This is a genomic window from Cohnella xylanilytica (genome assembly GCF_014212175.1).
Taxonomy (GTDB): Bacteria; Bacillota; Bacilli; order Paenibacillales; family Paenibacillaceae; genus Cohnella; species Cohnella xylanilytica.
Window position 1 is genome coordinate 1 of record NZ_JACJVR010000016.1, and the last position, 46,444, is coordinate 46,444.

The 46,444-nt window shown below is 52.2% G+C and carries 51 protein-coding genes and 2 riboswitches; of the genes, 11 read left to right on the forward strand and 40 right to left on the reverse strand.

Annotated features, from left to right (window positions below):
- The 10 genes from H7B90_RS33625 to H7B90_RS04895 all read right to left on the reverse strand — a co-directional run.
- The coding region (locus H7B90_RS33625) for a DUF6075 family protein (RefSeq protein WP_221481915.1) at positions 1-174 on the reverse strand (174 nt) is incomplete at its 3' end.
- Positions 175-292: 118 nt separating this feature from the next.
- Complete coding sequence (locus tag H7B90_RS04850; protein WP_110843131.1) at positions 293-712, reverse strand: RNA polymerase sigma factor; 420 nt, start codon at positions 710-712, stop codon at positions 293-295.
- A gap of 722 nt (positions 713-1,434) precedes the next feature.
- A complete protein-coding gene (locus H7B90_RS04855) occupies positions 1,435-1,872 on the reverse strand; it encodes a hypothetical protein (RefSeq protein WP_146250303.1) in 438 nt (145 codons plus the stop codon).
- Positions 1,873-2,097: 225 nt separating this feature from the next.
- Positions 2,098-2,811, reverse strand: coding sequence for a response regulator (locus tag H7B90_RS04860; protein WP_110843129.1), 714 nt, complete (start codon positions 2,809-2,811; stop codon positions 2,098-2,100).
- 84 nt (positions 2,812-2,895) lie between these two features.
- Positions 2,896-2,981, reverse strand: a riboswitch (cyclic di-GMP riboswitch).
- A gap of 180 nt (positions 2,982-3,161) precedes the next feature.
- A complete protein-coding gene (locus H7B90_RS33630) occupies positions 3,162-3,452 on the reverse strand; it encodes an S-layer homology domain-containing protein (protein ID WP_221481916.1) in 291 nt (96 codons plus the stop codon).
- Between the two features lie 39 nt (positions 3,453-3,491).
- Positions 3,492-3,800: a sensor histidine kinase gene (locus H7B90_RS04875; protein ID WP_158289675.1), complete on the reverse strand. Its 309-nt coding sequence runs from the start codon at positions 3,798-3,800 to the stop codon at positions 3,492-3,494.
- 66 nt (positions 3,801-3,866) lie between these two features.
- Positions 3,867-4,043 carry a histidine kinase gene (locus tag H7B90_RS33635; RefSeq protein WP_158289674.1) on the reverse strand — a complete coding sequence of 59 codons (177 nt, stop codon included), beginning with the start codon at positions 4,041-4,043 and terminating at the stop codon, positions 3,867-3,869.
- A gap of 105 nt (positions 4,044-4,148) precedes the next feature.
- Positions 4,149-4,493: a sensor histidine kinase gene (locus H7B90_RS04885; protein WP_127486797.1), complete on the reverse strand. Its 345-nt coding sequence runs from the start codon at positions 4,491-4,493 to the stop codon at positions 4,149-4,151.
- Positions 4,384-5,178, reverse strand: coding sequence for a sensor histidine kinase (locus H7B90_RS04890; protein WP_146250302.1), 795 nt, complete (start codon positions 5,176-5,178; stop codon positions 4,384-4,386). The genes H7B90_RS04885 and H7B90_RS04890 overlap by 110 nt, the downstream gene beginning before the upstream one ends.
- Positions 5,179-5,425: 247 nt before the next feature.
- Entirely contained in the window at positions 5,426-5,716 is a 291-nt protein-coding gene (locus tag H7B90_RS04895; protein ID WP_185134749.1) for a hypothetical protein, read from the reverse strand.
- 446 nt (positions 5,717-6,162) lie between these two features.
- Between H7B90_RS04895 and H7B90_RS04900 the strand changes: the two genes are divergently transcribed.
- The 3 genes from H7B90_RS04900 to H7B90_RS04910 are packed head-to-tail and all read left to right on the forward strand — an operon-like array spanning position 6,163 to position 9,959.
- Positions 6,163-7,251, forward strand: coding sequence for a GerAB/ArcD/ProY family transporter (locus H7B90_RS04900; protein WP_245954950.1), 1,089 nt, complete (start codon positions 6,163-6,165; stop codon positions 7,249-7,251).
- 6 nt (positions 7,252-7,257) lie between these two features.
- Positions 7,258-8,808: a spore germination protein gene (locus tag H7B90_RS04905; protein ID WP_185134750.1), complete on the forward strand. Its 1,551-nt coding sequence runs from the start codon at positions 7,258-7,260 to the stop codon at positions 8,806-8,808.
- Complete coding sequence (locus H7B90_RS04910; RefSeq protein ID WP_185134751.1) at positions 8,805-9,959, forward strand: Ger(x)C family spore germination protein; 1,155 nt, start codon at positions 8,805-8,807, stop codon at positions 9,957-9,959. Before H7B90_RS04905 ends, H7B90_RS04910 begins: the two co-directional genes overlap by 4 nt.
- Before the next feature lie 132 nt (positions 9,960-10,091).
- On the opposite strand, the gene H7B90_RS04915 is transcribed toward H7B90_RS04910, so the two are convergent.
- The gene (locus H7B90_RS04915) at positions 10,092-10,409 is read right to left on the reverse strand and encodes a hypothetical protein (protein ID WP_127486787.1); all 318 of its coding nucleotides are present in this window, start codon (positions 10,407-10,409) and stop codon (positions 10,092-10,094) included.
- Positions 10,410-10,596: 187 nt separating this feature from the next.
- Between H7B90_RS04915 and H7B90_RS04920 the strand changes: the two genes are divergently transcribed.
- The 4 genes from H7B90_RS04920 to H7B90_RS04935 all read left to right on the forward strand — a co-directional run bounded on the left by H7B90_RS04920 (position 10,597) and on the right by H7B90_RS04935 (position 13,289).
- Complete coding sequence (locus H7B90_RS04920) at positions 10,597-10,941, forward strand: helix-turn-helix domain-containing protein (RefSeq protein ID WP_079913921.1); 345 nt, start codon at positions 10,597-10,599, stop codon at positions 10,939-10,941.
- Between the two features lie 278 nt (positions 10,942-11,219).
- Positions 11,220-11,303: riboswitch (cyclic di-GMP riboswitch) on the forward strand.
- Positions 11,284-12,099 (forward strand): EAL domain-containing protein, encoded by an 816-nt coding sequence (locus H7B90_RS04925; RefSeq protein WP_245347211.1) that lies wholly within the window; start codon positions 11,284-11,286, stop codon positions 12,097-12,099. (Overlaps the previous riboswitch by 20 nt.)
- A 45-nt stretch (positions 12,100-12,144) precedes the next feature.
- On the forward strand, positions 12,145-12,498 hold the full coding sequence (locus H7B90_RS04930; protein ID WP_185134752.1) for a hypothetical protein: 354 nt from the start codon (positions 12,145-12,147) through the stop codon (positions 12,496-12,498).
- Entirely contained in the window at positions 12,495-13,289 is a 795-nt protein-coding gene (locus H7B90_RS04935; protein ID WP_127486781.1) for a GGDEF domain-containing protein, read from the forward strand. The genes H7B90_RS04930 and H7B90_RS04935 overlap by 4 nt, the downstream gene beginning before the upstream one ends.
- Positions 13,290-13,658: 369 nt before the next feature.
- Here H7B90_RS04935 and H7B90_RS33640 read toward each other — a convergent pair whose 3' ends face one another.
- From H7B90_RS33640 to H7B90_RS04965, 6 genes are all read right to left on the reverse strand, one after another.
- On the reverse strand, positions 13,659-13,784 hold the full coding sequence (locus H7B90_RS33640; RefSeq protein WP_376701715.1) for a Ger(x)C family spore germination C-terminal domain-containing protein: 126 nt from the start codon (positions 13,782-13,784) through the stop codon (positions 13,659-13,661).
- Positions 13,785-14,410: 626 nt separating this feature from the next.
- On the reverse strand, positions 14,411-16,375 hold the full coding sequence (locus H7B90_RS32510; RefSeq protein WP_221481913.1) for a C40 family peptidase: 1,965 nt from the start codon (positions 16,373-16,375) through the stop codon (positions 14,411-14,413).
- Between the two features lie 32 nt (positions 16,376-16,407).
- Positions 16,408-16,815: a DUF6075 family protein gene (locus H7B90_RS04950; protein WP_185134754.1), complete on the reverse strand. Its 408-nt coding sequence runs from the start codon at positions 16,813-16,815 to the stop codon at positions 16,408-16,410.
- A gap of 118 nt (positions 16,816-16,933) precedes the next feature.
- Positions 16,934-17,353: an RNA polymerase sigma factor gene (locus H7B90_RS04955; protein ID WP_036623422.1), complete on the reverse strand. Its 420-nt coding sequence runs from the start codon at positions 17,351-17,353 to the stop codon at positions 16,934-16,936.
- A 575-nt stretch (positions 17,354-17,928) separates the two neighbouring features.
- Positions 17,929-21,495: an immunoglobulin-like domain-containing protein gene (locus H7B90_RS04960; RefSeq protein WP_185134755.1), complete on the reverse strand. Its 3,567-nt coding sequence runs from the start codon at positions 21,493-21,495 to the stop codon at positions 17,929-17,931.
- 74 nt (positions 21,496-21,569) lie between these two features.
- A complete protein-coding gene (locus H7B90_RS04965; protein WP_185134756.1) occupies positions 21,570-26,381 on the reverse strand; it encodes an RCC1 domain-containing protein in 4,812 nt (1,603 codons plus the stop codon).
- 233 nt (positions 26,382-26,614) lie between these two features.
- Between H7B90_RS04965 and H7B90_RS04970 the strand changes: the two genes are divergently transcribed.
- The 3 genes from H7B90_RS04970 (at position 26,615) to H7B90_RS04980 (ending at position 27,959) form a co-directional block, all read left to right on the forward strand.
- Positions 26,615-27,241 (forward strand): TetR/AcrR family transcriptional regulator, encoded by a 627-nt coding sequence (locus H7B90_RS04970; protein WP_185134757.1) that lies wholly within the window; start codon positions 26,615-26,617, stop codon positions 27,239-27,241.
- Positions 27,242-27,393: 152 nt separating this feature from the next.
- Positions 27,394-27,519 carry a glycosyltransferase gene (locus H7B90_RS33645; protein WP_185134758.1) on the forward strand — a complete coding sequence of 42 codons (126 nt, stop codon included), beginning with the start codon at positions 27,394-27,396 and terminating at the stop codon, positions 27,517-27,519.
- A gap of 122 nt (positions 27,520-27,641) precedes the next feature.
- Positions 27,642-27,959: a hypothetical protein gene (locus H7B90_RS04980; protein ID WP_185134759.1), complete on the forward strand. Its 318-nt coding sequence runs from the start codon at positions 27,642-27,644 to the stop codon at positions 27,957-27,959.
- A 116-nt stretch (positions 27,960-28,075) separates the two neighbouring features.
- On the opposite strand, the gene H7B90_RS04985 is transcribed toward H7B90_RS04980, so the two are convergent.
- From H7B90_RS04985 to H7B90_RS05005, 5 genes are read right to left on the reverse strand one after another with little or no spacing between them, the layout of a single operon-like run.
- The gene (locus H7B90_RS04985; RefSeq protein WP_185134777.1) at positions 28,076-28,471 is read right to left on the reverse strand and encodes an ISAs1 family transposase; all 396 of its coding nucleotides are present in this window, start codon (positions 28,469-28,471) and stop codon (positions 28,076-28,078) included.
- A 12-nt stretch (positions 28,472-28,483) separates the two neighbouring features.
- Positions 28,484-30,808 carry a VirB4-like conjugal transfer ATPase, CD1110 family gene (locus H7B90_RS04990; RefSeq protein ID WP_185134760.1) on the reverse strand — a complete coding sequence of 775 codons (2,325 nt, stop codon included), beginning with the start codon at positions 30,806-30,808 and terminating at the stop codon, positions 28,484-28,486.
- Positions 30,801-31,166, reverse strand: a complete 366-nt coding sequence (locus H7B90_RS04995) for a PrgI family protein (RefSeq protein WP_185134761.1) — start codon at positions 31,164-31,166, stop codon at positions 30,801-30,803. The genes H7B90_RS04990 and H7B90_RS04995 overlap by 8 nt, the downstream gene beginning before the upstream one ends.
- Before the next feature lie 34 nt (positions 31,167-31,200).
- On the reverse strand, positions 31,201-31,557 hold the full coding sequence (locus tag H7B90_RS05000; protein ID WP_185134762.1) for a hypothetical protein: 357 nt from the start codon (positions 31,555-31,557) through the stop codon (positions 31,201-31,203).
- 29 nt (positions 31,558-31,586) lie between these two features.
- Positions 31,587-31,772, reverse strand: coding sequence for an aspartyl-phosphate phosphatase Spo0E family protein (locus H7B90_RS05005; RefSeq protein WP_185134763.1), 186 nt, complete (start codon positions 31,770-31,772; stop codon positions 31,587-31,589).
- Positions 31,773-31,941: 169 nt separating this feature from the next.
- Between H7B90_RS05005 and H7B90_RS05010 the strand changes: the two genes are divergently transcribed.
- Entirely contained in the window at positions 31,942-32,193 is a 252-nt protein-coding gene (locus H7B90_RS05010; protein WP_185134764.1) for a helix-turn-helix domain-containing protein, read from the forward strand.
- A 2-nt stretch (positions 32,194-32,195) separates the two neighbouring features.
- Here the strand turns inward: H7B90_RS05010 and H7B90_RS05015 are convergent, their stop codons facing one another.
- The 18 genes from H7B90_RS05015 to H7B90_RS05095 all read right to left on the reverse strand — a co-directional run bounded on the left by H7B90_RS05015 (position 32,196) and on the right by H7B90_RS05095 (position 45,972).
- Entirely contained in the window at positions 32,196-33,035 is an 840-nt protein-coding gene (locus H7B90_RS05015; protein ID WP_185134765.1) for a VirB6/TrbL-like conjugal transfer protein, CD1112 family, read from the reverse strand.
- A gap of 67 nt (positions 33,036-33,102) precedes the next feature.
- Positions 33,103-33,408 carry a glutamyl-tRNA amidotransferase gene (locus H7B90_RS05020; protein WP_185134778.1) on the reverse strand — a complete coding sequence of 102 codons (306 nt, stop codon included), beginning with the start codon at positions 33,406-33,408 and terminating at the stop codon, positions 33,103-33,105.
- Positions 33,408-35,147 (reverse strand): VirD4-like conjugal transfer protein, CD1115 family, encoded by a 1,740-nt coding sequence (locus tag H7B90_RS05025; RefSeq protein ID WP_260410757.1) that lies wholly within the window; start codon positions 35,145-35,147, stop codon positions 33,408-33,410. Before H7B90_RS05025 ends, H7B90_RS05020 begins: the two co-directional genes overlap by 1 nt.
- Positions 35,148-35,163: 16 nt before the next feature.
- The gene (locus H7B90_RS05030) at positions 35,164-35,355 is read right to left on the reverse strand and encodes a hypothetical protein (protein WP_185134767.1); all 192 of its coding nucleotides are present in this window, start codon (positions 35,353-35,355) and stop codon (positions 35,164-35,166) included.
- 48 nt (positions 35,356-35,403) lie between these two features.
- Positions 35,404-36,309 carry an ArdC-like ssDNA-binding domain-containing protein gene (locus H7B90_RS05035; protein WP_185134768.1) on the reverse strand — a complete coding sequence of 302 codons (906 nt, stop codon included), beginning with the start codon at positions 36,307-36,309 and terminating at the stop codon, positions 35,404-35,406.
- Positions 36,306-36,659: a hypothetical protein gene (locus H7B90_RS32720; RefSeq protein WP_260410758.1), complete on the reverse strand. Its 354-nt coding sequence runs from the start codon at positions 36,657-36,659 to the stop codon at positions 36,306-36,308. Before H7B90_RS32720 ends, H7B90_RS05035 begins: the two co-directional genes overlap by 4 nt.
- 18 nt (positions 36,660-36,677) lie before the next feature.
- Complete coding sequence (locus tag H7B90_RS32725; protein ID WP_260410759.1) at positions 36,678-37,202, reverse strand: PcfB family protein; 525 nt, start codon at positions 37,200-37,202, stop codon at positions 36,678-36,680.
- Positions 37,111-38,532 carry a relaxase/mobilization nuclease domain-containing protein gene (locus H7B90_RS05045; RefSeq protein ID WP_185134769.1) on the reverse strand — a complete coding sequence of 474 codons (1,422 nt, stop codon included), beginning with the start codon at positions 38,530-38,532 and terminating at the stop codon, positions 37,111-37,113. Before H7B90_RS05045 ends, H7B90_RS32725 begins: the two co-directional genes overlap by 92 nt.
- 31 nt (positions 38,533-38,563) lie before the next feature.
- Positions 38,564-38,908, reverse strand: a complete 345-nt coding sequence (locus H7B90_RS05050; RefSeq protein ID WP_148456371.1) for a plasmid mobilization protein — start codon at positions 38,906-38,908, stop codon at positions 38,564-38,566.
- 242 nt (positions 38,909-39,150) lie between these two features.
- Positions 39,151-39,468, reverse strand: coding sequence for a type II toxin-antitoxin system RelE/ParE family toxin (locus tag H7B90_RS05055; protein ID WP_185134770.1), 318 nt, complete (start codon positions 39,466-39,468; stop codon positions 39,151-39,153).
- On the reverse strand, positions 39,446-39,739 hold the full coding sequence (locus H7B90_RS05060; protein WP_249043504.1) for a type II toxin-antitoxin system Phd/YefM family antitoxin: 294 nt from the start codon (positions 39,737-39,739) through the stop codon (positions 39,446-39,448). Before H7B90_RS05060 ends, H7B90_RS05055 begins: the two co-directional genes overlap by 23 nt.
- 162 nt (positions 39,740-39,901) lie before the next feature.
- Positions 39,902-40,852 (reverse strand): DUF3991 domain-containing protein, encoded by a 951-nt coding sequence (locus tag H7B90_RS05065; protein ID WP_185134771.1) that lies wholly within the window; start codon positions 40,850-40,852, stop codon positions 39,902-39,904.
- Between the two features lie 49 nt (positions 40,853-40,901).
- Positions 40,902-41,186 carry a hypothetical protein gene (locus H7B90_RS05070; RefSeq protein ID WP_185134772.1) on the reverse strand — a complete coding sequence of 95 codons (285 nt, stop codon included), beginning with the start codon at positions 41,184-41,186 and terminating at the stop codon, positions 40,902-40,904.
- Between the two features lie 181 nt (positions 41,187-41,367).
- Complete coding sequence (locus H7B90_RS05075; RefSeq protein WP_260410764.1) at positions 41,368-42,246, reverse strand: hypothetical protein; 879 nt, start codon at positions 42,244-42,246, stop codon at positions 41,368-41,370.
- A 101-nt stretch (positions 42,247-42,347) separates the two neighbouring features.
- A complete protein-coding gene (locus H7B90_RS05080; protein WP_185134773.1) occupies positions 42,348-44,171 on the reverse strand; it encodes a recombinase family protein in 1,824 nt (607 codons plus the stop codon).
- Positions 44,172-44,223: 52 nt separating this feature from the next.
- Positions 44,224-44,409, reverse strand: coding sequence for a stage II sporulation protein R (locus H7B90_RS05085; protein ID WP_185134774.1), 186 nt, complete (start codon positions 44,407-44,409; stop codon positions 44,224-44,226).
- Between the two features lie 102 nt (positions 44,410-44,511).
- Entirely contained in the window at positions 44,512-45,372 is an 861-nt protein-coding gene (locus H7B90_RS05090) for a ParB/RepB/Spo0J family partition protein (protein ID WP_185134775.1), read from the reverse strand.
- 285 nt (positions 45,373-45,657) lie between these two features.
- Positions 45,658-45,972, reverse strand: a complete 315-nt coding sequence (locus tag H7B90_RS05095) for a hypothetical protein (protein WP_079913955.1) — start codon at positions 45,970-45,972, stop codon at positions 45,658-45,660.
- Between the last annotated feature and the right edge of the window lie 472 nt (positions 45,973-46,444).

Below are 46,444 nucleotides of genomic sequence, written 5' to 3' on the forward strand. Positions count from 1 at the left end.
GCAGTACTTTCGAAATTCAGGATCATATAAATCGCGGATATGACTTCTGGTTTCTCGGGAAATGCCCAATGTATAGAACAGTGCCCGGTGGTAGCCATCGCTGCATTTCTCTGCATCCAACATCTGAACGTAAAATCTCTCGTGTTCATCATCTCGAAACCAAATCGGATGCATCGTCACATACCCCTTTCATGGAGAATTCAGCGGCTGGTTGCAACCAGCCGCTGTCTGAACATGGTCCTCTATATAACCGTTCATTTTGGCAGGAAAATCGGACCCTCCGACGAATCGATTACATGTTTTTGAGCAAGTATTCCATTTTTTTCAAGCCTCGTTGGATCGATTTACGAACCGCCCGCTCATCGACATGCTCGGCTCTGGCAATATCGACTTTGCTCATACCCAAAAAATAATGGGCATAAATCCGTCTGGCTGATTTCACCGGCAATTGACACATAGCTTCATAGAGTTGCTGCCGTGAAAGCTTGCGCTCGTAAACCTCCTCCGGTGAAATCGAGAGAAATAAAACATGCTGCTCAATCCCGTCGTTGCGATCCAGCGAATAATAGGCCCTATGACGATACGTCCGCAGTCTGTAAGCGCTCTCTTTTAAGTCAAAGCGACGGATTTCATCGGCAACCTCTTCATCTACATCAACCCATACATCCGACCTGAAAAAAGGATACATATCTCGCAAATTCATCTTCTTCATTCAAGTCCCTCCATTTTGGTTTAATGGCAAACCAAAACAGAGGGGGGGGAGCGACAGCCAACGCTCCCCGACAAGCAGGAAGCACAACAAAAAAGACCCACCCGCAGAGAGCGCCAACGCGCGATTGCGACCAGGCCAATTGGATTACATTCTTGCCGATTAATTCGCCGTTTGCAGTTAAGAGCAATAGGGATACATTACCTTCACCCTCTTTCTCACCTGGCAACACCGAGTGAGAAATTAGGCGGGCTATGATGTATGGTGCTGCCCTAAGCTTGGTTCAGCTCCTTGGCAACCGGGATTTAGCCGACGACCGCATTGACACAATAAAAAAAGCGCCGTAATCCTTTCCGCTGGGTAGCAGGGAAAGAATCGACGCTTGATAAAGAGTGACCACAGAGTTTTCTTGTTGCTACCGCTGCACTGTCTGTCCACGCTATCATCATAACACGAAATCTGTGCATATCGTGTGCATACTTCGTGCAAAAAAAGGCACATCCGGTGCAGCGTTCGGTGCATGTTCGATGCAATTCCGGCACTCCAATCCTCAAAATTGAATTACTGGGACAGATCTATGCGCAACGAATCTTCTGAATTCATTCAATCTGCTTGAGAAGACTCCAAATCCAGCAAAACCGTCCGATCTTTGATTTTCATGTAGATTTTGCGTAAAATTCGCTTCCGATGATAGAAGTATGCGCGGCGGGAAAGTGCCAGGCGGCTCATGGCTTCTGAGGACCCAGATTATCAAAATATCTCAACCGAACAAATAAGCCCTCTTCCGAGGTGAGCGCCGTGAGAGCGTAGTCGATCAGACCGATTCTGGATAGCAACAATGGGATTTCATGTTCAGTGATCTGTATGCGTCGAATGACCGTTCGCAATACCGTTTCCTGTTTTCTGCTGCTATGAGCCGCAACCATATCCAGGGTGCGCGTCAATTCTGGGATGTAAGTGAGTTCGGATTGAACATACTTCAATCTCGCTTTCCAGTCCTTATAGGACTTTAGCCATGATTCAACTTTCTCGTAGGGAATGGAGACCGGGTCCGCGACATCACAAATCCCTCCTTGCTGTGCATGCTTTCCTAACGTTTTCCGCCAGTTTCGGCAGTCAATCGACTTCGTTGTACTTTGTTCACTCTCCATTTCTATCGTCATCTTCCCTTCTTTTCTAGTTTGGCATAAGTTGACAAGGTACTATTTTCACAACCTTCGTTCCGCTTTTTACGACTCTCACCTCCGGTAAATTCCTCCTAATAATATCCATCTGCACCTACCATTTTACCTATAAAGCGCTTAAATATGGAGGGTGATTTTTTCATCACGCTATCAATTCATAAAGTGTCGAATGAACGCAAAATGACTCGAATCGAGTACGAATCGCTAACACATGATTCGATCATGCCGATCGTACAAGCCTCTTCGTTTTGCTTTTTCCGCCGCTTCATGAATGGAGCAAGCGTTGAATTTTCGAATGATGTTACGAACGTGCGATTTCATGGTGTTCGCTGTGACGCCTAATAACTCTCTGATCACCGGCTGTCTATAGCCCCAACCGATCAACTGCAAGATCTCTTTTTCAGTGGGCGTCAGCATTCGATGTAATTCTTTTCGCTTATCCAGCCCAATTTCATTACGGATAATGGATGCAACATCGGCATGAAGAGAAGGTTGCCCCCGATACGCTTCCCTTACGGCATTTACGACATCAGCATAGTTTATCTTGGTAATATAATTGATCGCCCCGGCTAGCACAGCTTCCACAATGATTTCAGGCTCGTAGAGGGAGGTCAAGATAATGATTGGCATTGATTTCATTTTCAGAACTTCGGAAATTGTATGGAGTCCATCCTGTTGCGATGAATGAAGTATCAGATCAAGAATCATCACGTCTAAATCCAATTGCGCGCTGGCTCGAATGGCTGATTCCTTATCTGTTGCAATATGAAATATATTCATATCCGGCTCTGTATTGATCAGCCCCGCCGTCCGTTGTTGCCAAATGGGGTCGCTGTCCACCAGCAATACTTGTATCCTGCCTTCTTTCCAACGAACGACTTCATCAACTTCTACGGCATAACTTGCACGCTCCTCCATCTTTTCATCACCTCGTTGATTGTTCTGGAAAAACGAAAAGACACGTACCCTCGAAAGGCCGTGCCTTTTCCTGACAGCATTAGAGAGGGTAACCCGGCGATCATTGCAAGCATGCGGAAGACCCGTGGCTTTGCGTCACAGTCTTTCGCACTGGTTTGCCTTTTTCCTGTTGGAACTTGTCGTCATTCGTTATACTGCCCCATGTCCGTTGTTGTCTTTTTCATCACCACTAAGCATAATCCGGAAGCTCGCAGGGCTACGAAAGAAGATGCCTCGGGGCATCTCCTTTACATCTCGGTCGTCTTTGAAACACCCGTAACCGCTTCGTTCCTGTAACCTTAGCAGCATGGCTACCGCTTCCGCCCGAGTGGCCGTAATGTCCGGAACGAATTTGCTGCCGTTCGGCCGTCAATAATACCTAGTTTGCGGATCGTTTCCACCGAGCCTTTTGCCCACCTCGGAATGTTTTCGTCATCAGCAAAGCCCGTTGTTGTATGCGAATTAAGTGAGACTTTCAGCGGTTTTGCGATCATCGATATCATCTCCGCTCGGATGATCTGAGCATCCGGTCGGAAGCTGCCGTCCTCGTACCCGCTGACGATTCCCGCTTTTACAGCGAGAGCAACCGCCTGGTTGGCCAGTCACCGATCTTCGTCTGATCCGTGAAGGTAAGGGTTGCATCAGTTCCCTCCAATCTCAGTGCGTCTGCTAGCATAACCGTACATCCGCAGATCCATGCCGTATTCGTGTCTCAAACGCTTGTTGATGTTCAGCAGCCCGACGCCCTGACGCCTGTCCGATCCGGAAGCCGGCAGTCGACTTAGCTGTTCGCTCTCGATGCCGACACCGCTATCTTCAATCACAAACCAATATTCGCCCTCCGTTTCAAAAGTCGTCAATTTGACCGTTCCGCCTTCTATCCGATTGCCGATCCCGTGCCGAATCGCGTTTTCGACGAGCGGCTGCAGCAGCAGGGGAGGGATGCTCACCCGGTACATCCTCGAATTGTAAGCGATCCTTGAAGCGCGCTTTTTCAATATCGACGTATGTCCGGATCAGGTTGAACTCTTCACGAAAGCGATCCGCTTCTCCATATGGCTTAACCGGAAGCTGCCTCGCAAATAATCGACCAGATCCGCGGTCAATTTTCGCGAACGTTCCGCATCCGTATAACTTGATGCAACGACGTTGTACAAAAAATGCGGCTTGATCTGCGAATGCAGAAACGCCACTTCCAGATCGACCGCTGGTATGCTTCCCTTTTTAATTCAGATAATGAGGCGTCACGAAAGCGTACTCCGGTGCTTTGACCGGACGTTCGCTTAACAGGGAAGCCGCTATCGGTTTCCCGCGTTGCCTGCGATCGGCAGGGTGAATGTGAACGTCGTGCCGACGCCTTTCGTCGAAGATACCGTTACGGTTCCCTTTAGCAACTCGACCAGTTGTTTGACGATGGACAGCCCGAGCCCGAAGCCCCGGCGTTCCGCTCGCTCATCAAACAATTGGAACGCTTCGAACAGGTGCGGGATGTGCTGCGCTTCGATTCCTTCCCCCGTATCTTTGACCGAAACTTCAATCATGCTGCGATTCTCCGCCGCTGTGACGACAATGCTCCCGTTCACCGTATGCTTGACCGCGTTGTCCGAGCAGGTTGCCGACGATCTGGCCGAACCGGCTTTCATCGGCAATCGCATAGGGCAAATGTTCGGGGACACGGTTTTCGAGCCGGATGTTGCGGTCCGCGCACAGAAACGAATAGATGCGCACCTGCATCTCGACAGCCGGGCGGACATCGACCGGCATCGAATCGACGGCCAATTCACCTTGCTTCAGCCTGGAAAAATCCAGAATATCGTAAACCAGCTGCGAAAGCCTGCCGGTGATGCTCGTGATTAATTCAAGCTTCTCGCGCTGCTCCGCCGTCGGCGGATGATTGGCGTTGTCAAGCATCGACCTTGCGATATGCATGACGCCGTGCAACGGCGACTTGAACTCATCCGACGTTCTGGCCAGGAACTCGTCTTTCAGCTTGTCCGCTTTCAGCAATTGAACGGAGAGCTCTTCGATTTTCCGGAATGCGTTGGAGAAGCGAAGCGACATGAGCAATGCCAGCATCAGCAGGTACACGAGCGGTTCGAACGGAGGCACCGAATCAACCGGTACGGCGAAATAGACGTTCAGATTTTGCACCAGCGCAAAGACGTTCAGGGCGATCACGGCGAAGGCCAGATACAGGCTCCCCTCCACTTTGCGGGAAGGTGGCGTAGATCGTGACCAGTTGCCTAAACAGATCCGTCGCGAACGGGGGATGAAGCCGATTGCCCAGACCGCCAGAACCGTCCCAAATATCAACCCGATCCGGATCAACCATCAGGAGTAAACCGGACGGAACGCCGTATACACGTACAGGAGAAATCCCATGCCGCGCCAATCGCCGAAACCATCTGAATGCGAAGATACAGCCAGAACGGAACGGAGCCGAACAGGCTGAACAACACTCTTTCGCCGCGCGTGCTGGTGAACAGGGCGAAAAACATGCACACCAGCCCGAATACGATCAGGGAATAATCGTTTTTCCGTTGGGAGTACTAGCCGACAAAATACAATCACATCATCAGAAAGGCTGTAACGTAATCAAGTCGTGCGTGAGCGCCTTGTCGCGCAGCCCGGAAACTTGCGCGACATACCCCAAATAGATCGATTCGTTGATGCCGCTGCTGGCGGGAAATTCGGACAACATGTCGTCCAGCATCCCCTCGAATGTCGTCACATCGGCAGCCGCCCCGTCCAGCCGGATCGTGAACCCGTTTCCGGCTTTGTCTACGCTTATGGGGACGTCATGCTCCTGCAAGCTTCTCCGCAAGTAGGACAGACAAGTATACAAGTAGCTTTTCGCCTTTTTCACATCGTACCCCGGCCAAATCGACTCAATGATGAGCGCGGTATCCGCGGGCGTCTCTTCGTGATGGATCAAAAAAGCGCAGACTTCTTTTTCTTTGTTCGTTTTCCAGGAAAGCAGCTTGTTTTCGGCATGAGGAAGCCCAATGGAAAAGCCCCCCATACATCGGATCAAAGGACGGACGTTGGCGTCCGGGCGAGCTCGAACCGCGGATAAGGTTGCTAGATGCGCGATACCGATTGTTGCACATTCAATGCAATTTCATGACCACATTACGGACATATTCGACAACAACGGTCCAACTCCTTGCCTTTCGTCGGATTCGCATACTACGAACGTAGTCGTCAGCCTTCGTTGCCGTTCATCTGAATTAAAATGCTATTGGTCCATCCATGCACGTTGTTTTAGAAAGGGGGGGGATTTGGAAAGCATAAGAAGAGGTTCATCTGAAAGTGGTGACAAGTATCGCATCGGTCAATCAAAAAATTTCGTTGCTGCAAGGATACATGGTGATCCTGATGGCGATAGGCATTCTGAATCACGTGATTATTATCCCGCTTCTGCTGACTGCTTCCAAAAGGGATGCCTGGGTATCCGTTTTAGCCGTATTGGCAGCATCGCCAGTCTGGATCGCCTGTTTATCTTATATTCTCAAAAACATGAACGGGACGCCGGTCAAAACCTGGTTGTATCGTCATTTCGGCAAACTGCCTGCAACCGGTATGCTCGTTTTTTTCACGATATATATGTTCGTAATGGGCGCCATTTCGCTAAAAGACACCATCACATGGACGATTGCCTCCTATTTGCCGCAGACGCCTGCTTTGGCGTTAGTACTTGCGGGAGTCGGATGCAATCTATTGGCGGCATATGCCGGGTTGCGCGTGATTGCAATCGTCACCGGCATTTTGCTCCCGGTTGTGATCGTGCTCGGCGATTTTGTGATGACAGCCAACTACAAGTATAAGGATTACAGCCTGCTGTTTCCGGTCTTCGAGTTCGGGTGGGAGCCTGTATGGAAAGGCGCATTATATGCGGCTGGGGGGCTTTTGGAGATCATCTGCATCCTTTTTTATCAGGAGCATTTATCCAAACGTCCTCGCTTCGGCACTCTCATGCTGGTGAATGTGCTGCTTGCCGGATTGATTCTGGGACCGCTGATGGGTGCCATCGCCGTGTTTGGACCTGCTGAGGCGGCAAATCAACGCTACCCTGCATACGAGCAATGGCGTTTGGTTCAACTCGGGCAATATATTTCGCACCTTGATTTCTTCTCCATCTACCAGTGGCTTTCCGGCACGTTTGTTCGCGTCTCGCTGGCCCTGTTTCTTATGGTTGACATTTGGAAACCGGGCAAGCGATTGCCGTGGCTCATCCTATACGGCGCGCTGATGATCGTTGTCGTTGTGCTGCCCGTGAGTGATGCACTGTTCCTCGATTTTCTTGGGAGCGTGTTTTTCCCGGCGTCTGTTTACTCTGCTTTGGGCTTGACGGCATTGTTTGTCGCGAAAATCTGGATTTCCAACAGAATGAGGAGGTGAATTCCCATGTTCAAAAGGGGGTTGAGGCCGTTTGTTTTCAAAAAATCTGTCGCCGACTCTTTTCAACCATCCCCTTCAACTTCCGAACGGCCAGCCGTTGAACTGGCCGATGCTTCAGTTATTTTAAATTTGTTCAATCGTTGCGCCGATGTCAAGCATCATACTTACACCTTGAACGCACTGGAGGAACGTTCAACCGTACTATTCGTCTTCTGCGAAGGGATGAGCGATAGCCAACATATGATTCATGAGGTGGTGCTTCCCCGTTTGCAACGTTTTTATGAGACATACGGCTTTACGGACGCGGGCATGCTTCAAACGGCGAGTCAGCTTCAACTGGAACGTCTGCCGGATGATAATTGGCAACGGAAAGCAACACAACAGGTGTTTGAAGGCAAATTGCTCATGTATATTCCTGCGCTTCAGATCATCTGTTCCGTTGATATTGCCAAGCTTCCGGCGAGAAAACCGGAAGAATCAAATGTCGAAGTCTCCGTTCGGGGAGCCAAGGATTGTTTTGTGGAAGAGTTGGCCACCAATGCCGCGCTCATCCGCAAACGGCTTAAATCGCCTTCGTTAGCCTATGAGCAAATGGTGCTTGGCGAACGTACGCAAACCCGGATCGGATTGATGTATATGTACGATATCGCCGATCCAAAGGTCATACAGGAGGTGAAACAGCGCCTGCAGAAGATAACGATAGACGGAGTATTCAGCGCTACGGAACTTGAAGAAATGATTGAACCGACATGGGCGTTATTTCCCCTTATGGCGTATACCGGAAGACCCGACTTTACCGTCAACTGCTTGACGAACGGGCGATTTGTTATATTGGTGGACGGAACGCCGGCGGCATTAATTGGCCCGGCTAACTTAATGCTCCTGATCAAAACGCCGGAAGACATTCATTTTACAGCGTTATCCTCAACGTTCGGACAAATGTTGCGGTTGTTAGGTTTATTCGTGTCGCTCATGCTTCCCGCATTTTGGCTCTGCCTGCTTTCTTATCATCAAGACCAGCTTCCATTTTACTTGCTGGCGACGCTGACCGTGAATCGTCTCGGGATCCCCTTATCCACCGGCCTGGAGATGTTTCTTGCGCTCATTTTTCTTGAAATGTTGCGCGAGGCCGGCGTTCACCTTCCTTCCTCTATCGGTTCGACACTTACCGTTGTAGGAGGCTTAATCTTGGGCGATGCAGCCATTCGAGCCGGAATTTTGTCGCCCGGAATCGTGATCATCGGCGCGATCACGCATGTATTCGGCGCAACACTTACCAATCAGGCGTTAGGAGGTGCGGTGAGCATACTGAGAATCATACTGTTTTTATTTTCTTGCATATTCGGTTTATACGGTTTTTTTCTCGGCGTATTTTTGTTGCTGGTTTTGCTGGCGTCTCTTCAGTCTTTCGGGGTTCCGTATCTGGCCCCGATGTCTCCTCCGTTTTTTAAAGATTTACCGCATGCTTTGTTTCGGTTGCCATTAGCGTGGAAGAGAAAGCGTCCGGAGATGCTTCATACGATTGACGATACAAACCGGGGAGAACAATCAAAATGAAAGGCATGAAAATAACAGGAATCTTGATTGCTTTACTCGTCATCACGACCGGTTGCTGGAATATTAAGGAAATTCAAAATATTAGTTATGCAACCGCCATCGGGTTCGATTATCGTGACGGAAAGTACATTGTGTATTTGCAACTTATTGATTTTTCCAGCGTCGCCAAGTTGGAAGGACAACAAAAATCGAGGGAAGCACCTGTATGGGTCGGTAAAGGAACAGGCGCATCGTTTACGGAAGCTGCAAACAATTTATATGAGACGTCGCAACAAAGAGTGTTTTGGGGTCATGTTTCCACGCTCGTGTTCAACGAACACATTCTGAAACAGAATAAATTTCAAGATGTATTGGATTTGCTGAACCGTTACAGGGAAATCCGCTATTTGGTTTGGGTTTTCAGTACCAAAGAATCGATTGAAGATATTTTCAACTCAACTCCGTTCTTTAATGAGTCTCCGATGATGTCCATTTTGCACAATCCGGAGGACCAGTATCGGCAACGATCGATCATTTCACTGATCAGGTTGTATCAATTTGTCATGACGCTGAAAGAAGATTCGCGGATGAGTTACCTGCCTGCTCTACGGATTGAGAAAAATCAGTGGGAAGTAAGCAGAAAAACGCATCCGTTGTTAGAATATGCAGGTATAACCGTGTTTTGGAACAATCGGTACCATGGAGAATTGGATCCGGACGATTTGCAAGGATTGCCTTGGATGCATAAAAAGACGGTTCGCGTGCCGCTTTCTCTCGAACGTGAAAAATCGTTAGCGGCTGTATTGGTCATGGAGAAGCCAAAAGTGCGCATCAAGCCGTCTGTTCAAGATCTTCGCGTTTATTTTGACGTCGAGCTAACGGTAAAGGCAGGCATTAACGAATTGCATCAGGAAATGTCCGAGAAAGAATTGATCGACCTGGCCGAACGAAAGATTGAAGAACAAATTCGCCATACTTACCGGAAAGGCTTTGAGCGGAAGGTTGATGTTTATAATCTGGGCGAGTCGTTGTTTCGACGCTATCCCTCGGTATGGCACCGGATCGAAGACGAAAATCATTTTGTGCTGCATGAGGATTCTTTACGAAACATACGAATCGGTGTTCAACTGACCAATACGGGGAGGTACAAGTTAAAGCCCAGTCAAGCCTAGATGTTGAAAATTCCGATTTTCAAATGATGGATTCGCGGCGTGATTGATACATCCGATCAATCGCGCTTCCACGTCGGCAGCAATGCCGTAACCATTTTACATCCATCAAGCTTTCTCTCTGAAGACAACCTCCTATTCCATTTCGGACAATTCCGTATCGGATTCCATCCATAGCAGCTCCTTGAACAAAAAAGCAACAAACTCTTCTTCAAGTCCCATGTCCCAAGCTGTCGCTATACATTCGAGCAGTTGTTCCTTGCTGAGCAGCCTCGTGGCAACCCTTCCCCTTATTTCTCGCATTCCATTCTCAGTCTGTTGACTTACGCTTTCCAATAATCGAGTCAGTCTTGTAATCTCCTTGGAAAGCTGGACCACTTGATTATGGCTCAAGCCGATTTCCTGCCGATTCCCAAACAATACAGTCTGCGCAGCTATCATGACATGATGCATGACTTCTGACTCCTTTTTATCGAAAATATTGGCTTAAAGGAATTTGTGACAAAATAAGCTCTTTGGAAAATTATATCGCAAAGATTTTAAAGGTACAATCAATTGAATGGACTGTAGTTTAAGAGTACTCCATCCCTCCGACTGCTTTGACTACACTTTACTATAGAGAGGGGTTGTGAGGGACATTATGTCTACCTTTGCACAAATAGTCGGAGCAAAAATTCGCCTATACCGCATGGAGCAAAATTTGACTCAGGAACAACTAGCCGAATCGATCGGCATGGCCGCGACATATCTTGGTCAGATTGAACGCGGCGAAAAAAACGTCAAACTTCAGACAATTGAAAAAATTGCTTTGGCATTACATATGAGCGTATACGATTTATTCAGCGACGAGAAAGAGGCCAATTTGCAACAAAAAAAATGGTTATGGGCCAGCATTCTCTTATTGCTCAAACACAACGATGCCAAACAGCGACAAGCGTATCGTATTTTACGGGAACTGTTGGAACCGGCAACCGAAGATTCGTAAAAAGTGATTCAAGCTATGAAAAAAGCAAGCGGTTGGGACGATCTGAACCAACCGCTTGCTGCTTATTTACCGCGATTCTCTATGTTAAATGGCAAGTCTTTACCGATTTTTTGGATAAATACGGTTTCTTAGGAACACCCGTTTGGAAGGAGTTGGCGCTTTTTGCGCGAATTATTGGGTATAAAGAAGGATTTTGTCGTACATGATCCAACTTCATTCAAAAGGGGGAGGTTCTATTCGTAGGTCCTCAGGCTGATCCCTTTCTTTCAGGATCATAAAAAACGAAACGGCAAACCCATTGAAAAATGGGGGCGCAAAACTTCAGGCCTAAGGATGATATCTATGGTAGCTGGGTTGCCGAAATTATTGCTTCCGAGCTCAAAGCTGCCCCAAATCGGGGTGGCTTCTTATTTTGATTCTCCAGCAAAGGGAGTAGCCTCGATGCCGAATATTGAACAATTAATAGTACAAAACGATTTTTATCATGTGTTCCAGCCCATCTTGGGGTTTCCCGAAAAGAGAATCCTTGGTTACGAGGCCCTCATTCGCAGTAACTCCAACATGAATCCGGATCTTTTATTTCAGCGCGCCATGGAGCAGAACAAGTTGTTCGAAGTCGATTCTTTTTCAATTTTCCAGGCGATTTCAGCCTACTTCGAATTTCCGGGCTCACGGGAACATAACCTGTTGTTTATTAACATATTCCCTTCAACTTTGGTCTCGCCTTTATTTATCGACTTACTCGACTCCCTTGCCGAGCGATTCGAGCTATATAGAAACCAAATCGTATTTGAGATTAACGAGTCCATTTATGAGGGCCTCTTATGGAAAAGCGCTTCTTTCAGAGATGCCATCCGATTGCTGCGTGAACTGAATTTCCTGATAGCCCTGGACGATGTAGGAGATGGAACAACTTCTTTTCGAAATATTGTGGACGTCTCGCCTGATTTTATCAAAATCGACCGCTTCTTTGCTTCTGACTTGAGTACATCCAGGAAAAAACAAAAAGTTGTCGCACTGTTTGCCGAGTACTGCAATGACGAGGCCAATCTGATCCTGGAAGGAATCGAAAAAGAAGAGGATTTGGATACCGCGCTGTCTTTGGGTATCAAGATGGGACAAGGCTATTTATTCGGAAAACCGAATCGGTTAACGTAAACGGTCGAACGTGAAGTCTCACCCGAACATGAAGGAGTAATCAGGATGCAGGATAAACTGAACTATTTCCGCAAAGCAACGCTCTCTTTAAAAATTTCAGAGTTTGAAGTTCCACCCATGCAGGATTTGTTGATCATCGGGAAAAAAGCCCCGATCGGGCCGGAAGCGGTAAAGCGAATGGCGCAGGCGCTATCGCCGGAACAATTTACAATCGTGAAATTGGACCATGCCAAAATTGAAGCGGTCTTGATTCGGAACTCCATTCTTCAAATGTTGGACGAACGTTTGCTGATGCAAATCATAATGGAAGAAGCGGACCGGTTGATCAGCGACAACATGGTCCTTCGTTCCGAACTGAAAATTTCGGTGTCCGTTCAGCGGGAGGTGGAGTTGTCATGAAGGTGGCGGAATTCATGTCGTCCCCGGTCTACACAGTTTCATCGGAACGAGGCGTCCAGTTCGTCTCCGACATGATGAATGAACTTAAAATTGGTTCGCTGGTCGTCACAGATCATGGATCAATCGTAGGGATCATTACGTCTCGGGATATCCGATCTTCCCACCCCAATCGCATTGCGGCAGATGCGATGACCCCAAACCCGATCAGCATTTCGCCTGACCGATTTGCCTGGGACGCCTTAGAAGTGATGGAACAACATTGCATTGAACGTTTGCTTGTCACTCATGAAGAACAGGCAATCGGGATCGTGACCCGAGTAGCGCTTCAAGGCAAGCTGAACCAAATCGTGGATCCGCTAACGGGTTTGTACCGTGCACCTTATATCCAGCATATCGGCGAACATTTTCTGAACCGTCACCAACATTTCCGTTTGCTCTTTATTGATCTCAATAACTTCGGTGAAATCAACAAATTTCATGGGCATCCGGTAGGGGACGATTTTCTAGTCGAGTTCTCCAATCGCTTGCGTACAATAACCAACGAACAGGATTATGTATGCAGGTATGCAGGGGATGAGTTTATTGTGATTACATGCCGGAATGAGAACGATGCCATGCAATTAGAGGCGGCCCTGTCCCAACCCGTCGTCATTCAAAACGTTACATTATCCGCATCGGTGGGAATCATAAACGGCTATCTCGTACCTGACTTTTTTTCGTTGTCTTTTCGAGAACTGATCAGCAGAGCCAGTCTTCTATCCACTTCTTTGAAGCAAAAATCTCTTGCATGATAGAAAACCTGACTTTTCGCTAAACTTGAGAGCGGTAAAAAGCGTCAAGCATTCTGACAGGCTTTCTAAGCGTGAACAGAAGGTTGGCGCTATTCTTTTGAAACGGATGTTTATCATATCAGAACGCGTCCAACTGTCCCCGCGATTCAATCCTGCATATTTTTCTTCTCCCATCGTCTTTTGATCCAGGCCACAACGAGTAGCTCCGCGCATACGCGGCAACGCACAGCAATCCCTCCCATAACATGATTCCATCATCACCTCTGCTCCGGCTTGAATATGCTTTTGTTGGTCATGCCGGGACGGACAACTTTGACCTTAGCTTGTATGTTGACTTCCAAATGGGAATAAAGATTGTCCCAGCGGCCCTTATTTCGACCACTCCCTCGGGTACTTCCGATAGAAGGCATCCGCGAAATTGTAAATATTCGCTTTCATTTCTATTTGCGTCCGTTCCAGCGCCATTTGAACGCTGCGTATGATATCGTCTTCCAGTTATGGCGGTAACCCTCCTTTCGTGGGTCTGGTATTCATAATCGGACGCAGCATGGCGCGGCGGAGATTGTTAAGAATCATTAGATTCAAGTTACTACGGCTGCCCTCTTGCTCACCTCAACCGACTTCTCAGCGACTCTCGGTGAATACACGACAGGTCCACCCCTCGAGCCAGCATATCGCGGTAAGCGACAAATAGCCCTATATATGCTCGTGCACTCATGGTTTTCGGGTTTACAAAACTTGGGGAACGAATAAATGAAGAAGGGCTTCATTCTATTAGTACCTTTCTTTAAGAGAGTATGCAAATTTTGGAATCTGTCAATATTTTTAGAACGGTGCTAAGTAAGGGGCAACAAGGTGATTTCATATTTGCACCAACTCGAATGGCTCGTTAGGGAATAGATTCCAGAAGTAATTCGAATGAGCGTAAAGTTTTTTGCGCTGGTGCAGCCGGAGAAAGTGTTCGGGAAAATCTCGCTTCGCAAAATGGAACAAGGCGCGGGTGCGGTCAAAGCGCCGATCCAGCCTTCCTCGTTCAGCACCATGAAAGAAGCGCGCGGGTCGCTCGGTTTAAGGAGGGGACAAACGGCCCTCGGGAATGGGGAAGAAAACTCTTCAGAACATCAATTAGCGCTTGAAAGATGCGGTCTACCAAACAGTACTTGTTTATCCGAATCGAACACCCCGCGATAAACCACCTGCCCACGACTTGAGGAGGCATCTACAACTTTGCCATCACCCGCATAAATTCCAACGTGAGTAATATCCATAAATCTTCCATTACGCTCATAGCTCCAAAATACAAGGTCGCCCGGAACCAAATCGGCCGTGCTTACGGTCAGGCCATTCTCTACGCAAAATCTGGCCTGCTCCGCGGCGGTTCGCGGCAAGCTGATACCCAGTTGTCGATAAGCCCATTGGACGAGATAGCTGCAATCCGTAAAGTGGTCCTGACCGGCCTTCGGTTGGCTGTACGGATCGCCTAGACGAGTCAGCGCCAACTTGACGGCTTCACTGCCCAGTTCACCTTCGGGCAATTGCTGTTGAACCAAATCAAGCTGCTCCGGCGTCAAGCCAATATCCGCATCTTTACCAAGTATCGCAAACATAAGCGGGCGAAACTCCTCGGACAGCATTTCCTTCATAAGTTCCATCTGTTCACTTGTAAAGCGGTAAGTATCTGCCTGTTGCTCCGCAGTATGGCTAGTGACGGTAATATGCAAAATGCGTTCATGTCGGGTAATCGTCTCTTCGCTGGTGCTCCCGTCCTCATGTTCAACCGTAACCGTTTCCTTATGTTCTATCGTTTCAACACGAGATTCCAGCGAATTCATATCCCAAAACACCGATCGGATGATACCGTTTCTTGTTGCATCAAGCGTGGCCACATCCATTCCGTTTTCCGCATCCGTGACGGTCTTCACGGCAAAGACGGCGATAATGTCCATCCAGTTATCGATCCGCGTATTGTCCGCGCTGCCGGGATAATGATATTCCACCCGGTCTACATTGCCAGCGGATTGCTGTATTTCTACCAATCGGGCGGCAAATTCATCGTCTATTTCCTGAACGATTCGGGTAAGCGGCTTTACATCGGCATCCGTATTTTCACCAGACACAAAGATACCGAAAGGAGAGGAAATGACCGCGGCGCTCGCCATGACAATGCACAAAACTACAATTACCGAACCGCTGAATCCCAAAAGCGCAGTCAATCCCTTGACAAGCAGGGCGGTGGCTCTTGCAACCATTTTAATGATAAGGCGATTCAATCTCGCGATAGCTCGCGCGGTTTGAATGGACCGGCGGGCAGACATCGCCATCTGCGCAGCCCGCTGTGCTTCCTTGACGGCATTCATTTTCCCTTCAGTTTGAGCATCCGAATGATTGTTAGCGTGCTCTAGCCGATGCCCATTTTTTATAAATGGCGATAATGTCTTAAAATTTCGTACTTTCCGTTTGATCGTATAACCTGATTGTTTTGATATAGCAGAGGGGACTCGGGTTAACGGTTTCACGCGTCCATTTGCTGAACGAGATACCGCGGCGGAGAATGTTTCCTTCTTCCCGACCGGTTTTAGAGGGCCGATATCCCTTTTCTGCATCCGCTCAGGAAAGCGGCCTGTTCGAGAACGATGCAGAAGCCGGGCATTGACCCGGCTTCGTATAAATCGTTGTTTTCCTGAATGCGAGCCAGAAGACAAGATGTATTTTCCATCAACCGGCTTCCGGAGACGTATCCTACGGGCAAGTCGCGGTGTACGCGTAATCGAAGACTCCGCATTAACATCAATTGGGCTCTGGCTTGCGACAGAATTACCATCTGGCAACGGCTTCCTTTTTAGAATGTGCCGGATCAATCTCTTGTTGATATGCAGACTCATCCCCATTTGGGCACGTATCGTTTTTATCGTAGCCGCTGCGGACTCGCGCTGCGCATATTCAACCGGAGACTGGGAAGTCGTCTTGTCATTCTCACCCTGCCGCTTGGCACGATCGCTTGAACGCTTTACACGAGGCAACACGTTCAGGAATCTATCCAAACGTTTGATGTCTTTCACAACATCTCTTGTTTTAATCTCTTTCATAGTCCCAATCAACTCCCAATGTTGGCAGCCATTCAGCGGGTTTGTTCGGCCAGCCGTTTGAACGTTCTCTCGTGACTTCGGCAATATTCGGGGTAACGAAGACGAATCGCTTCAAAAAAGTAGGGGGCATAGCTGCAATCAAATAATTCATGGGGAGTGGAGTGATGCTCGCCCCCCGCTTCGGTCCAGCCATTCCACAAATTAAAGGCGAGCCGGCATACCCGAGTGGAACTGCCGGTTTGCCAAGGGGCCGAAAGGCCTTCGGGCTTAATGCCGCCATTAGCAAAATCATACAAATCACGGATATGACTTCTGGTTTCTCGGGAAATGCCCAATGTATAGAACAATGCTCGGTGATAGCCGTCGTTGCATTTCCTTTCATCCAGCATCTGAACATAAAACCTCTCGTGTTCATCATCTCGAAACCGAACCTGTTGCATCGTCACATACCCCTTTCGTATAGAATGCAGCGGCTGGTTGCAACCAGCCGCTGTCTGAACATGGTCCTCTATATAACCGTTCATTTTGGCAGGAAAATCGGACCCTCCCACGAAACGATTACATGTTTTTGAGCAAGGATTCCATTTGTTTCAAGCCCCGTTGAATCGATTTACGAACCGCCCGCTCATCGACATGCTCGGCTCTGGCAATATCGACTTTGCTCATACCCAAGAAATAATGGGCGTAAATCCGCCTGGCAGATTTCTCCGGCAAAAGGCACATTGCTTCATAAAGTTGCTGCCGTGAAAGTTTGCGTTCGTAATACTCCTCCGGTGAAATCGAAAGAAATAAAACATGCTGCTCAATCCCATCGTTGCGATCAAGCGAATAATAGGCCCGATGGCGATATGTTCGAAGTCTGTAAGCACCCTCTTCCAAGTCGAATCGCCGCATTTCGTGGGCAACTTCTTCATCTACATCAACCCATACATCCGACTTTATAAAAGGATACATATCCCGCAAATTCATCTTTTTCATTCATGTCCCTCCATTTTGGTTTGTTGGCAAACCAAAACAGAGGGGGGGAGAACGACAGCCAACGCTACCTTTTGTGCCTTTGTATAACAGCTGTAGAAAACAAAAAGGACCTTGCCGGAGAGCGCGTCCACGCTCGATTGCGGCAAAGTCCGAAAGTGTTCGTATTAAAAGCCACAGTACAATTTCATAAAATGATTGAGGCCTAACATGATTAGCAAATGGGGATACATAAATATCAGCTCCATCCTCACATGGCAACACCGCTGCGAGAAGGAAAGCCAATCTGTTATTTGTGATGGTGCTGTCATACGAAAGTACTGAAGAATATTTATTAGAAAACAAACCAACGATCTTTTTTAGCCATTCGAGTAAAGACAAGGACTTGATTGATACAAGCCACTAAAACAAAGTTGGTTGTTCTACATGATGTAGTTCAATGTGTCAATTTATTTTTATATTCGACTAAGACGGATATGCGTAAAGTACACTTTACTATCTGCATCAAAGAAAAGGAGCTTTTCCCCTAGTCAACCAAGTTGGAGAAAGCTCCTGTAAACCTGAATCGTCGCACGATCCTACGGATTTATAAATTGCATTGCCTGCAGCGTCCGCTTCAACAGGGCGGCGCTTTGCGCGCGGGACGCATGTTCCCGGGGGCCGAACTTCGTTTCGGTCAAACCGCGAATGATGGAGGCTCCGGTCAGCCGATCCACTGCGTCGCGCGCCCACGGCGCGATGTCCGCGGCGTCGCCGAACATTTCCGCCGCAGTCCCGTCCGCAACAGGCACAGATCCGGCGTACTCCATCGCCCTGACGATCATGACCGCCGTCTGTTCGCGGGTAATGGGTTCCGTCGGTCGGAACGTCCCGTCTTCGAAACCGACGACGAGCTGATGTTGTTGAGCGGCCCGGACGGCTCCCGCATACCACGCTCCCGGCGCTACGTCCCGGAAAGGCGTCGAACCGTCCGGTTCATCCTCCAGGCCGAGAGCGCGCACGAGCATGGCAGCAAATTCGGCGCGGCTGACAGAATCGTCCGGCACAAACAGGCCTTGCCCTCTCCCTTCAACAAGCAGCTTGTTCGCCATCAGGATGATATCCTCTTGCGCCCAATGCCCGTTCACATCCGCAAACGAATGATCCGTTTCTATCACCGCATAAGCGCCGCCGTAAGGCGATCGGATCGTCACCAGACCGTTGTTCGAGAAAATGGACGGGGCGAATCGTATGCGCCCGTTTTCGTCGATGCGCACGGCCGTCGCTTGGTACGGATTGGCGGGTTCGGGCAGATGGGCCGTCAAAAGCGCGTTCGTCAGGGGCCAATCGATGCTGTCTCCGTGTTTTGCCTGAAGCGTATAAACGACCGGATGGGGAAGCAGCAACTCTCCTTCGACCCTCGTGATCGGATCGTTCCAATCGACTCCGGCGAAACCCGCAGTTGCCGCGATCATGAAGGTAACGGTCTCCTCGTCCGAAACGCCTTGCAGGACATGGAGCGGAATGCGCAGGCCGTTTCCGTTGACGCTCCATTCCAATCGTGCGTCCTGACGAAGTTTTACCGCATTGAGCAGCGGGGCGGCTGGAAGATCCATTTTAACCGCATCTCCAATGTCTTGCGCTTCGATCAGGATGCCTTCGGGATCGGTTGCGAAAGCTTCGGACAACTGCTCCGCCGTCGGGAAAATCCGGATTACGCGCTGCCCGCCGGCCGTTTCATACGATGCGTCGACCCGTTTGACCACACCGTTGATCTTGACGCTCACCTGGAAGATGCCCACAGACCCGCCGCTGCCCGAGGATTCGTCTGTTCCCGAGTCCCCCGGATTTCCGGGGTCGTCGGAATCGTCAGAGTCGTCAGCAGCGGTGACCGTCACCGTGCGCGTCGCTTCCGCCGCCGCGTTGCCGGAAGGGTCCGTCACATTGTAACGAAGCGTATACGTACCCGTTTTCCTTGTGTCCACCGTTCCGTTCACGACAATAAGCGGGGAGACATCCCCGTAATAGGCATCGGTCGCCTGCGCTCCGGGATCAGCAAACGCTGCGCCAACCGGCACGCTCATCGCGGGATCGCCGAGCAACGTGAGAACGGGAGGCTGCGTATCTTGCACATAGACCGTGCGCGTCACGGTCGCGGCCGCGTTGCCCGCGGTATCTGAAACGTCATAAGAGAGTGTATAAGTGCCGAGTGTCGACGGGTCCACCGCTCCGGTCACCTGAATCGAGGCGGTCAGATCGCCATCCTGCACATCGTACGCTGTTGCGCCGGGATCGGCGAACGGACTGTTCGCTTCCACCGTCATCGGATTCGGCCCGATCAAATCAATCGCCGGTTCGTCTCCGTCGTACACGTACACGTCACGGGTCACCGTGGCGGTATTCCCGGCGCGGTCCGCAGCCGTATATTGAACGGTGTAATTTCCGAGGCGCGCCGTATCCACAGCGCCCGAAATCGCGATGGACGAGTCCGGAATGGCTCCGTCGATCGTATCAAGCGCAGTCGCCCCCGGTTCCGTGTACGTCCCGCCTTGCGGGATATTCATCGGATTGCTGCCGTTCAGCGTGATGACCGGCGCCGTGTTGTCCAGCACGAACGCGTTTGATACCGCGTCGACGACATTCCCGGCCAAATCCCGCGCGCGGATACGCAAATACCAGTTGCCGTCTCCGCTTGTTTTTTCCACCGTGGCCCCGTTCGTGAAATTCGTCCATCCTTCGTCCGGCGTACTCGCATCTTCCGACCATGCATACTCCAAAGTATCTTCGTCCAGACCGCTTGCCGCATCGGATACCGTTACCGTCGTGACGGCGTTTTTCTCCGGCTCGGCGCCGCCGTTCGCGCCGAAATGAACGTTGGGGGGCGTCATGTCGTCCGCGACCGTAACGGTGTACGTCTTGCCCGGCAGCAAATAAGGTTCTACGCGGATCGAAATTTCCGTTACATCCCCTGTCAGGTCGACTTCTACCTCGCTGCCGCTCGTTTGCAACTCGTCGTTAATATATAGCGCCGCATTGTCGGCGTCCGCCAACGTTGCGGTGAGATGCACACTCTCGCGATCCGGATCGGAATTGTAAAAGGTATAGTCCGTGTCGGAAGCCTGAAACGGCTTATCCAACGGACCTTCTTGCAGCGCCAAGCCGCTTAAATCCCCACTGCCCGGCACGGTTGTTATCAAGCCGGTCACACCATTCATCCAAACGACAACGCTTCCATCATCTCGCAAAGCCATCGCATGACTGTAACCCGCGTCGATATCGACCACATCGGTCAAACCCTCCGGAACGATCATATCCCCCCAGGCGACGACCTTCCCATCCGATTTCAGCGCCAACGAAAATTCGAAGCCCGCGTCGATATCGACCACATCGGTCAAACCCGCCGGTACGGTAGACTGCCCTTTCGTGTTGCGCCCCCAAGCGACGACCTTTCCGTCCTCCTTCAGCGCCAGCGAATGGTCGTCTCCCGCGGCAATGGCGACGACCGTCTCCCCGGTCAGCTCGGCAGGAACGGTGGAAACGTCCGGCGTATCCCCCCAATACCCGTTGCCCCAGGCAGTCACGGTGCCGTCCTCCTTCAACGCCAGCGCATGATAATATCCCGCGGCGATGGCCGTGACATTGCTTAAACCGGCGGGAATATTTAATTCTTGATGATAATTTTGTCCAACCCCGTGCACCTTCCCGTCGATGAGCATCAACGAATAATGCGCCCCCGCCGAAATCGCATCGACGCCGGAAAATGACGACGTGTTGATTCTGCCGTGGTCGCCAAACCCTCCGCCGACAACGGTGCCGTCCGATTTCAGCGCAATCCAATGGTGTTCGCCGGCGGAAACCGCCGTCACATGGGTAAGATTCGCCTGCGCCACCTGCGTATTCACATAGTTGCCGGGCCCAATATTCATCCCCCAGCCAGTAACGGTGCCGTCCGATTTCAAGGCGAGCGCTTGTCCTCCCCCTCCGGAAATCGCGATTGCTTTAACAGGAGACGCCGCATTCGCGCTCGGCAGAGCTGCGGCGGCGACACTGATTAATAACAACAACACGCAGACGCTCTTTCTCCACTTCTCCGACATCCGCCCATGGTATAGTGCGGTTTGTCGAGCTTTATCTTTGGCGCAGTTAGTAGATATTGCCGCATTCACTGACTCTTACCTCCTCTGGCGCATGAACAAAGCCGTGTACTGGCTCTCGCCGCCCTTCCCTCCATAGCACGATCCTACGGATTTATAAATTGCATTGCCTGCAGCGTCCGCTTCAACAGGGCGGCGCTTTGCGCGCGGGACGCATGTTCCCGGGGGCCGAACTTCGTTTCGGTCAAACCGCGAATGATGGAGGCTCCGGTCAGCCGATCCACTGCGTCGCGCGCCCACGGCGCGATGTCCGCTTCGTCGGCGAACGTTCTCGTCGTCGCCCCGTTCGCGTCCGGCGCATATCCGGCGTATTCCATCGCCCTAATGATCATGACCGCCATTTGTTCGCGGGTAATGGGAGCTTCCGGTCGGAACGTCCCGTCTTCGAAACCGACGACGAGCTGATGTTGTTGAGCCGCCCGGACGGCTCCCGCATACCATGCACCAGGAGCCACGTCCCGGAAAGGCGCCGCTCCGTTCGGTTCATCGTCCAGCCCTAGGGCCCGCACGAGCATGGCGGCAAATTCGGCGCGGCTGACAGAATCGTCCGGCACAAACAGGCCTTGCCCTCTCCCCTCAATAAGCAGCTTGTTCGCCATCAGGACGATATCCTCTTGCGCCCAATGTCCGTTCACATCCGCAAACGAATGATCCGTTTCAATCACCGCATAAGCTCCATCGTAAGGCGATCGGATCGTCACCAAACCGTTGTTCGAGAAAATGGACGGGACGAATCGTATGCGCCCGTTTTCGTCGATGCGCACGGCCGTCGCTTGGTACGGATTGGCGGGCTCGGGCAGATGAGCCGTCAAGGTTGCGTATGTTCGGCCCCAATTCATGCTGCTGCCGTCATTGGCCTCCAGCGAATAAACGACCGGATGAGGGAGCAGCGGCTCCCCATCGACACTCGCAATTGCTCCGTTCGAGGTATCACTGACGGAACCGACTGCCGCGGCGATCCCGAAGGTTACCGTCGCCTCTTTTGGAATGCCCTGCAGGACGTGGAGCGGAAGGCGCTGCCCATTTCCGTTGACGCTCCATTCCAACCAGGCGTCCTGACGAAGTTCCACCGCATGCAGCAGTGAGGCGGCCGGAAGGTCCATTTTGACCGCCTCTCCGATGTCTTGTGCTTCGATCCGAATATAGTACGACTGAGCTGCCAACGCTTCGGACAATTGCCCCACCGTCGGGAAAATCCGAGTTATACGTTGCCCGTCGGACGACTCATACAAGGCGTCGACCCGTTTGACCAGGCCGTTGATTTTGATGATCACCTGATGGAGCGCCGCAGACCCGCCTCCCGTTCCCGAGTTCCCCGAATATCCGGAATCACCAGAGCCATCAGAGCCACTAGATCCGCCGGATCCAGCAGGAGCAGTGACCGTCACCGTGCGTGTCACTTCTGCGGCGGCGTTGCCGGACGGATCCGTCACATTGTAACGGAGTCTATATGTACCTGCTTTGTGGGTATCTACGGCTCCACTCACGACAATGCGATCGGAGATGTCGCCGTAATAGGCATCGGTCGCTTGCGCTCCGGGATCGGCAAACGCTGCGCCCAGCGGCACGTTCATCGCGGAATCGCCGAGCAGCGTGAGAACGGGAGGCTGCGTATCTTGCACATAGACCGTGCGCGTCACGGTCGCAGCCGCATTGCCTGCGGCATCGGAAACGTTATAAGCTAGCGTATAAGTGCCGAGGGTCGACGTATCCACCGTTCCGGTCACCGTGATCGAAGCGGAAAGGTCGCCGTCCTGCACATCCTGCGCCGTTGCGCCGGGATCGGCAAACGGGCTGTTCGCTTCCACCGTCATGGGATTCGGTCCGTTCAAATAAATCGCCGGCCCGTCTCCGTCGTACACGTTCACATCGCGGATGACCGCGGCGGCATTGCCGGATGGATCTTCCGCACTGTACCGCAGCGTATACTTACCCGCGTGGCTTGTATCTACCGTTCCGGTCACGACAATGCGATCGGAGATGTCGCCGTAATAGGCATCGGTCGCTTGCGCTCCGGGATCGGCAAACGCTGCGCCCAGCGGCACGTTCATCGCGGAATCGCCGAGCAGCGTGAGAACGGGAGGCTGCGTATCTTGCACATAGACCGTGCGCGTCACGGTCGCAGCCGCATTGCCTGCGGCATCGGAAACGTTATAAGCTAGCGTATAAGTGCCGAGGGTCGACGTATCCACCGTTCCGGTCACCGTGATCGAAGCGGAAAGGTCGCCGTCCTGCACATCCTGCGCCGTTGCGCCGGGATCGGCAAACGGGCTGTTCGCTTCCACCGTCATGGGATTCGGTCCGTTCAAATAAATCGCCGGTCCGTCTCCGTCGTACACGTTCACATCGCGGATGACCGAAGCGGTATTCCCGGCGCGGTCCGTGACCTCATATTGAATCGGGTAATTGCCGAGGCGGGTCGTGTCAACGGCTCCCGAAATCGTGATGGACGAGGCCGGAATCGCGCCGTCTATCGCATCAAGCGCCACCGCCCCCGGTTCCGCATACGTCCCGCCTTGCGGAATATTCATCGGATTGCTGCCGTTCAGCGCAAGCTCCGGCGCCGTGTTGTCCAGCACGAACGCATTCGATACCGCGTCGGCGACATTCCCGGCCAGATCCTGCGCGCGGATATGCAAGTACCAGTTGCCGTCCCCGCTCGTCTGCCGCAGCGTATCGCCGTCGGCAAAATCGGTCCAGCCGTCTGCGGGAGGGGCCGTGCTTTGCGACCACGCGTATTGCAGCGAGTCCGCGTCAACACCGCTTTCCGCATCCGTCACGGTCACGGTGCTTTCCGCCGATTGTGAAGGTGTCGCATTGCCGTTCGCGGCGAACTGAACGTCGGGAGGCGTATCGTCTGGCAGCACGGTGATCGTATACGTCCGAGGCGGCTTCAAGTGTGGTTCAACCCGAATCGGAATAACCATCGGCGTTCCCGAAACGCTGACCGTGGCAGCCGTCCCGCTGGGGTGCGGCTGGTTGTTGACATATAGTTCCGCGTAATTCGTGTCTGCCAGCGTCGCCGTGATATGTACGCTCGATACAGACGTACCGATGTAACAGGTATAAGCGGTGACCGAAGGGGAAAATGAGGGATTCAGACCCCCTCCCTGCACGGTCAGTCCGCTCAGACGGTCATCGCCCGGTATGTTCAACTGACCAAAGTTATTAGATCCCCAGGCGACGACCGTGCCATCCGATTTCAGCGCCATCGAATTCCGCATGCCCGCCGCGATGGCCACCACCCCGTCAAGACCGGCCGGCACGTTCGCCTGGCCGAAATTGTTATCGCCCCAACCGACGACGGTGCCGTCCGCTTTCAGCGCCAGCGAATGAAACTCTCCCGCCGCGATCTCCGCTACCCCGTTAAGCCCTGCCGGCACGTTCGCCTGGCCGAGGATATTCTCGCCCCAGGCGACGACGGTGCCGTCCGCTTTCAGCGCCAAAGAATGTCTCTCCCCCGCCGCGATTGCCACCACCCCGTCAAGACCGGCCGGCACGTTCCTCTGTCCATAGGAATTCGATCCCCAGGAGACGATGGTGCCGTCCGACTTTAAAGCCAGCGAATGATGCATGCCCGCGGCGATCGCCACCACCCCGTCAAGACCGGCCGGCACGCTCGACTGACCAGAGTTATTATATCCCCAGGCGACGACCGTGCCGTCCGATTTCAGCGCCAGCGAATGCCACCCATTCGCCGCGATGGCCACCACCCCGTCAAGACCGGCCGGCACGTTCCTCTGCCCCCGGCTGTTATCTCCCCAGACAACGACGGTGCCGTCCGCTTTCAGCGCCAGCGAATGATCCACCCCAGCCGCGATCGCCGTCACCCCGTCAAGACCGGCCGGCACGCTCGACTGACCAGAGTTATTATATCCCCAGGCGACGACGGCGCCGTCCGACTTTAAAGCCAGCGAATGAGAGTATCCCGCTGCGATCCCGACTGCCTTGACAGGCATAGCAGTCCTAGCAGGCACGTTCGACTGACCATAGCTATTATATCCCCAAGCGACGATAGTTCCATCTGACTTTAAAGCCAATGAATGCTGATCTCCCGCTGCGATCGCCGCCACCCCGTCAAGTTCGGTCGGCACGTTCGATTGACCATAGGCATTGCGTCCCCAGGCGACGACGGATCCGTCCGATTTCAGCGCCAGCGAATGATACCCGCCCGCCGCGATGGCCGTCACCCCGTCAAGCCCGGCCGGCACGCTCGTCTGACCATTAACATTCGATCCCCAGACGACGACGGTGCCGTCAGATTTCAGCGCCAGCGAATGATTCATTCCCGCCGCGATGGCTACAACCCCGTCAAGCCCGGCCGGCACGTTCAATTGACCAGTGTTATTACGTCCCCAGGCAACAATGGATCCGTCCGACTTTAAAGCCAGTGAATGATGAGATCCCGCCGCGATTGCCACAACCCCGTCGAGCCCGATCGGCACATTCAATTGACCATCGGTATTCGATCCCCAGACGACGACGGTGCCGTCCGCTCTAAGCGCCAGCGAATGATCCAATCCGGCCGCGATGGCTACAACCCCGTCAAGCCCGGCCGGCACGTTCGACTGACCAGAGTTATTATATCCCCAGGCAACAATGGATCCGTCCGACTTTAAAGCCAGTGAATGATAATATCCCGCGGCAATTGACGTCACGCCGTCAAGCCCGGCCGGCACGTTCAACTGACCAAAGTTATTATATCCCCAGGCGACGACAGTGCCGTTAGATTTCAGCGCGAGTGAATGCCCGAGTCCCCCCGAGACTTTCACATACGGGCTTCCCTTGCCCGCTTGCGCCGCGTGCGCCGCCCCGACACCGTAGGGTATCGCCGAAATCAACAGCAACATGAAAGATAGAATAAGGGAAATGAGCTTTCGACTTTTTAACCCTAACATGATAAACACTCCCGCATTCTATAATCCGATTTGCATATCATATTCCACATTCTGAAAATTTTGAGCTAGACGAATTCGGAAGAATCGAACCGTACAGTTCAGTTTGATTTTTAATATAAAGGGTGTTACACTTTCTGTCAAGACGACAGCATTCGCGCCGCATTGACCCGACCTGTGCGATGTGGAATAATTTGAACAAGCAAAACAAAGCAGGGAGGAGTGATCTGGACCCTATGGCAAATCTGTCGCCGCGGGAAGCGGCAAAGCGCAAACAAATTTTGACGGCTGCCCGCAGCCTGTTCTTGACCCGGGGATACGCCGGAACGAGCATGGATCTCGTCACCTTGGAAGCCGGTATATCCAAGCAGACGCTGTATCGCTATTACGCCACCAAAGAAGCGCTGTTCTCCGACCTGCTGAGCCAGGTGATCCACGAGCTTACGGAGGAGAAGCAGCCGTCGCTGGCGAGCTTGCCCCTGCCCGAAAACCGGGAACAGCTCTTCGATATTCTGCTGATGATGGCCCAGGTCATCGCCATAAAGCTGAGCGACCCGCTGTATCTATCGATTCTTCGCATTGTTTTTGCGGAATCGGTCCGCTTCCCCGAGCTCGGGGAGTTGCTCCTCGAATCCTTTCCCAGAAGTACCGAGGTATTGACAGACCTGCTGAAGAAGTGCAGGGAAACGGGGCTGGTGAAGCTGGAGGACGACGATGTGGAAATGTCGATGAGAATGTTCGTCGGGCCGCTGATCGGCCATGCCGTCGTTGGCGGACTGCTCAGCGGCGCTTCCGCGCCGGAGCCTATGCCGGAGGAAGATCTGCAGCAGCTGTGCCGAATTTATGCGGAGTCTGTTACTTGATTCGTTGCGCGGGGGGGAGGGAGCACCGTCTGCGCTTCTCTCCGCTTCTCAATTCCATCGGTGAGCCATGATGAAGGGCAAGACAGTCGCCGTCAAGCTGTTTGAAGTAGCGGGATTGGCGGATTGGAAAAGAGCATGGAGGTGTTCGACCGGTGCCGGTCATAGCTGTCATTGCGTCGACGTACAATCGGCCGGATACGGTTGCGGAGCTTCTGGAGGCGCTGAGCCGCCAGACGTTCACCGATTCTGAGGTACTGTTTGTCAACGACGCCGGTTAACCGGCCGACGATGTCGTCCGTCACTACCCGAAATTGCACGTGGAAGTGATCAACATGCCGGTCAACTCGTACCACGTCTGGGCGCGGAATGCCACTCCCCGCTTGCGCGCGGGGAGTGGATCATGCTGATCGACGACGACCTGATCGTTCCGAATCATATGGAAGTGATGCTGAGGGAATCGCAGGATGCCGATCTGGTGTACGGAGATGCGGAAATTTTCGAATATGTTTTGAAAAACGGTCTGCGCCACGCGATCAGCCTCTTCCTGTTCGCCTATGAACATGACCCGGAATTGTTCCGCCGGTACAACACCCGTGTTCCTTCAGGCTCGCTGTACCGGAACCGGCTGCATGAACGACACGATCCGCCACTTCGATCCAGAAAATGCGGAATTATTAGGATTGGATGCTGCGCGTCATCAAGGCAGGCCTCCGCATAAAGAAGGTTCCCCGCGCCGGCACGCTGTATGCGTTCTCGCCGGAAAACAGGGGAGACAACTCGCGCAAGACGGACTCGATGAAGCCGTACCTCGACACAGGGCAATCGCTTACGAAATCAGTCTGAAATCGGAAGTTGAAGCACCTTGAGTAGATAATTATGACCCCATCCACAAATTTTGAGTTTGGTGCGCATGCTGCCCTTCATCGTGGCTTCCTTTTTGACCAGATTCAGGGCAAGGTGACGCAAGACATTCAAGTTTTCAGCGCCGTGCCCCGTACGCGCACGGCTTTCGTCTTCTCGCATCACCGTGTCCAGCACCCAATGGAGCTTGTTTTCAATGCCCCAGTGGCTGCGGCGGGCGGCCAATAATTGTTGGGCCGTCGCGCCTTGCTGGCTATAGATAAAGTAGCTGGTTTCCGTGGTGCGCTGTTCCCCAATTTGTCGCTCCGAGACGATCATCCCGATCCCGGCAAGCTTCTTCCAATCTGCTTTGCCGTTAAGCCAGTCGATGTCCTCGGTTTATTACTCCCCGGGCTTCGTCGTCATCAGGCCGTACAGCTTCGTATGCCGCGGGAACTTGTCGCTAAACGGCACAAGGGAGCTGCCTACCTTCATCAATCCATTCCCGGCGTCAACATTGGTAATATAAGAGAGTTGCAGTTCCGAAATATTAAGAAGCTCGGCAAGCTCTACCCGGTCGGTAGCTGCTTGATTCAGCATGACGATAAATTCGCTGTTCGCGAGCATCGTCCGGGCCGTATGACTTTGCAGCAAATCATCCACGTTTTGCGTAATGCCCGTACAAAAAGCGCCATACTTTCGGACGCGCTTCCAAAGCGTGAACAGAAAGTTGGCGCTGTATTCATGCTGAAACAGAAGATAGATTTCATCAATAATGATAAACGTATTTTTGCCTTTAACCCGATTTTGTGTAATCCGATTCAGGATGCTGTCCAGTACGACCAGCATGCCGATCGGGAGAAGCTGTTTGCCCAAGTCGAGAATGTCGTAGCAGATGAGCCGGTTATGGACATTGACATTGGTCGGCTTGGCGAACGTATTCAAACTGCCGGAAGTAAACAGTTCAATCGCAAGCGCGATATCTTGCGCTTCCGGCTCCGATTGCTTGAGCAGCTCCGCGCGAAAGTCCTGAAGCGTCGGCGGCTGCCCCTTATAGTTGCTCTGCAAATACTTCCTGTACACGCTGGCGGTGCAACGGTCAATGAGCGACTTTTCCTTGGCTCCCAGCTGATAACCGCCAATCAATTGCTCGCAGAGCGAGAGGACGAATTCCGATTTGAGAATAATCGGGTTGGCTCCGTCGCCATATTGCCGGTTCATATCCATCGCATTGATATGGTTGGGCGAGGTGGCGGATATATGAATCGTCTCGCCGCCCATTGCGTTTACCAGCGCGGAGTATTCCCGTTCCGGGTCGATCAGGATCATATCGTCGTCGCTGGCCAGCATCTGGTTGACGATTTCCCGTTTCGCGGTAAAGCTTTTGCCGGAACCGGATACGCCGAGGATAAAGCTGTTTCCGTTCAGCAATTGTTTGCGATTGGCGATGATCATGTTTTTGCTGATTACATTTTGTCCGTAGTAAATGCCGCCCGAATGCACGATTTCCTGTGCCCGAAACGGAATAAAGACAGCCGTGCTTTCTGTCGTTAACGTCCGCAGCGCGTGAACCTTCCGCAAGCCGTAGGAGAGCACCGTATTCAGGCCGTCCATTTGCTGATAGGTAAGCGTGGAAAACTGGCACAAATGCTTGCGGGCGGTTGTGAGCAGCGCCTCCGTATCGCTGTCAAGCTGCTCCTTGCTGTCCGCAATGTGGACCATTGTCAGTAGACCGAACATCATCCGCTGATCGCGGGTGGTCAAGTCGTTCAGAAATTCTTTGCTCTCTTTGCGTTGCTGCTCCATATCGTAAGGGACCACGGCAGAAAAATTGTTGTTCCGGTTTTGTCTCCGCTGCCAGTTGGTGATGTTCGTCTCCACGCCGAGCAAACGACTCTCCACTTCGCGAACGGCCTCGTCGGTCGGAATCGGGATGATATCCAGCGACAACAGCAAATTCCGATTCAGATCGCAAAGCTCGGACACCATACTATCCTTTATATAGCTGGCGTATTCCCGCAGAAAGATGACGCGGCCAAAAAAGCTGCCCATCCGAAAATGATCCTTTTCAAACTCGAATGTGTCTGGGCAAATGAAGTCCTTGAAATCATGACCCTTGCGCATTGTTTCGGACAGATGGAAACGAAAATCCGCTTCCTTGCCGATCCGAAAGAAATCATGGAAAATGCGCAGACGGTCGGTTGCATCCAGTTCGATACATTTGGAACCGAGACGGGAAAAATGCGTCATCAGTTCGGTTCCGACCCTTGCGAAATATTGACGGGCTTCCTCTACATTTTTCTTGACCACAGAAATGGTAACGTACTTTTCCTGAATCGTACCGTTTGCGCCGATGGCCTTTGCGAGCAACATCTCGTTGTACTCCTGCCGGTACACATCTAGATGATCCTCCCGAAGCGGAATCAGAATCGAGCTTTCAAAATCGGCCCGATTCAAACGCCGGTTATGGATTGTAATTTTCGTGGTCGCTCCGCTGTCGAAGGAATTGAGCAACTCGGAATAAGACAAAAACATCGCTTCCTTGTCTTCCCTGGACGCTACGGCGTAGTTGATATCCTCGAACCGATACGATTTGGAGAATTTGTTGCCGACAAAAAAAATCCCGTCCGGCCAGAGAGCGCGAATCGGGATGACTTGCTGAACGCCTTTCGGGATAACAAATCGTTCCTTGTCCTGCTTGATGATGCGTCTGAGCGTTTTAATCACGGCTTATCATCCTTTCCTGCTCATGATGCTGCATGCTCTTTTTCAGCGCTTCAACGTAGATGTTGGTCGAATAGAAGACGAAGCGTCTTGGCAGCAGAAATTCCGATTTCACATACGCCCAAAGCAGCTGCTCGGCCGTCATGCCGTGATAGCTGATGAAACCCAAGGCTGCGCAGGGCGCGGCCCCCAAAATGCACATCCAACTGAGCGTTTCCAAGCCAAAGCGGCCGCGCAGTCCAAAATATAGTCCGATCGCCACGCCAACAGCCAGCACAGAAAAAAAGAACTGCCGCAAGGACAGTCCAAAGAATAAGCTTTCCGTATAATCCCGGATTTCCCGGTTAATTTTCACTTCCATTTGAAATCCTCCCATAAACGATGCTCACTATGGTCTACAACTCGCCCTCAGCTTCCGGTTGAACCGATGTTGGCTCTGTCTTTTTCGATCTTGCCAACAACTTATCGCCGGATAGAAGAGGATCGGCTAAAAGCGCAAATACAAGCTGAGCGCCGTCTCGCATTCCTTGCAAATATAACCATTCATTCATGATCGCCTGCTTAAAATGGTGCTTGTCCTCCCATTCCATAAACGCCGGCAACTGCGTCATATCCACGCCGGAAAACATTGCTTGAAAAGCCGATTTCTCTTCATCGCGACATCTACGCAACTCGGGATGGTGTTCGATTCGAGCTGTAACGTGATCCAACCGCCGTTGAATCGCGTTTTGAAACCATGACGGAAATTGCATTGATTGCCCCCCTCCTCGTGAAACGAGTGTTAGCGTAACTGGTGCTCTCGTTCGGCCCTCTTGCGGTGCAGTTGAACGATCAACTCGTCTACCTTCCGACTTTGAGCCTGAACCGCCTCATTCTCGTACAGGGGAATTCCGTGTTCAAGAGATTTTTTTCCCAGTTCGTTCAGCTTCCTTCTTTCTTCCTCTAATTGACCTAGCAAACGTGTCATCAGTCGGCCTCCCAGTGTCTTCATTAGATCGGCGTTCTTGGCTGTCTAAAAGATAGATTGCCGTTCCATTTTATTGCGAAAATCGGTTTATTTTATTTTAATTCGATATTCGCATTAAAACAACGATGCACTCACGTACAATTTTGCTTGTAATGTGAGGTGCATACAAATGAAACATCGAAAGGAACCGCCGGGCGATAAAAATATAATCGGCGTAAAAGTCGTTGCCATTCGCAAGGCTAAAGGGATGAAACAGAAGGAGTTTCTTGCCAGATTGCAAACGGCTGGCCTCGACATCAGTCCTACCAGTCTTTCGCGTCTGGAAGGGCAGTACCGGCTTGTCCAAGACTACGAAGTCGTAGCGATCGCCAAAGCGTTGGATGTTTCCGTCCGGGAATTGCTGGGCGAAGAATCGGAATGAAGTTACAGCCCCATCATCTCCCTCACCACCCGGTCCGCCATTTTGACCGTCCCCACGAGTACCAGCATGTTGAAAATCAATTCGCCAATGTACGTCCACACCATCGTAACCGCGCCTGCGCCTTCATCGACCGCCGGGGGAGCGGAGGCAAAGGCGGAGTAGATGATGCAGGCGAGCACGATAATCGCTCCCTCCAGACAAGCGGCCGCATACCCTTTGAGAAACGATTTGCCGATATTTTGGCTCGGCTCTCCGGCAAAGGCGGATAGCGGAACGGGAGCGATCGCCGTATATAAATAGATGCGAAAAAACCGCCCGTACACCGAGAGAATCATCACAAAAGACAACACCGTGATGAACAGACTGCCCAGAAGGGAGACGACCCACAGCGGAATGCTTTGCCAAAAGCCGACGTCTTCAATCGCTTTTGCAATGGTGTTCGGCAAGGTCATGGCCTCCGTCTTTCCGAACCCGGAACGTCCCATCATCGTGGAGATGATTCCCTGAACAATGGTAAACAGCGCCATCATGAGCTCCAGCCCGTAGGTGACGACCGCTTTGGCCAGGACAAAACGAATAAACAGCTTGACGGCCATCTCCGGCTTTTTCACTTCGGCAAAACTGCCGGTCGTCTTCACCACGCCAATCACAAAAAACAAGACCAGGAGCGCCAGTCCCGTCGCCTGCAACGCGCCGTGAATGTCGGTAATGACGCGCCACACGCCGCCGCCTTTGAAGTCGGACGGCGACTCGGTAACAAGTTGCCAGATTTCGTTCATTTTCTCGTTCCACGTATCGAGCGCATGTTCGAGATTGTCAATGATCCAACTGTTTTTGGCCATATTCTCACCCCTTTTCTGTAGACGGGGAACAGACAAACCGTCCGTTCCCCTCATTTGCGACTCCCGTTTATCCGGCAATCAGGGTAAGAATTTCCTTCGTGAAGGTAATGATAATCCCGCCGGCGAGCGTCAGGAACCCGTTCGCCCGCTGGGAAGGGTCGTGAGACTTGAGCGACAATCCGATCTGGACAATGCCGAAGCCGAGTATGATCATGCCGATGGCCCGGATGAAGCCGAATATGAAGGTGGACAAATTGTTGACCGTCGTCATCGGATCGCCCTCGGCATAAGCGGTGGGGACGAATACGGTTCCCGTTAACATCAGCATGATGTACAGTGACAGCAGCCGTTTCCTTTTGAACTTCAATTTCATCATTCCCTTCGTAAAAATAGCGACTCCATGTCTTCTTCCGACAGAAGCTCGTACTCTCCGTTTTCATCAAGCGTCACGGTTCGCCAATCCAAAGCGTGTTCCGTGCCGCCATGCTGGAAGGGAGGACCTTTGCCATCCGTCGTGAGCGCGACATGGGGATGCCTGAGCAAATCGTATTTGTCGTCCTGAACAGGGCGCTCGCCGCGAATAAAGAGCAAGGCATAGCGATTATCGAGGAACCGCACCTCATCGGGCGTCAGCAAGTCGCGGCCGGACAACTGATAGTTGATCGAATAACTGCCGCTGCGTCCCTTGCTTTGGCCGTATGTGTTCGTGTCGATCGTTTCCTTGCCCAGCAGCTCCGAGACGTATTTGTGGGTGGATTGTTCATTGCCGCCCAGGTACAAGAACACGTCGCAGTTCCCGACGATCGATTCCCACGACTCCTTATACAGCGCTTTGAGCTGCGCTAAATTTTGCAGGATGATGGAAACCGAAATCTCGCGGCTGCGCATGGTGGAGAGCAGCTTGTCGAATTCATCGGGCAAGGCGACGTTGGCAAATTCGTCCATTACGAAATGCACGTGCACGGGTAAGCGTCCGCCATGCCGGTAGTCGGCCTCATACATCAGGCATTGAAAAAGCTGGGTGTAGAGCATCCCGACGATAAAGTTGAAGCTGCTGTCGTTGTCGGGAATGACGGCAAACAGCGCCGTCTTCTTTTCTCCCATGACAGCCAGATCCATTTCATCGACCAAGCTCATCCCGGCGATCGAATGCAAGTTGAACTTCTCCAGCCGAACGCCTAGGCCGATCAATATCGATTTGGCCGTTTTCCCCGCTGCCAGCTTGAAGATGTTGTACTGTTTGACCGCCAAATGCTCCGGGTCGCGCATCGCCAGCCGTTCAAACAACTCGTCCAGCGGACTCTGGTAGGTTTCGTCTTCTTCCCGCACTTCGGCGGCGGCAATCATCTCCATCACCATCGGAAAATTCTGTTCCTCCGGGGGGGCTTCATAAAGCAAATACAACATGAGTGCCTCCAGCAGCGCCGTTTCGGAACGTTCCCAGAACGGGTCGTTCGTATTGCTGCCCTTTGGCGTTGTATTGCGAATCAGGTTGGTGACCAGCTTCAGCACATCCTTGTCGTCGTGCAAATAGGCGAAAGGGTTGTAGCCATGGGAGCGGTGCGGATTGATCAGATCGAGCACCTTGATGTCATACCCTTCGGCCTTGAGCAGATGACCGGTATCGCGCAAGATTTCGCCTTTCGGGTCGAGAACGACGAACGACGTGTTCGCTTGCATGACGTTCGGTTTGGCGTAAAACCGCGTTTTCCCGGAGCCGGAACCGCCTACGACGAGCACATTCACATTCCGGCGATGCTTGCGGCCGTCGAGCCCGATGCAAACCTGCTTGGTTAAAATTTTGTTTTGTCCCGGCTGCTTGCTTCTATATTTGGCGCATATGCTTTTCGCCCGGCCCCAGCGGGCGCTGCCGTGCTCCTCCCGTCGTCGATAGTTTCGCGGGGAGGCCAAGTAAATACAGACGCCGAGTCCATAGGCCAGCGTAAAAATGAATAGGCAGCGCGGCGTGTCGTCTACCCACTGAATGTCGAACGGGTGGTTGATCGCCACGCTCAGATGCTCCACCATCGCCGGAAGCCCGCTGGAAAGAGAAGGGGCGGTGAGCAATGCCGCCCACAGGACGGGAATCAAAAAAACCGCAAAGAGTATCAAATGACTCCTTGCGGTTTCAACGCGCCTCATGGTGACCCCGGCGTTTATGTTTTTGATAAGGAGCGTCAATCGTTTTGAGCAACAGTTCATCGACGGCATCGGTGGGGCGCTTCTCGCCGATCAAATCGTTTCGCAGCGCATTCAGCGCATGCACCACAATGCCATGCTCGTAATGATCCAAACAGAGAATACGTTCTTCCTCCTTCACAGGCAATTCCCTCCCGAACAAAAATTGAACATGTCCCACGCGGCGCTCCTACCTTACCGGTTCCGTCCGTTGTTGTTGCCGCTGCTGCGCCAGCATCCGGTTCATCCTGCGGGCAATGTCATGAGCGGTATCTTTCATCACCGTAAGTTCGGCGCGAATTTGCTGCGGCTCGATGTCCTTCAGCTTCTCCGGCACTCGATGGAAACGAAAGGACGACGTGTCCACGCCGAACTGTTTGCACAGCATGTAAGAGGCGCAATATGCATGGAACGTAAAATCGGAACGGCTGTATCGGCCATCGCCGCGATCAAGTTCCGCATGCGCCAGCTCCTGCGCGAGCGCCCGAAAAATATCTCCCGCATCCATGCCGCGGCGGATGACAATATTCCGCATGTCCGGCTGATAGAGCGCATGCGTTTCCGGCGGCAGCGCATCGCCGATGACGATCGGAACAGGGGCGCGATCCATCAGCGCTTTGATGCGCATCCGGTCGTCCGGATTGGTCAGTTGCTCCCGCTTTGGGTTGGCCGTCGTTTGTGCGATGTCGAACATTTTTTTGAGGTTATAGCTGATGCCGGTGCTGCCGTCTTCCCTCCGGTACTCCTCGCCCGGCTCCAAAATGTAAAAGCCGGTCTCCTTGCGGCGAATAAAGACGCCTTGTTCCTTCCACGAATCGAAATCGCCGATGCGGGTCGCCTCCGGCCGCTGCATGAGAATCAGAAGCGCATTGGATACGCTGTAACGGTCGAAACGGCTTTGCACATCCAGATACCGCTGAAATTCATCGCCGCTTTGCGAGATGGCGGTCGTGGCGGCATCAATCGTCTCGTAGGCCCATTGCCTGAGTTCCTGCTTTTTCTGTGCCCACGCTTCCTTGTCAAAAGGTTGCTCGGATGGATTCGCGGAAGAATGGCCGGATGCTTCCTGCCGGAATAAATCGTCCAGATTGCTCATTTGGCTTTCCCTCGCTTTCGTGTTCCGATTGGTTTGGTTTTGCCCGTCTTCGCTTTTCCATTATTTCGCTCGCTTCGCTTGGGCAGCGACGATTCCTTGACCATCTGACGCCGTTCTTTCTCCGCCTTCCGATTTTCTTCCCGGATCTCGCGCAGCAGTTCGCGGATCGATGGCCGCCGCTGCACTTTCCCGGCTTTCGGTTCAATCATACCCCTTGCGGATGCTTCGTTGCGCCCGGAGGTAGGCTCGGACGGATGGGACGGCTCCGTCGTCGCCATCGCGGGGTTTGGGTTGCCGTTCGCCGGGGAAGCGGGTTGCGTCGATTCGGGTCTCTGCATCAGTTCGTCCAAAAAATCGTCGTTGCTCTTCTACGCAGAAGTTCCCTTGACTGCCGCTCCTTGTACCTCCGTCTCCTGCCGGGTTTGGTCCGATGCTTGTTGTTGACCCTCCCCAAGCGTTGGATTGTCCTGCTGTTTCCCGGTGCGGGATTTCTCAATTTCACTCTTAATGCTGGTTGTATCCACGGTCGCCAGTTTGAACCGCTCGACGATGCGGTTGATTTTGGACGCGTCCTCGGCCCGCACCATCACATCGCACAAGCCATCGACATTCTTTTTGTCCCGCAGGGCGCAGTACAGGACGCCGTATCGTTTGGCTTCCTTGCAGAACGTGGGCAGGTCCTCGTTTTTGACGGCAAACACTTTCAATTCCTTGCCGCTGCGAAGCAAGCTTTCCAGACGGATGCTGCCCTTCGTCCGCTTCTGCCCCTGCAGGGCGGCAAACAAATAGACGGCCAGATGTTTAGCGCCTTCGCCGGAAATCTTGGCCATCACCTCGATGCCCCGCAGACTCATGTTGACGACCTGATCGGCCGCCTCGGCTCCACTGCTCATGAATGGCGTCCTCCTTTCGATATGGCTTGTACTGCTCGTTTCCATAAAGTTTGGTCATCATTTCACCCGACCGGGCAAAGGTACCCGCACAAAGTTTCACCTCCTTTCGGAGCTTGACAAGCCGCTTGGACAGCTCGGCTATTTGCTCTTTGTAAGCGGCGATCTGGCTTTCCTCCTTGCAGCGGCGGAGGCGGTTGTATAGCGCTTTGCGTTCGCCGTAAAGCAAGCGCATCTCTTGCCGGGTAACAGATACATAGTCCAAAAGCTGTTCCTTGTTGGAGATACGGTGCTGGCAGAGCAGCTTGGTTTGCGCGGTAATAACCGCCAAGTGACGCAAGTCTTCCCGTAATAAAAAAGGCGTCCTTCTCACGGACGCGCGAAAACGGGGCCATATGCCCATCTCATATAAATAGCGCAGGTACAATGCTTGCAAGCCGCTGAACTTCCTGCCGGATCGAAGCGTTCCTTTGCAAACGGCGCGCGTGCGTCGCGGCATTGGCGGAGGCTGTGCTTTACGGGGAATGCGATTTCGTAAAATCCGCTGTTTCAGAGCCTCTTCCGTATAGTCGTCTCCCAAGCTGCGCAAACGAACGAAACGTTCCTTACCCGGTGGACGCACTGCCATATGCTTCACGGTCGTCTTCACGTCATAGCCTTGCTTTTGCAAAGAGGCGATAAACTGGGTCCACGTCATGGATGCCGCAATCGCCTGATCCACATCGCTCCGAATCGTCCCCCTCCAAGTCGGCTTGCCTTCCCGATCTGCTTTCCATTCTCCATAGTGTTTGGCCTTGCTCTGCTCGGGTTGCTCGATCACAGACAATGCATGTTCACGGCATAGCCGGTCGGATGTTCTTCTTAGAAGGGCGTAGGAGGCTTTGTTGTCGTAATACCGTTTGCCGTCCATAAAGGAGACGGAGTTTAGCACAAAGTGATTGTGCAAATGCTCCTTGTCCAGATGGGTCGATACCACGACTTCAAAACGATCGCCCCATAGCTCCTGTGCCAGCTTGACGCCGATGGTGTGCGCCATTTCCGGCGTCGTTTCGCCTGGTGCAAACGCTTGGTAGCCATGAAACGCGACGATGCCATCCATCTTTTGAAATTGACGCTTGGTGCGCTGCATTTGCTCATAAGCGGTGAGCGGATCGCAATTGATTCCGCTCACATAAAGATGCCTCTCTGTTTTGACATCCGAGGCTGCATATACGAGCGCCTGTTGCAAACCTTCATTCTCGATGCGCCCTAAATCCGTTTTGTCGGGATTGGAAGCATAGTCCAGCACGCGCTTGAGTCGATCGGTAACGTCCCAGATTGCAGTTGTCGCCATACGCATGCCCCCCTTTACGGCGGATGTACGTTCAGATTCCCGCCGGCTTGGTTCTAGGCTCCGGCGCTGTTACAGCCTGTTGAATGTATTGGACGGCGCGGCGCAATTGATCCGCCTCCTGCTGAAAAGCGGCCCGATCCAGATGCCCGGTTGCGTGCGCCTTCGCCGCCAATTGATTGAGATTATTGCCGATTGCGTGAAGCTCTCGCATCATCGCATAATAATCCGGCGGCGGCAGCGGCTTCGGTATATACCCATTGATGAGCGCCCGGATGTACGCTTCCCGAGAAAGACCTGTTTGTTTCACTTCATTCATTAGACGAACATGTTCGCTTTCACTTAAACGAAGCAGAAACGAGATCGAACGTTTTCTCAACGAACAACCCCCTTTCAAAATCAACTATTCGAAGAAGTTTACGCCGCAATAAACAAGCGATCATGAAGGGTCTTAGGGGCGCAGGCCCCTAACAAGCGAATTTGGATATCCAAATTCAGTGCTTGCTGCAACACGAGACATTCGTCTCGTGTCGCCTTCAAAGCACCTGCCGGGAAAAAGAGAGGCCCCAAAAACACAAAAAAGACGCCGATCCGCTCAGCGTCTTCCGCAGAACTTTTTTGTTATCGCACCAACCAGCGGTAATCCTGGCGGCAGTCTACAATGAAATCGACATACACGATTTCATCCTGAATCTGATACAACACCAGATACCATTTTTCCACGAACATCTTGTGATACTTGTTTGACGGAATAAATTCCGCTTCCAGAAAAGGATAGCGTTCCGGCATTTGCGCCAAGGAACGTATCGCTTGCAGCAATTCGTTTTTCGTTTTCCGCGCCGCATCCGGACTTTTCTCCGCAAGAAATCGCACATGAACCGCCAGCATTTGGCGGGCGCGATCGGAGACGACGATCTTATAACGGGGCATCTTTTCCATGCTGAACCTCGTCAATAATGCCCTCCAGGTAAGCGTCCAGTTCGTCCGGCGTCACACCAGCACGGCCCGCCAAACGATCCTCTTGCACAGCGAGCAGTTCTTCGCGCAGCTTTAACATCTTCTCGCGACGGGAGAACGTCTCAATGTCCATCACGACGAGATCGCCTTCACCGTTCTTGGTCAGATAAACCGGTTCCCCGGACGATTTGCATAGATCGGCGATTTCATTATAGTTTTGCCGGATACTGGCGGAAGGTTTGATAATCATCATGGTCACCCCTTGCATAGCTGTATATTGATTTTATTATACCTATTACATGCTATATAATCAATGTGGTTGCGCTTATCCCCAATCTATTCACATCTTATCCACATACAGTGAGAATTTTCCGTAGCCCAGAAAGAAAAGACGCCAACCGTTCAGCGTCTACCGCTATCGGGATGGTTCACCGCGTCTTCTTCGGAATTCCATTAAATCGTTGTTTACATCCTTTCCGAACTTAGGCGGCTCATCGAATATGAGAAGGGCTGGAGAGAGGAGTCTTTGTATCGTGGCTGCCGCCAATCGCCCCGGCTCATCATTGTCCAGATGCAGGACAAGTCGATTCACCTGGGGAAAGCACTGCAAGTAATGCATTAGGGCTGACGGGGGAATAGAGTCCTCCCCATTTGTCCTGGGCCTGTATATTCCGGCCAGCGACAGCTTATGCGCCTGCCGCCAATCCCGGCCAGCGAGATGTTCCAGCGTACAGTAGGATAAGAGATCAATGGCGCTCTCAAACAGATGCAGTTCCGTACAGTTTCCCGAGGCCGGAATGGAAAACGAATACCGCTTGTCGCTGCCAGCGGCTTCCCCCATATAACGGGTGCTTGTCGTACCGCGTATCGCCGCATAGCGCGGCGTTCCTTGCTGGTCGAAACCGACGAATACCGCGTTGTGATAGCGGCGGCTTTCATACAAACGCCCCGTTTCGAGACAGTAGTCGATCAACGTGCGATGGATACCGCGTTTGCTGAGATAGGCCATGACGCGATGCGATGTACGATTCGGTTCGGGAAGCTCAAACCGCGCTGGAGAATAGCGTTGTTGCAAAGATTGCGAAAATGCAGGTGCGCTGCCCGGATGAACGCCTTCAATTTGCAGCACCGCATCGGGAAAAGACATGCCCCGCACTTTGATCAAATAGTCCAGCGCCGAGCGTCCGCCGATCCCCCTTGACCACCAGTACCATTTGCCGTTGGAAATTTTCAAGCTGTCGTGTATCCGGGTGGTGTAGACATTGCGAGAGCATCGGACCAGTTCTGCCGGCTCGTGCATATGCAAATATGTGAGCAGATCCAGTCTTTTGGCACGTTCGATCTGTTCCTTGTTTACGTAGCTCATTGCCGCAGCTCCATTTGGAAATCCAGACAGCGTCCGATGGGTATATTGTTCATCGTGCTTTACCCCTCTTTTTGGGGTACAGATAAGCTCTGCCTTCCTTCAACTTCGTAACGCCTTTCTTTTTCATGAATGCGTCTAAATCGCCTTCATGAACTTGACTGGTCACCCCGTTTGAGTCGCGGATGTAATAATACGTGTCGCCAAATCCGTTCTTCTCTTTGGATATCAACTCCAATGACGGCACGGTTTCTCCCTCCTCGATCAAGCCGGTTCCGTAACCAAAAGGCGGCAAAATCGGACAAAAGCATCCGCCGCTTGGGATGGCATACAACATGTTCATTCCTCCGGAAATGAGAAAAGGACCCCAAAACCGGAGTCCAATTCATCATGTGATTTATAACTTTAACAAGTGAGCTATCTTCGACCTGTGAAATGCTCGCACCGATACCATGTTCTTTTCCGTAATGGTCAGCAAGAAGTTCCCTTTCAGGGGGAGGAACGACGGTGTCAGACCGTTATCGCTCACGGCCCACCACCCGCCGTTCCGGCGCTTCCGGTTCTTCGTCCGGCACGCTGTCCACGGCTTCGTTTTCTCGCTTGTCCATGTTGAGCAGCGCATTCAATTCCGCAAGACGCGCCGCTTTCGTTTGCAGCTCCTGCTCCTTCTCGAATGGAGCCGCGATTTGTTCCTTCGCCGTTTCCATTTGCTGCCGCAAGGTGGCAAGCTGCTCGCGGGCATGCTCCAGCTTCGCAGGCAAGTCGGACAAGGCATTGTTGATGCGGCTTATGTTGCCGCCCGCATCCGCTCCGAGCGTCACCGTATGAGCGAGCGCGCCGCGCAGCGTAACCTTGTATTCCTTATGGAAGCTGTCAAAGGACAGCCAAAAGGAAAAGCCCCGGTAGCTGCCGATTTCCTGCGGATCGGGCGAAGTCATTCCTTTGCAAGCGTCCAGCAAAGCCGCGCCCGCTGCCGCCCTCTCCGAGTAGGTGTAATCTTTGACCGTCATGCCGGGGAATTTATCTGCCCCATCTGCCTCGGATGCCAGAGAACGTGTATACAAAGCAACGTCCTGTTCATAGCCGGCAATTCGTTCCTCCGTGGACTTGATTTGCTGCGGCAGCAGCTTGAGCAGCCGGTCCTCCAGCGCATAGCGCTGGCTCAAGTGGTTCGCTTTGAGCAGCTTCAGTTTGGATACCTGGATGTCCAAGTCCATTTTCTCCTTGATGTACGGGTTGCCGGTCGCCAGCGCCTTCACCTCGGCATAGGAGAGCGCCGTCTCGTCAATATCCTCGGCGGAACGCACCGGCGACTTGCTGGTCATGATCTGCGAAATGAAACGCTGCTTGTTCTCCAGCGTTTGATAAAGGTACGCGTCGAACGTGTTCTCCGTCACATAGCGAAAAATATGCACCTCGCTGTTCTGGTTGCCTTGCCGGATAATGCGCCCGCTGCGCTGCTCCAGATCTGTCGGACGTTCTTTGCGGACAGTCTATTTCACGCGCCGTTTTGGCGCTTCTTGCTGCGTACGCGCCGCTTGCTGCTTTCGATCTCCTGCTGCTTGCGGACAATGGGCCGACACGTCGGGCAGTACTTTGCCACGTTGGAAAGAGGGGAGTAGACTTCTCCGCAGCGTTGGCATGCCTTATCCGGCACAAGGCACCGCCGCGGCGTTACCTCATGGACTCGTGCGGGGTCGAGCGCCCCTACAAACTTGTAGTAAATTCGGATATGCTGCTCATAGCCGCCGCCCTCGACCTTTACCCGCTCAGATACCGTGATGCGATCAATCAGTTCATTCACGATTCTGGCCGTCAGTGTTGTGATTCCCTTGTATTCGCGAATACGTTCCACAAAGGCAGCTATGCCTTTATCGTTGCGTCCCTTGGCAACCAGTTCCGCGTCTATGGCGCTCAGTCGAGCTTCAATATTCATCTGCTCCTGCTCGTACTTCGCTGCCATCAGCCGGTAATTGCGTTCGGTGATTTTCTCCATCACCTTGTCCTCATACAAGGCGGCAAACAGCTTGTCCAGTTCGGCAACCCGCTTGGCCAGCCGCCGCCGTTCCCTGCCGTATTCCCGGGCCTCCTGATCGCTGATCTTGGACAGACGCTGCTGCAATGTTTTAACCGCCTTTTCGTCATTTACAGCCATCCGCGCATATTCGTTAATGTCGGTCATGACGGCGTTCAGCAGGTCGCGCGCCTCAATGGTGTGCGAGGTGCAATGCACGTTGCCGTATCGACCAAAATTGTTGCAGCAGTACTGCACACAGTCGATAATATCCGGGCGCTTGCGCCGGTTTGCGCTGGCCGCTCGCATGGCGTAACCACAGTCTGCGCATTTCAACACGCCGAGGAACACATTGTCATATCCATACTGGTTTTTTTCTCGCCTTCGACTGGTCATAAGCTGCTGCACTGTATCAAATTCTTTCTGTGTCACAATGCCCTCATGCGTTCCGGGAACGGTCTCCCATTCCTCCGGCAGGCGAGAGGGACGCTTCTTACTTTTCATGCTGACGGTCGGACGCTTGTAGCCTGTTAGATTCCCCGCATACACCGGACTTCTTAAAATGCTCCGAACGCTGTTTTCGCTCCAGATATAACGGTTTTCCTCCGAATCCTTAAAATAGCGCTCGTATCCTTCTCCGTTTTCAGCGGCATACGCGGCCGGGCGCAATATGCGCTGGCTGTTCAGATATTTCCTTATTTTCCCAATCCCGTTGCCCGCCAGTGCAAGGTCAAATATTTTTCGGACGATCGGCGCGGTCTTTTCGTCAATCAGCAGATGATTGTTGTCAGCCGGGTCTTTGATGTACCCATACGGCGCTTTGGTTGCCATGAATTTTCCCTTGTTGAACCGCGCCCGATACGCGGACTTGATCTTAACCGATACGTCGGCAGCGTACATTTCGTTCAAAATATTGCGAAACGGCGTGATGTCCATAGCCGCCCGGTTCAGGGTATCTACACCGTCATTGACAGCAATATATCGGACGTTATGCTCCGGGAAGAACACCTCCAGATACAAGCCGCAGTCCAAATAGTTCCGACCGAGCCGGGAGAGATCTTTGGTAACGACACAATCAATCAGCCCGTTCTCAATGTCTTTCAGCATAGCTTGAAAATCCGGTCGATTGAAGTTTGTGCCGCTGTACCCGTCGTCTACATAGATTTTCACCAGATGCCAGCCCTGCCGCTTCACATAGTCGGTCAGAATCGCTTTTTGGGTGCCGATACTGGCGCTCTCCGCTTCGTTGCCATCATCCTTGCTCAAACGGCAATAGACGCCGACATTGTAAATCCTGTCCGTTTTCATCGGTTCCCTCCTCCTTGTTGCTGACGGCGGATAACCGTCGTTTGCGTACATTCTATGTGCTGTCGTCCTCCTTGTCGAAGGTGCGGACTTCCTCCGCATGGCGAAGTAAATCCTCAAGCACAACGGGCAGCAGCGCATCGGTTGCGCTCTGACTGCCGACAAATTCCCGCTCTACCACCAGCCGTGCCGGCTTGCGGGAAACGCGTTGCGATTTCTTCGGTTTCTTTTTTTCCTTCATGCCTTCAAGTCCTTTCGTTTGATTTGTGGCCGAGCAGGAAGGGAGCTCAGACGAAAAAGAGGCATCGGTCGCCCAATGCCCCGTTTACCAGCCGGGAAAAAGTCAGCGGCTGTTCTCGCGGCTTCGTTCCCGCTTTTTTCGCCATTCCTCCAGCAGCTTCAATATGGTTTTCTCCATTTGCTGAGTCGTATAGCCCTTCGGAAAATAGTCCTTGATGCTTTCCTTTTGCAACTTGATCTGCTCCCGCTGATTCGGCTTTTCCTCGGTCATGATTCTGAATATCGCTTCCATGTCGAGTAGGCCGTCCGCACTCAGCTTTTTCATGCGCTGAGCTTGGGAAAGAGAGGGGGTGCGGTCTTCGCTACCCATCGTTTCCAGCAGCGCTTCCTGCTCCTTCTCGGACAGATAGGACAGCTCCACGGCAGGGTTGAACGCCACCTTCCCGCTGTCCACCATTTCAAGCAGCGGCGGAATCAATTCGGTGAGCCGGATATAGCGTTGAACTTGTGTCGCGCTCGTTCCCACATCAACGGCAACGCGCTCCCGCGACTTCTGTCCGAGTTGGTCAGGAGTTCCGCTATCAGTCAAATCGTTGCGCTGCCCTTGCCGCTTGATTGCATCCAGCTTCATTTTGTAAGCCCATGCTTTTTCGGACGGCAACACATACTCGCGGTGCAGATTGCTGTCTACCAGGGCGATAATCGCGGCGTTTCGATCCATTTTACGAATAAAGGCGGGGATCGCAGCGATCCCCGCCTTTTCACAAGCTGCCCTTCGGCGATGTCCAGATATGATTTCATAGCCTCCTTCTTCCCGCGGCCGCACGATAAGCGGCGAGATTACGCCATGCGTCCGAATACTTTCCACGATGGCCTGCAACTCGTTGTTGTCCGCGACCTGATAGGGATTCTCGGGGAACGGGTGAAGCTGATCTATAGGGATGGTCGTAACCATTTCGTTCATCGGGCGGTATTCCCTCCTTTTTCCCGGCAGGTGTCTGTTGGCAACGTGAGACTGTGTCTTACGTTGTAGCAAGCACTGAATTTGGATATCCAAATTCGCTTGTTAGGGGCTTCGCCCCTAAGACCCCGCCATTTTGCCGCCGCTACGACTTCAACACATTGAGCGAGTAGGGGGACACATCTATATAAAAAGCGCCGGAACGGTGTCGACTCGCAGTTCTGACGCTTGTATTTTCTACGCAAAGAAAAAAGGACGCCATTGAATCGCAGCGACCTTTTCGGAATGTTATTTGGTTGGTTCTGGTTTAACCTGCGAATTAGCGAGCATCTGCACGGCCAGCATAAACCCGCATTGCAAACCGATTTCCATATACACATCTTCGCATGTACCTGCATAGTCATAAACCTTTGCAGTTGCTTCTTCGTATTCAGCCATGTCGGGGAACTTATCCTCTAGAAACTCAATAACAGACTTATGCACTTCGTCAATCCGCTCCTTGTGGCTCTTCGGATTGATGTCGGTGCCTGCCACGCCACGTAGCAAAAATTCACGAATACACTGAATTTGGGCTCTTTCAAAGATTTCTGACATATGGTTCATTTCTATCACCCCCCCCCTGTTGATTCGTATTGCAATGAAATCAACAACATTGTAATCCCGTCACCCTTTGTTGACAAAGCTATACAGCTTCACCACCGCTGCGGCAGCGTGAAGATGGGGGATTGGGGGTGCAGCCCACAACAAGCGAATTGGGGAGACCAAATTCAGTGCTTGCTGCAACGCGAGACAACCATCTCGCGTTGACTTCCAGAACCCGCCGGGAAATAGGACGAATACCGATGAAAAGAGCATTCGCGGCGGTACCATCGATTAGCTTGATGCCTTGAGAAAATGAAGTTGTAGATAGATGTCGGGCTTTAAGCTAACAGGCAGATTTGCTTGGTAAGTCGCCGTCCACCTTTATTGATATTAGATAGCATATAGAAACAAAATTCCCTATTTATTCGTCTAACGTATGAGTACTTGAATTATGGTGTAATTGCAGAGAAAACTTATCCTGAATTTCGAAAGT

Bases quoted from the DNA above. Each gene is read 5' to 3' on its own strand.
- H7B90_RS05060 (WP_249043504.1), bottom strand. From the start codon at position 39,739: ATGATGATTATCAAACCTTCCGCCAGTATCCGGCAAAACTATAATGAA.
- H7B90_RS04935 (WP_127486781.1), top strand. From the start codon at position 12,495: ATGAAGGTGGCGGAATTCATGTCGTCCCCGGTCTACACAGTTTCATCG.
- H7B90_RS05070 (WP_185134772.1), bottom strand. From the start codon at position 41,186: ATGTTGTATGCCATCCCAAGCGGCGGATGCTTTTGTCCGATTTTGCCG.
- H7B90_RS05010 (WP_185134764.1), top strand. From the start codon at position 31,942: ATGAAACATCGAAAGGAACCGCCGGGCGATAAAAATATAATCGGCGTA.
- H7B90_RS04995 (WP_185134761.1), bottom strand. From the start codon at position 31,166: ATGGAAGTGAAAATTAACCGGGAAATCCGGGATTATACGGAAAGCTTA.
- H7B90_RS04920 (WP_079913921.1), top strand. From the start codon at position 10,597: ATGTCTACCTTTGCACAAATAGTCGGAGCAAAAATTCGCCTATACCGC.
- H7B90_RS05095 (WP_079913955.1), bottom strand. From the start codon at position 45,972: ATGAACCATATGTCAGAAATCTTTGAAAGAGCCCAAATTCAGTGTATT.
- H7B90_RS04925 (WP_245347211.1), top strand. From the start codon at position 11,284: ATGGTAGCTGGGTTGCCGAAATTATTGCTTCCGAGCTCAAAGCTGCCC.
- H7B90_RS05045 (WP_185134769.1), bottom strand. From the start codon at position 38,532: ATGGCGACAACTGCAATCTGGGACGTTACCGATCGACTCAAGCGCGTG.
- H7B90_RS04980 (WP_185134759.1), top strand. From the start codon at position 27,642: ATGCTGATCGACGACGACCTGATCGTTCCGAATCATATGGAAGTGATG.
- H7B90_RS05015 (WP_185134765.1), bottom strand. From the start codon at position 33,035: ATGGCCAAAAACAGTTGGATCATTGACAATCTCGAACATGCGCTCGAT.
- H7B90_RS05005 (WP_185134763.1), bottom strand. From the start codon at position 31,772: ATGACACGTTTGCTAGGTCAATTAGAGGAAGAAAGAAGGAAGCTGAAC.
- H7B90_RS05080 (WP_185134773.1), bottom strand. From the start codon at position 44,171: ATGAAAACGGACAGGATTTACAATGTCGGCGTCTATTGCCGTTTGAGC.
- H7B90_RS05035 (WP_185134768.1), bottom strand. From the start codon at position 36,309: ATGAGCAATCTGGACGATTTATTCCGGCAGGAAGCATCCGGCCATTCT.
- H7B90_RS04905 (WP_185134750.1), top strand. From the start codon at position 7,258: ATGTTCAAAAGGGGGTTGAGGCCGTTTGTTTTCAAAAAATCTGTCGCC.
- H7B90_RS05085 (WP_185134774.1), bottom strand. From the start codon at position 44,409: ATGAAGGAAAAAAAGAAACCGAAGAAATCGCAACGCGTTTCCCGCAAG.
- H7B90_RS04930 (WP_185134752.1), top strand. From the start codon at position 12,145: ATGCAGGATAAACTGAACTATTTCCGCAAAGCAACGCTCTCTTTAAAA.
- H7B90_RS04970 (WP_185134757.1), top strand. From the start codon at position 26,615: ATGGCAAATCTGTCGCCGCGGGAAGCGGCAAAGCGCAAACAAATTTTG.
- H7B90_RS32725 (WP_260410759.1), bottom strand. From the start codon at position 37,202: ATGAGCAGTGGAGCCGAGGCGGCCGATCAGGTCGTCAACATGAGTCTG.
- H7B90_RS05020 (WP_185134778.1), bottom strand. From the start codon at position 33,408: ATGAAATTGAAGTTCAAAAGGAAACGGCTGCTGTCACTGTACATCATG.
- H7B90_RS05000 (WP_185134762.1), bottom strand. From the start codon at position 31,557: ATGCAATTTCCGTCATGGTTTCAAAACGCGATTCAACGGCGGTTGGAT.
- H7B90_RS05090 (WP_185134775.1), bottom strand. From the start codon at position 45,372: ATGAACGAAATGGTTACGACCATCCCTATAGATCAGCTTCACCCGTTC.
- H7B90_RS04860 (WP_110843129.1), bottom strand. From the start codon at position 2,811: ATGGAGGAGCGTGCAAGTTATGCCGTAGAAGTTGATGAAGTCGTTCGT.
- H7B90_RS04855 (WP_146250303.1), bottom strand. From the start codon at position 1,872: ATGACGATAGAAATGGAGAGTGAACAAAGTACAACGAAGTCGATTGAC.
- H7B90_RS04915 (WP_127486787.1), bottom strand. From the start codon at position 10,409: ATGCATCATGTCATGATAGCTGCGCAGACTGTATTGTTTGGGAATCGG.
- H7B90_RS04850 (WP_110843131.1), bottom strand. From the start codon at position 712: ATGAAGAAGATGAATTTGCGAGATATGTATCCTTTTTTCAGGTCGGAT.
- H7B90_RS32510 (WP_221481913.1), bottom strand. From the start codon at position 16,375: ATGAAAGAGATTAAAACAAGAGATGTTGTGAAAGACATCAAACGTTTG.
- H7B90_RS04950 (WP_185134754.1), bottom strand. From the start codon at position 16,815: ATGCAACAGGTTCGGTTTCGAGATGATGAACACGAGAGGTTTTATGTT.
- H7B90_RS04965 (WP_185134756.1), bottom strand. From the start codon at position 26,381: ATGTTAGGGTTAAAAAGTCGAAAGCTCATTTCCCTTATTCTATCTTTC.
- H7B90_RS04885 (WP_127486797.1), bottom strand. From the start codon at position 4,493: ATGAAAGCCGGTTCGGCCAGATCGTCGGCAACCTGCTCGGACAACGCG.
- H7B90_RS04955 (WP_036623422.1), bottom strand. From the start codon at position 17,353: ATGAAAAAGATGAATTTGCGGGATATGTATCCTTTTATAAAGTCGGAT.
- H7B90_RS05065 (WP_185134771.1), bottom strand. From the start codon at position 40,852: ATGAGCTACGTAAACAAGGAACAGATCGAACGTGCCAAAAGACTGGAT.
- H7B90_RS04910 (WP_185134751.1), top strand. From the start codon at position 8,805: ATGAAAGGCATGAAAATAACAGGAATCTTGATTGCTTTACTCGTCATC.
- H7B90_RS05055 (WP_185134770.1), bottom strand. From the start codon at position 39,468: ATGGAAAAGATGCCCCGTTATAAGATCGTCGTCTCCGATCGCGCCCGC.